The 56152-nt window shown below is 73.6% G+C and carries 54 protein-coding genes and 1 pseudogene (2 of these 55 running past the window's edge); 26 read left to right on the top strand and 29 right to left on the bottom strand.

The window, feature by feature from the left end; all coding sequences use genetic code 11:
* Positions 1 to 499 carry the 5' portion of a glutamine-hydrolyzing GMP synthase gene (gene guaA / locus ACL02O_RS01710; RefSeq protein ID WP_412816122.1) on the bottom strand. 1055 nt of this gene lie to the left of the window's left edge, so only the first 499 of its 1554 coding nucleotides appear in the window; it begins with the start codon at positions 497 to 499; the stop codon falls past the left edge of the window.
* A 90-nt stretch (positions 500 to 589) separates the two neighbouring features.
* Entirely contained in the window at positions 590 to 2287 is a 1698-nt protein-coding gene (locus ACL02O_RS01705; RefSeq protein WP_412816121.1) for an FAD-dependent oxidoreductase, read from the bottom strand.
* 145 nt (positions 2288 to 2432) lie between these two features.
* On the opposite strand from ACL02O_RS01705, the gene ACL02O_RS01700 reads away from it, so the two are divergent.
* Complete coding sequence (locus ACL02O_RS01700) at positions 2433 to 3542, top strand: LCP family protein (protein ID WP_412816120.1); 1110 nt, start codon at positions 2433 to 2435, stop codon at positions 3540 to 3542.
* A gap of 46 nt (positions 3543 to 3588) precedes the next feature.
* Here the strand turns inward: ACL02O_RS01700 and ACL02O_RS01695 are convergent, their stop codons facing one another.
* The 4 genes from ACL02O_RS01695 to guaB all read right to left on the bottom strand — a co-directional run bounded on the left by ACL02O_RS01695 (position 3589) and on the right by guaB (position 9350).
* Complete coding sequence (locus ACL02O_RS01695; protein ID WP_412816119.1) at positions 3589 to 5049, bottom strand: M1 family metallopeptidase; 1461 nt, start codon at positions 5047 to 5049, stop codon at positions 3589 to 3591.
* 85 nt (positions 5050 to 5134) lie between these two features.
* Positions 5135 to 6535: a M1 family metallopeptidase gene (locus tag ACL02O_RS01690; RefSeq protein ID WP_412816118.1), complete on the bottom strand. Its 1401-nt coding sequence runs from the start codon at positions 6533 to 6535 to the stop codon at positions 5135 to 5137.
* 105 nt (positions 6536 to 6640) lie between these two features.
* Positions 6641 to 7759: a GuaB3 family IMP dehydrogenase-related protein gene (locus ACL02O_RS01685; protein ID WP_412816117.1), complete on the bottom strand. Its 1119-nt coding sequence runs from the start codon at positions 7757 to 7759 to the stop codon at positions 6641 to 6643.
* Positions 7760 to 7787: 28 nt separating this feature from the next.
* The gene (guaB, locus tag ACL02O_RS01680; protein ID WP_412816116.1) at positions 7788 to 9350 is read right to left on the bottom strand and encodes an IMP dehydrogenase; all 1563 of its coding nucleotides are present in this window, start codon (positions 9348 to 9350) and stop codon (positions 7788 to 7790) included.
* Between the two features lie 197 nt (positions 9351 to 9547).
* Between guaB and ACL02O_RS01675 the strand changes: the two genes are divergently transcribed.
* Positions 9548 to 9949 carry a DUF5319 domain-containing protein gene (locus ACL02O_RS01675; protein ID WP_412816115.1) on the top strand — a complete coding sequence of 134 codons (402 nt, stop codon included), beginning with the start codon at positions 9548 to 9550 and terminating at the stop codon, positions 9947 to 9949.
* 18 nt (positions 9950 to 9967) lie between these two features.
* On the opposite strand, the gene ACL02O_RS01670 is transcribed toward ACL02O_RS01675, so the two are convergent.
* The gene (locus ACL02O_RS01670; protein WP_412816114.1) at positions 9968 to 10792 is read right to left on the bottom strand and encodes a helix-turn-helix transcriptional regulator; all 825 of its coding nucleotides are present in this window, start codon (positions 10790 to 10792) and stop codon (positions 9968 to 9970) included.
* 253 nt (positions 10793 to 11045) lie between these two features.
* Between ACL02O_RS01670 and ACL02O_RS01665 the strand changes: the two genes are divergently transcribed.
* Positions 11046 to 11429 (top strand): WhiB family transcriptional regulator, encoded by a 384-nt coding sequence (locus ACL02O_RS01665; RefSeq protein WP_412816113.1) that lies wholly within the window; start codon positions 11046 to 11048, stop codon positions 11427 to 11429.
* A gap of 191 nt (positions 11430 to 11620) precedes the next feature.
* Positions 11621 to 12376, top strand: a complete 756-nt coding sequence (locus ACL02O_RS01660) for a hypothetical protein (RefSeq protein ID WP_412816112.1) — start codon at positions 11621 to 11623, stop codon at positions 12374 to 12376.
* A gap of 332 nt (positions 12377 to 12708) precedes the next feature.
* On the opposite strand, the gene ACL02O_RS01655 is transcribed toward ACL02O_RS01660, so the two are convergent.
* From ACL02O_RS01655 to groES, 3 genes are all read right to left on the bottom strand, one after another.
* Positions 12709 to 14271 (bottom strand): molybdopterin-dependent oxidoreductase, encoded by a 1563-nt coding sequence (locus ACL02O_RS01655; protein ID WP_412816126.1) that lies wholly within the window; start codon positions 14269 to 14271, stop codon positions 12709 to 12711.
* A gap of 135 nt (positions 14272 to 14406) precedes the next feature.
* Positions 14407 to 16053: a chaperonin GroEL gene (groL, locus tag ACL02O_RS01650; protein ID WP_412816111.1), complete on the bottom strand. Its 1647-nt coding sequence runs from the start codon at positions 16051 to 16053 to the stop codon at positions 14407 to 14409.
* A gap of 70 nt (positions 16054 to 16123) precedes the next feature.
* Positions 16124 to 16438 carry a co-chaperone GroES gene (groES, locus tag ACL02O_RS01645; RefSeq protein ID WP_018222648.1) on the bottom strand — a complete coding sequence of 105 codons (315 nt, stop codon included), beginning with the start codon at positions 16436 to 16438 and terminating at the stop codon, positions 16124 to 16126.
* A gap of 347 nt (positions 16439 to 16785) precedes the next feature.
* Between groES and ACL02O_RS01640 the strand changes: the two genes are divergently transcribed.
* The 11 genes from ACL02O_RS01640 to ACL02O_RS01590 all read left to right on the top strand — a co-directional run bounded on the left by ACL02O_RS01640 (position 16786) and on the right by ACL02O_RS01590 (position 26353).
* A complete protein-coding gene (locus ACL02O_RS01640) occupies positions 16786 to 17973 on the top strand; it encodes a THUMP-like domain-containing protein (RefSeq protein ID WP_412816110.1) in 1188 nt (395 codons plus the stop codon).
* Positions 17974 to 18073: 100 nt separating this feature from the next.
* Positions 18074 to 18553 (top strand): Cys-tRNA(Pro) deacylase, encoded by a 480-nt coding sequence (gene ybaK / locus ACL02O_RS01635; RefSeq protein ID WP_412816109.1) that lies wholly within the window; start codon positions 18074 to 18076, stop codon positions 18551 to 18553.
* Between the two features lie 218 nt (positions 18554 to 18771).
* Entirely contained in the window at positions 18772 to 19875 is a 1104-nt protein-coding gene (locus tag ACL02O_RS01630; protein ID WP_412816108.1) for a sugar ABC transporter substrate-binding protein, read from the top strand.
* A gap of 110 nt (positions 19876 to 19985) precedes the next feature.
* A complete protein-coding gene (locus tag ACL02O_RS01625) occupies positions 19986 to 20804 on the top strand; it encodes an ATP-binding cassette domain-containing protein (protein ID WP_412816107.1) in 819 nt (272 codons plus the stop codon).
* On the top strand, positions 20801 to 22060 hold the full coding sequence (locus ACL02O_RS01620; RefSeq protein ID WP_412816106.1) for a sugar ABC transporter permease: 1260 nt from the start codon (positions 20801 to 20803) through the stop codon (positions 22058 to 22060). Before ACL02O_RS01625 ends, ACL02O_RS01620 begins: the two co-directional genes overlap by 4 nt.
* Positions 22061 to 22085: 25 nt before the next feature.
* Complete coding sequence (locus ACL02O_RS01615; RefSeq protein ID WP_412816125.1) at positions 22086 to 23267, top strand: ROK family protein; 1182 nt, start codon at positions 22086 to 22088, stop codon at positions 23265 to 23267.
* A gap of 123 nt (positions 23268 to 23390) precedes the next feature.
* A complete protein-coding gene (locus ACL02O_RS01610) occupies positions 23391 to 24125 on the top strand; it encodes a DUF4142 domain-containing protein (RefSeq protein ID WP_412816105.1) in 735 nt (244 codons plus the stop codon).
* Between the two features lie 161 nt (positions 24126 to 24286).
* Entirely contained in the window at positions 24287 to 24670 is a 384-nt protein-coding gene (locus ACL02O_RS01605) for a YbaB/EbfC family nucleoid-associated protein (RefSeq protein ID WP_412816104.1), read from the top strand.
* Positions 24667 to 24993 (top strand): hypothetical protein, encoded by a 327-nt coding sequence (locus tag ACL02O_RS01600; RefSeq protein WP_412816103.1) that lies wholly within the window; start codon positions 24667 to 24669, stop codon positions 24991 to 24993. Before ACL02O_RS01605 ends, ACL02O_RS01600 begins: the two co-directional genes overlap by 4 nt.
* Positions 24994 to 24995: 2 nt before the next feature.
* The gene (locus ACL02O_RS01595) at positions 24996 to 26045 is read left to right on the top strand and encodes a toxin glutamine deamidase domain-containing protein (RefSeq protein WP_412816102.1); all 1050 of its coding nucleotides are present in this window, start codon (positions 24996 to 24998) and stop codon (positions 26043 to 26045) included.
* An 11-nt stretch (positions 26046 to 26056) separates the two neighbouring features.
* The gene (locus tag ACL02O_RS01590) at positions 26057 to 26353 is read left to right on the top strand and encodes a hypothetical protein (protein ID WP_412816101.1); all 297 of its coding nucleotides are present in this window, start codon (positions 26057 to 26059) and stop codon (positions 26351 to 26353) included.
* Positions 26354 to 26385: 32 nt separating this feature from the next.
* Here ACL02O_RS01590 and ACL02O_RS01585 read toward each other — a convergent pair whose 3' ends face one another.
* The 4 genes from ACL02O_RS01585 to tsaB are packed head-to-tail and all read right to left on the bottom strand — an operon-like array spanning position 26386 to position 28831.
* Entirely contained in the window at positions 26386 to 26640 is a 255-nt protein-coding gene (locus ACL02O_RS01585) for a hypothetical protein (RefSeq protein ID WP_412816100.1), read from the bottom strand.
* 15 nt (positions 26641 to 26655) lie between these two features.
* A complete protein-coding gene (gene tsaD, locus ACL02O_RS01580) occupies positions 26656 to 27702 on the bottom strand; it encodes a tRNA (adenosine(37)-N6)-threonylcarbamoyltransferase complex transferase subunit TsaD (protein ID WP_412816099.1) in 1047 nt (348 codons plus the stop codon).
* A 5-nt stretch (positions 27703 to 27707) separates the two neighbouring features.
* Positions 27708 to 28148, bottom strand: coding sequence for a ribosomal protein S18-alanine N-acetyltransferase (gene rimI, locus ACL02O_RS01575; protein ID WP_412816098.1), 441 nt, complete (start codon positions 28146 to 28148; stop codon positions 27708 to 27710).
* Between the two features lie 5 nt (positions 28149 to 28153).
* Positions 28154 to 28831, bottom strand: a complete 678-nt coding sequence (tsaB, locus tag ACL02O_RS01570; RefSeq protein WP_412816097.1) for a tRNA (adenosine(37)-N6)-threonylcarbamoyltransferase complex dimerization subunit type 1 TsaB — start codon at positions 28829 to 28831, stop codon at positions 28154 to 28156.
* 102 nt (positions 28832 to 28933) lie between these two features.
* Here tsaB and ACL02O_RS01565 point away from each other — a divergent pair.
* Positions 28934 to 29113, top strand: a pseudogene (locus ACL02O_RS01565) (helix-turn-helix domain-containing protein); the annotation flags it as partial.
* On the opposite strand, the gene ung reads toward ACL02O_RS01565, so the two are convergent.
* The 6 genes from ung to ACL02O_RS01535 form a co-directional block, all read right to left on the bottom strand.
* Positions 29043 to 29744 (bottom strand): uracil-DNA glycosylase, encoded by a 702-nt coding sequence (ung, locus tag ACL02O_RS01560; RefSeq protein WP_412816096.1) that lies wholly within the window; start codon positions 29742 to 29744, stop codon positions 29043 to 29045. The pseudogene ACL02O_RS01565 and the gene ung sit on opposite strands and share 71 nt — an antisense overlap.
* Positions 29745 to 29805: 61 nt before the next feature.
* Entirely contained in the window at positions 29806 to 30288 is a 483-nt protein-coding gene (gene tsaE / locus ACL02O_RS01555) for a tRNA (adenosine(37)-N6)-threonylcarbamoyltransferase complex ATPase subunit type 1 TsaE (RefSeq protein WP_412816095.1), read from the bottom strand.
* A gap of 13 nt (positions 30289 to 30301) precedes the next feature.
* Positions 30302 to 31393: an alpha/beta fold hydrolase gene (locus ACL02O_RS01550; RefSeq protein WP_412816094.1), complete on the bottom strand. Its 1092-nt coding sequence runs from the start codon at positions 31391 to 31393 to the stop codon at positions 30302 to 30304.
* Positions 31390 to 32508, bottom strand: a complete 1119-nt coding sequence (alr, locus tag ACL02O_RS01545; RefSeq protein ID WP_412816093.1) for an alanine racemase — start codon at positions 32506 to 32508, stop codon at positions 31390 to 31392. Before alr ends, ACL02O_RS01550 begins: the two co-directional genes overlap by 4 nt.
* An 83-nt stretch (positions 32509 to 32591) precedes the next feature.
* Positions 32592 to 34061, bottom strand: coding sequence for an NAD(P)H-hydrate dehydratase (locus tag ACL02O_RS01540; protein ID WP_412816092.1), 1470 nt, complete (start codon positions 34059 to 34061; stop codon positions 32592 to 32594).
* 55 nt (positions 34062 to 34116) lie between these two features.
* Positions 34117 to 34485 (bottom strand): holo-ACP synthase, encoded by a 369-nt coding sequence (locus tag ACL02O_RS01535; RefSeq protein ID WP_412816091.1) that lies wholly within the window; start codon positions 34483 to 34485, stop codon positions 34117 to 34119.
* Between the two features lie 230 nt (positions 34486 to 34715).
* Here ACL02O_RS01535 and ACL02O_RS01530 point away from each other — a divergent pair, with 230 nt between their 5' ends.
* Entirely contained in the window at positions 34716 to 35012 is a 297-nt protein-coding gene (locus ACL02O_RS01530; protein ID WP_412816090.1) for a hypothetical protein, read from the top strand.
* Positions 35009 to 36598: an alpha/beta hydrolase gene (locus ACL02O_RS01525; RefSeq protein WP_412816089.1), complete on the top strand. Its 1590-nt coding sequence runs from the start codon at positions 35009 to 35011 to the stop codon at positions 36596 to 36598. Before ACL02O_RS01530 ends, ACL02O_RS01525 begins: the two co-directional genes overlap by 4 nt.
* 70 nt (positions 36599 to 36668) lie before the next feature.
* Here ACL02O_RS01525 and glmS read toward each other — a convergent pair whose 3' ends face one another.
* Complete coding sequence (gene glmS, locus ACL02O_RS01520; protein ID WP_412816088.1) at positions 36669 to 38582, bottom strand: glutamine--fructose-6-phosphate transaminase (isomerizing); 1914 nt, start codon at positions 38580 to 38582, stop codon at positions 36669 to 36671.
* Positions 38583 to 39220: 638 nt separating this feature from the next.
* On the opposite strand from glmS, the gene ACL02O_RS01515 reads away from it, so the two are divergent.
* The 4 genes from ACL02O_RS01515 to ACL02O_RS01500 are packed head-to-tail and all read left to right on the top strand — an operon-like array spanning position 39221 to position 42837.
* Entirely contained in the window at positions 39221 to 39862 is a 642-nt protein-coding gene (locus tag ACL02O_RS01515; protein WP_412816087.1) for an MmpS family transport accessory protein, read from the top strand.
* Entirely contained in the window at positions 39859 to 40500 is a 642-nt protein-coding gene (locus ACL02O_RS01510; protein ID WP_412816086.1) for an MmpS family transport accessory protein, read from the top strand. Before ACL02O_RS01515 ends, ACL02O_RS01510 begins: the two co-directional genes overlap by 4 nt.
* A gap of 43 nt (positions 40501 to 40543) precedes the next feature.
* Complete coding sequence (locus ACL02O_RS01505; protein ID WP_412816085.1) at positions 40544 to 41731, top strand: pyridoxal phosphate-dependent aminotransferase; 1188 nt, start codon at positions 40544 to 40546, stop codon at positions 41729 to 41731.
* Complete coding sequence (locus ACL02O_RS01500; protein ID WP_412816084.1) at positions 41728 to 42837, top strand: threonine aldolase family protein; 1110 nt, start codon at positions 41728 to 41730, stop codon at positions 42835 to 42837. Before ACL02O_RS01505 ends, ACL02O_RS01500 begins: the two co-directional genes overlap by 4 nt.
* A gap of 81 nt (positions 42838 to 42918) precedes the next feature.
* Here ACL02O_RS01500 and ACL02O_RS01495 read toward each other — a convergent pair whose 3' ends face one another.
* Positions 42919 to 43524 (bottom strand): helix-turn-helix transcriptional regulator, encoded by a 606-nt coding sequence (locus ACL02O_RS01495; RefSeq protein ID WP_412816083.1) that lies wholly within the window; start codon positions 43522 to 43524, stop codon positions 42919 to 42921.
* 97 nt (positions 43525 to 43621) lie between these two features.
* On the opposite strand from ACL02O_RS01495, the gene ACL02O_RS01490 reads away from it, so the two are divergent.
* Positions 43622 to 46450, top strand: coding sequence for an FtsX-like permease family protein (locus tag ACL02O_RS01490; RefSeq protein ID WP_412816082.1), 2829 nt, complete (start codon positions 43622 to 43624; stop codon positions 46448 to 46450).
* 2 nt (positions 46451 to 46452) lie between these two features.
* A complete protein-coding gene (locus ACL02O_RS01485; protein WP_412816081.1) occupies positions 46453 to 47202 on the top strand; it encodes an ABC transporter ATP-binding protein in 750 nt (249 codons plus the stop codon).
* Positions 47203 to 47402: 200 nt separating this feature from the next.
* On the opposite strand, the gene glmM is transcribed toward ACL02O_RS01485, so the two are convergent.
* The 7 genes from glmM to ACL02O_RS01450 form a co-directional block, all read right to left on the bottom strand.
* A complete protein-coding gene (glmM, locus tag ACL02O_RS01480) occupies positions 47403 to 48758 on the bottom strand; it encodes a phosphoglucosamine mutase (RefSeq protein ID WP_412816080.1) in 1356 nt (451 codons plus the stop codon).
* Between the two features lie 117 nt (positions 48759 to 48875).
* Positions 48876 to 49340, bottom strand: a complete 465-nt coding sequence (gene rpsI / locus ACL02O_RS01475) for a 30S ribosomal protein S9 (RefSeq protein WP_412816079.1) — start codon at positions 49338 to 49340, stop codon at positions 48876 to 48878.
* Positions 49341 to 49360: 20 nt separating this feature from the next.
* On the bottom strand, positions 49361 to 49804 hold the full coding sequence (gene rplM / locus ACL02O_RS01470) for a 50S ribosomal protein L13 (protein ID WP_412816078.1): 444 nt from the start codon (positions 49802 to 49804) through the stop codon (positions 49361 to 49363).
* 209 nt (positions 49805 to 50013) lie between these two features.
* On the bottom strand, positions 50014 to 51378 hold the full coding sequence (locus tag ACL02O_RS01465) for an MFS transporter (RefSeq protein ID WP_412816077.1): 1365 nt from the start codon (positions 51376 to 51378) through the stop codon (positions 50014 to 50016).
* Positions 51379 to 51569: 191 nt separating this feature from the next.
* The gene (locus tag ACL02O_RS01460; RefSeq protein ID WP_412816076.1) at positions 51570 to 51875 is read right to left on the bottom strand and encodes a hypothetical protein; all 306 of its coding nucleotides are present in this window, start codon (positions 51873 to 51875) and stop codon (positions 51570 to 51572) included.
* The gene (locus ACL02O_RS01455; RefSeq protein WP_412816075.1) at positions 51853 to 52113 is read right to left on the bottom strand and encodes a DUF6364 family protein; all 261 of its coding nucleotides are present in this window, start codon (positions 52111 to 52113) and stop codon (positions 51853 to 51855) included. Before ACL02O_RS01455 ends, ACL02O_RS01460 begins: the two co-directional genes overlap by 23 nt.
* 144 nt (positions 52114 to 52257) lie before the next feature.
* Positions 52258 to 52953 carry a class I SAM-dependent methyltransferase gene (locus ACL02O_RS01450; protein WP_412816074.1) on the bottom strand — a complete coding sequence of 232 codons (696 nt, stop codon included), beginning with the start codon at positions 52951 to 52953 and terminating at the stop codon, positions 52258 to 52260.
* A 146-nt stretch (positions 52954 to 53099) separates the two neighbouring features.
* On the opposite strand from ACL02O_RS01450, the gene ACL02O_RS01445 reads away from it, so the two are divergent.
* Both ACL02O_RS01445 and ACL02O_RS01440 read left to right on the top strand, forming a co-directional pair.
* Positions 53100 to 55208 (top strand): molybdopterin oxidoreductase family protein, encoded by a 2109-nt coding sequence (locus ACL02O_RS01445; RefSeq protein WP_412816073.1) that lies wholly within the window; start codon positions 53100 to 53102, stop codon positions 55206 to 55208.
* Positions 55205 to 56152, top strand: the 5' portion of a protein-coding gene (locus ACL02O_RS01440) for an FAD-dependent oxidoreductase (protein WP_412816072.1). The gene runs 504 nt beyond the window's last position; the window shows 948 of its 1452 coding nt (coding positions 1-948); the start codon lies at positions 55205 to 55207; its stop codon lies off the right edge, out of view. Before ACL02O_RS01445 ends, ACL02O_RS01440 begins: the two co-directional genes overlap by 4 nt.

Here is a 56152-nt window from a genome sequence, read left to right as displayed (position 1 = left end):
CGGCCCGACGGCCGGCCACGTCCTCGAACGCGGCGACCGGCGCGCCCGCCGACTCGGCGGTGACCGTGAAGCCGGTCGGCGCCTCGGTGACGCAGTCGCCGTGGCTCATCCAGACCGGCAGGTCGTCCGGGAGGTCGCGGAGCAGCACGCCGGCCTCCGGGCGGGCGTGCAGCGGGGTGCCGCCGTACTCCCGGTTGCCGGTGCGCGCCACGGTGCCACCGAGGGCCTGGGCCATCGCCTGGAAGCCGTAGCAGATGCCGAAGACCGGTACCCCGGAGTCGAACATCCCGGCGTCGATCTGCGGGGCGTCCGGCGCGTAGACGCTGGACGGGCCGCCGGAGAGGATGATCGCGGCCGGGTTCTTCGCCAGCATCTCGGCAACCGGCATGGAGTGCGGGACGATCTCCGAATAGACCTTCGCCTCGCGGACGCGACGCGCGATGAGCTGGGCGTACTGGGCTCCGAAGTCCACCACGAGGACGGGGCGAGGCGTGCTCATGTGCAGAAAGCCTACCGACAGTCACCGTCCCCCCGGGCCGCGCCCCGGTGTGTCGCGCGCCGCTCCCCGGCCCACCCCCGGCCGCCCCGCTCAGGGGCGCAGCGCGGCGGGGGCGTGGGCCGGCACGGCCGGCTCCCGCGGCGGGACCGGGTCGACCCGCCGGTACGGCGCGCCGAGCGGCGGACGCGGGTCCTCCTCGCCCTTGTTGGGCCAGCAGGACATCGCCCGCTCGGCCTGCGCGGTGATGGTCAGCGACGGGTTGACGCCGAGGTTCGCCGAGACCGCCGCCCCGTCCACCACGTGCAGCCCCGGGTGGCCGTAGATCCGGTGGTAGGGGTCGATCACCCCGCGTTCGGGGGTGGCGCCGATCACCGCCCCGCCCAGGATGTGCGCGGTCACCGGGATGTTGAACGGCTCGGTGACGGCGCCGCCGGGCGTCCCGTCGATCTCCTCGGCGAGCAGCCGGACCGCCTGGTTGCCGGCCGGGATCCAGGTCGGGTTGGGCGCGCCGTGGCCGGGACCGGAGACCAGCCGCCGGCCGAGCGGCCCCCGCCGCAGTCGGGTGGTGAGCGAGTTGTCCACCGACTGCATGACCAGAGCGATCACGGTCCGCTCGGACCAGTTGCGGACGGAGAGCATCCGGGCGGCCAGCCCGGGCTGCCGGACGATGCTGCCCAGCCAGCGCCGGACCCGGCGCGGGCCGCCGTCGACCAGCAGCGACTGGAGCAGGCCCATCGCGTTCGAGCCCTTGCCGTACCGGACCGGCTCGATGTGGGTCTGCGGGTCGGGATGGAAGGAGCTGGTGATGGCCACCCCCTCAGTGAGGTCGAGCCCGCGCCGGCGGGCCTGCCGAGGCCCGACCGAGGCGCCGAGGATCGCCTCCGAGTTGGTCCGGGTCAGCTCGCCGAGTCGGGGCGAGAGCCCGGGCAGCACGCCGGTGGCCCGCATGTCGTGCAGCAGCCGCTGGGTACCGAGCGCGCCCGCGGCGAAGACGACCTGGCCCGCGTGGATCACCTGACGGCGCTTGCGCAGCCAGGCGCCGGTGCGCTCGGTGTGCACCTCGTACCCGCCGCCGGCCGCTGGCCGGACCGCCGTCACCGTGGTCAGCGGGTGGACCTGGACGCCCAGCCGCTCGGCCAGCCAGAGGTAGTTCTTGACCAGCGTGTTCTTCGCACCGTGCCGGCAGCCGGTCATGCAGGCGCCGCAGTGGCTGCAGCCGGTCCGCTCCGGCCCGGCCCCGCCGAAGTACGGGTCGGCCACCTGCTCGCCCGGCCGGCCGATGTGCACGCCCACCGGGGTGGCGTGGAAGGTGTGCCCCACCCCCATCCGGTCGGCCACCGCGCGCATCGCCCGGTCCGCGCCGGTGACGATCGGGTACGTGGTGACGCCGAGCATCCGCTTCGCCTGGTCGTAGTGGCGGGCCAGTTCGTCGCGCCAGTCGGTGATGTCCCGCCACTGCGGGTCGGTGTAGAAGGCGTCGAGCGGTTCGTAGAGGGTGTTCGCGTAGACCAGTGAGCCGCCGCCGACCCCGGCGCCGGAGAGCACCAGCACGCCGCCGCCGGCCCTCCGGTCGGCCGAGCGGAGCAGGGTGATCCGTTGCAGGCCGTAGCAGCCGAGCCGGGGGGCCCAGAGGAAGCGGCGGGCCCGCCACGAGGTCTCCGGGAACTCGTCGTCGGCGAAGCGCCGGCCGGCCTCCAGCACACCGACCGACCAGCCCTTCTCGGCGAGCCGGAGCGCGGCGACGCTGCCACCGAAGCCGGACCCGATGACGATCACGTCGTACCGCATGAACGCATCATTACCGACGGGTAGCTATAGCGCCAGCGCGAGTTTTTCGCGGATCATGCAGAGCGCTCGATGGACTGGGATTCCCAGCGCTGCAACCCGTGGCACGCCTCGCGCGTCGAGTGGGTACGGGGGAAGGAGAACCACGATGACGCGACGACGGTGGTGGCTGGGGTCGGCCGCGCTGCTGGCCGTGCTGGTGGTGGCCGCCGGCGCGGTGCTGACCACCCGGCTGGTCTCCCGCCCGACGCCCGCCCCGGTCGCCGCCTCCGCCGCACCCGGCCCGTCGGCCGGCCCGGCGACCCCGACCCCGACCGCGGCCAGCCCCACCCCGCCGCCGGGTGCCGACATCCGCGGCCCGCTCAACCTGCTGCTCGTCGGCGTGGACACCCGGGTCAGCGTGCCGGGCTGGGAGCCGCACGCCGACGCCGTGCTGGTCCTGCACGTGCCGGCCGGGCTGGGCCGGGCGTACCTCTTCTCCCTCCCCCGCGACCTGGTGGTGGACATCCCGGCATACCCGAAGTCCGGCTACCCGGGCGGCCGGACCAAGCTCACCCACGCCATGAGCTACGGCAGCCGGGTGCCCGGCGACAAGCTGCACCCCAGCACCGCCCAGGGGTACGAACTGCTGCGCAGCACGGTCAGCCGGTACACCGGGCTGCGCATCGACGCCGGCGCGGTGATCACCTTCGGCGGCTTCGACAAGCTGGTGACCGCCCTCGGCGGCGTCGACCTCTACGTCGACCAGCGGGTCACCTCGATCCACCGCCGGCCCGACGGGCGGTACCGGAACCGGGTCGGCAGCACCTATGTCGGGCCGCAGATGGTCTATCAGAAGGGTGACCGGCACCTGAACGGCTGGCAGGCGCTGGACTACGCCCGGCAGCGGTACACCGCAGGCGGCGACTACACCCGGCAGCGGCACCAGCAACAGCTCATCCGGGCGCTGGCCCGCAAGATCCTCGACCAGGGCCTGGCCCGGGACCCGGACCGGGTCCAGCAGGTGGTCGCCGCGCTCGGCCGCACCCTGGTCTACGTCGGCGGCGGGCGGCGCCTGATCGACTTCGCGTACGCCCTCGGCGGGTTGCCCGCGAACCGCTTCGTCCTGGTCGGACTCCCCGGCGACGCGGTGGGCAGCGGCGGGTCGTACCGGGGCGAACAGTTGCGGCCGGCGGGCCGGCAGTTCCTCGCGGCGCTGCGCGCCGGCAAGACCGACGGCTTCCTCGCCGACCACCCGTCGCTCAAGGTCAGGACCTGAGCGCAGACGTCAGGAAGGGCCCCTGCTCCAGGAGGTGCCCTTCCGGTCAGAGCGGCTTCGGGGTGGGGGGGCGCTCGGTGCCGTACAGCCAGGCGTCGAAGAGCTTGTCCAGCTTCTTGTGCGACACCCGCTCGGCGAGCGCGACGAAGTCGGCCGTGGTGGCGTTGCCGTACTTCTTCTCCGCCGCCCAGCTGCGCAGGATGGTGAAGAAGGCGGTGTCGCCCACGGCCACCCGCAGCGCGTGCACGGTCATCCCGCCCCGGTCGTAGACCGACCGGCCGAACAGGCTCTGCACTCCCGGCCGGCCCGGCGGGGTACGCCAGACCTGCCCGGACGCCGTCGCGTACGTCTGGTCGAAGGTGCTCTGCACGGTCGAGGAACCGGTGTGCTCGGCCCAGAGCCACTCGGCGTAGGTTGCCAGCCCCTCGTTCAGCCAGATGTCCTGCCACCTGAACAGCGACACGCTGTCACCGAACCACTGGTGGCCCAGTTCGTGCGCGACCACCTCGGTGTTGTCGCCCTGCCGGAAGAACCCGGCCGAGTAGACCGGCCGGCTCTGCGTCTCCAGCGCGTACCGGACCCGGTCGTCGGCGACCACCACCCCGCCGTACGCGTCGAACGGATACGGCCCGAAGACGCTCTCCAGGTAGTCGGCGACCTCCACGGTCCGGGCGACCGACCGGTCCGGGGCACCGTCGGCCACCTTCGTGGTCACCGCGCTGTACACCGGCCGTCCCTTGTGCTTGCCGGTGGTCACCCGGAACTTCCCGATCACCACGGTGGTGAGGTAGCTGGCCATCGGCGCGCCCTCGGACCAGGCGAAGGTGGCCCAGTCGCCGCGCACCGTCCGTCCCTTCGGGACCCCGTTGCTGACCGCGGTGAGGTCCTTCGGCACGGTGATCTCGAAGTCGTAGGTGGCCTTGTCGGAGGGGTGGTCGTTGACCGGGAACCAGGTGCTCGCCGACTCCGGCTGGCCGAGCGCGACGGCCCCGTCGGAGGTGTGCAGCCAACCGCCCTCGCCCAGCTCCTTGTGGTGCAGGGCGGCCGGCACGCCGTCGTAACCGATCTCCACGACGAACCCGTTCCCGGAGGTCAACGGGGTGGCCGGGGTGACGACCAGCTCGTCGTCGGTGCGCGCGTGGCCGGCCTTCGCCCCGTCCACGGTGACCGACCGCACGGTCAGCCCGGCCAGGTCCAGGTTGAAGGTGGAGAGGTTGGCGGTGGCGGTGGCGCGCAGCGTGGTGGTGCCGCTGAGCCGGTCGGTCGCCGGGTCGTAACGGACCTGCACCGTGTAGTGGGCGACGTCGTAGCCGCCGTTGCCGTAGCTCGGGAAGTAAGGGTCGCCGCCGCCGGCCGCGCCGGGCCCGAAGCTCCGCGAGGCCGTCGACGTGGGCTGGGACGTCGCGGCGACCGGCCCGGCGTCGGTCGAGCCGCAGCCCGCGAGCAGCAGCACGCCGCTGACCAGCAGCCCGAGTCGTCGTCGTGCACCCTGCCGCGCCAGCGCCATCGCCTCGATCCCTCCCCGGGGCGCGAGCCGACCCGCCCGGGCCGCTCCGCCCGCGGCAGCCTACCGACCGACGGTCACGCCCGCGTCACGGCAGTGCCGGGGCGGTCACACCGACCAGCCAGGCGTCGAGCAGCGGCCGCAGCGGGCGGTCGGCCACCCGCTCGGCGTACCCGACGAAGTCGTCGGTGGTGGCGATTGCGCCCCGCCGCTCGGCCAGCCAGCCGCGCAGGATCCGGAAGAACGTCTCGTCGCCCACCGCCCGGCGCAGCGCATGCACGGCGAGCGCGCCGCGCTGGTAGACCGCGTCGCCGAACATCGCCGCCCGGCCGGGGTCCACCGACGGCCTGGTCCAGTCGGTCGCCGCGTAGGCGGCGGCGAAGGACTTCGCGACGCCGCGACCGCCGTCGTGCTCGGCCCAGAGCCATTCCGCGTACGTGGCGAAGCCCTCGTTGAGCCAGATGTCCCGCCACCTCGCCAGCGAGACGCTGTCGCCGAACCACTGGTGGGCCAGTTCGTGCGCGACCACCTCGGTGTTCGGCCGGTCGCCGCGGAAGAAACCCGGCCCGTAGACCGGCCGGGTCTGGGTCTCCAGCGCGTACCGGATCCGCTCGTCGGCGACCGCGATCCCGCCGTACGCGTCGAACGGGTAGGGCCCGAACCGACCGGCCAGGAAGTCGGCGATCTCGCCGGTGCGAGCCACCGAGGCGGCGGCCGGCCCGTCCGCGGGCAGCCCGGCGGCGACCGCGGTGACCAGTGGCTTCCCGGCGTGCGTGCCGGTGGACACCCGGTAGTTTCCGATCACCAGGGTGGCCAGGTAGCTGGCCATCGGGGCACCCTCGGCCCAGCGCCAGGTGGTCCAGCCGTCCTTGCTGGACCGTCCCTTCGGCACTCCGTTGCCGAGCGCGGCGAGCCCGTCGGGGACGGTCACCTCGACGTCGTAGGTGGCCTTGTCGGAGGGGTGGTCGTTGACCGGGAACCAGGTGCTCGCCGACTCCGGCTGGCCGAGCGCGATCGCCCCGTCCGGGGTGGCCTGGAAACCGCCGTCGCCCAGCTCGGCGCTGGGCAGCGGCCGCGGCACCCCGCCGTACGCGACCTCGACGGTGAACGACTTCCCGGCCGGCAGGCCGTGCGCCGGGGTGACGATCAGCTCGTTGCCGTCGCGCCGGTGCCTCGCCGGGTCGCCGTCGACGCGTACCCGGTCGACGGTGAGGCCGGCGAGGTCGAGGTGGAACCGGGACAGGCCGGCGGTGGCGGTCGCGGTGACGACGGCCCGGCCGGTGAGCCGGTCGTCGGCGGGGTCGTAGCGGAGCCGCAGGGCGTAGTGGGCGACGTCGTAGCCGCCGTTGCCGGCCCCCGGCACGTACGGGTCGCCCGCGTCGGCCGCCCCCGGCCGGAACCGCCCGTCAGCCTTGGTGCACCCCGCGGCCAGCAGCCCGACGGCCAGCGCCGCCGCGCACCACCGCGCGAGCCCCACCCCCCGCCTCATCCGCCGAGCCTAAGCGAACCGGGGGCGCCGATCATGGAGTTGCGGCACATGACGAACCGGAAGATCCGGGGGCCGCAGCTCCATGATCGGCGGGAGCGGGGTGGGTCAGCGGTCGAGGACCAGGCCGACCTTCTGGAACTCCTTGAGGTCGCGGTAGCCGCACTTGGCCATCGCCCGGCGCAGGCCGCCGAAGAGGTTGAGCTGGCCGTCCGGCTCGTCGGCCGGCCCGAAGAGCAGCTTCTCCATCGAGCCGAGCGGCTCGCCGGCCACCTCGAACGCGCCGCGCGGGAGCGACGGGTGGCTGGCCGCCGAGTGCCACCAGGCGCCGCCGGCCGGGGCCTCCTCGCAGAGCGAGAGCGGCTCGCCGAGCATCACCGCGTCCGCGCCGCAGCCGAGCGCCTTGGCGATGTCGCCGGACGTCTGCATGTCGCCGTCGGCGATCAGGTGCACGTACCGGCCGCCGGTCTCGTCCAGGTAGTCGCGGCGGGCCGCGGCGGCGTCGGCGATCGCGGTGGCCATCGGCACCCGGATGCCGAGCACCGACTCGGTGGTCGACCAGTCGTCGCCGCCGATGCCGACGATGACGCCCGCCGCACCGGTCCGCATCAGGTGCAGCGCGGTCTTGTAGTCGGTGCAGCCGCCGACGATGACCGGCAGGTCGAGGTCGGCGATGAACTCCTTGAGGTTCAGCGGCTCGTCGGTGGTGGAGACGTGCTCGGCGGAGACGATGGTGCCCTGGATGACCAGGATGTCCACGCCGGCGTCGAGGATCACCGGGGCCAGCGCGAGGGTGTGCTGCGGGGAGACCCGGACGGCGACCGTGCCGCCGCCGGCCCGCAGCTCGCGGACCCGCTCGGCGATCAGGTCGGGGCGGATCGGCTCCGCGTACACCTCCTGGAGGCGCTTGGTGGCCCGCGCCTCCTCGTCCAGGCCGGCCAGCTCCTCGAGCACCTTGGCCGGGTTCTCGTACCGGGTCCAGAGTCCCTCGACGTTGAGCACGCCGAGGCCGCCGAGCTGGCCCAGCCGCACCGCGGAGGCGGGGCTCATGGTGGCGTCGGACGGGTGCCCGACGCAGGGGATGCCGAACTGGTACGCGTCGAGCTGCCACGCGGTCGAGACGTCGTCGACGTCCCGGGTGCGCCGGCTCGGCACGATGGCGATGTCGTCCAGGTGGTAACCGCGCTGCGCGGTCTTGCCCAGCCCGATCTCGACCACGTCACGCATGGGGACTCCAGGTGGTTGGGGGTGATGGTCAGCGGGAGTGGTAGTTGGGTGCCTCGACGGTCATCTGGATGTCGTGCGGGTGGCTCTCCTTGAGCCCTGCCGCGGTGATCCGGATGAGCTGGCCACGCCGGTGCAGCTCGGGGATGCTCTCGGCGCCGACGTACCCCATCGCGGCGCGCAGGCCGCCGATGAGCTGGTGGGCGACCTGGGCCAGCGGGCCCCGGTAGGGCACCTGACCCTCGACACCCTCGGGGACCAGCTTGTCCTCGGCGAGCACGTCCTGCTGGAAGTACCGGTCCTTCGAGTACGACTTGCCCTGGCCGCGGGACTGCATCGCGCCGAGCGAGCCCATCCCGCGGTAGGCCTTGTACTGCTTGCCGTTGATGAAGATCAGCTCGCCCGGGCTCTCCTCGCAGCCGGCCAGCAGGCTGCCGAGCATCACCGCGTCGGCACCGGCCACCAGGGCCTTGGCGATGTCGCCCGAGTATTGGATTCCGCCGTCACCGATCACCGGCACGCCGGCCGGACGGGCCGCGCGCGCGGCCTCCATGATCGCCGTGATCTGCGGTACGCCCACCCCGGCGACGATCCGGGTGGTGCAGATGGCGCCCGGGCCCACGCCCACCTTCACGCCGTCCGCGCCCGCGTCGACCAGCGCCTTCGCGCCGGCGTACGTGGCCACGTTGCCGCCGACGATGTCGATGGCGACGTCCTTCTTGAGCCGGGCGACCATCTCCAGCACGGCCCGCTGATGGCCGTGGGCGGTGTCCACGATCAGCACGTCGACGCCCGCGTCGACCAGGGTGCGGGCCCGCTTGTACGAGTCCTCGCCCACGCCGACCGCAGCCGCGACCCGGAGCCGGCCGGCGGAGTCCTTGGTGGCGTTCGGGTACTGCTCGCTCTTGGTGAAGTCCTTGACGGTGATCAACCCGCGCAGCTTGCCGGTCTGGTCGACGATCGGCAGCTTCTCCACCTTGTGCTGACGCAGCAGCGCCAGCGCCTCGTCCTTGCTCACCCCGACCGAGGCGGTGACCAGCGGGGTGCGGGTCATGATCTCCCGGACCGGGGTGGCCGGGTCGGAGACGAACCGCATGTCACGGTTGGTGACGATGCCGACGAGCTGCCCCTGGCCGTCGACCACCGGGACGCCGGAGATGCGGTAGCGCCCGCAGAGCGAGTCGACCTCGCGCAGGGTGTCGTCCGGGCTGGCGGTTACCGGGTTGGTGATCATGCCGGACTCGGAGCGCTTCACCAGGTCGACCTGGAGCGCCTGGTCCTCGACCGAGAGGTTGCGGTGCAGCACGCCGATGCCGCCCTGGCGGGCCATGGCGATCGCCATCCGCGCCTCGGTGACGGTGTCCATCGCGCTGGACAGCAGCGGGACGTTGAGTTCGATGGTGCGGGTGAGCCTGGTGCGGGTGTTGACCCGGCTCGGGACGACGTCCGACTCGCCGGGCTGGAGCAGCACGTCATCGAAGGTCAGCCCGAGCGGCACCACCCGGGCCGAGCCGGCCGGCAGCTCGGGCAGGTGACCGCCCAGCTCGCCGCCGTCGGCGCCGGCCGGAATCTCGGTGCTGGGCGAATTCTCCACGATTGCTCCCCTGAGCTGTTCGGACGGGCTTCAGCGAGGCGGCGCGCGCGGGCACCGGGGCACGCCGAAGTGACGGCGCGCCGCTTCATCGTACCCATTGAGCTGCGCCACACCCGGCAGCGGCAGGTACGGGTAGGCGGGGCCACAGGACTGCCCTGAGGCGGGCTTTCCGGCTCGTCGGGGACTACGGTGAGGGGGTGCACGACGAGCCCATCGACCCGTTCAACGGCGACCCGGCCGATCCGGCTGCCGGCCTGCACGACCCACGCGAGGGCGATCCGCTCGACCCGCTGACCGAGGTCGAGCGGCAGGACGTCCTGGAGGACCTCGCCGACCTGGAGATCTACCAGGCGCTGCTCCAGCCGATCGGGGTGCGTGGCCTGGTCATCGAGTGCGAGGAGTGCCGCGAGCCGCACTACTTCGACTGGGACCTGCTCCGCGGCAACCTGCGTCACCTGCTCAACTCCGGCCGTCCCCGGGTGCACGAGCCGGCCTACGACCCGGACCCGGACCACTACGTCAGTTGGGACTACGCCCGCGGGTACGCCGACGGCGTGCACGACACCCTGACCGAGGGCACCGAGGACGCCGAGGACTGACCGGCCGGCCTGGTCCGGTCAGGCGACCAGTCCGGCGCGGAAGCCCGCTGCCACGGCGTGCGCCCGGTCCCGGGCGCCCAGCTTGCGGAAGAGCCGGCGGGCGTGCGTCTTGACGGTGTCCTCCGAGACGAACAGCTCCCGCCCGATCTCCGCGTTGCTCTTGCCCTCGGCCATGCCGAGCAGCACCTGAAGCTCCCGCTCGGTGAGCCCGATCGCGCTGCGCGAGGCCCGCGCACCGGCGCGCGTGGTGACCTCCGACGGTTGCGCCTCCGGCTCGCCGCCGGCCGCTTCGGCCGGGTCGTCGCCGCGCTGCACCGGCACCACGGTCGGCGCGCCGTTCGGTCCCTCGGCCGGGGCCGCCGACCAGGCCGCGGGCGCTCCGCCCGGGTTACGCCCCGGCGCGCCCGACCGGGCCGCTCCGCCGACCGCGGCGGCGTCCCGGGCCGGGTCGGTCACCCGGTGCCGGGCCGACCGTCCGGGGGCGGAGAGCAGCAGCAGCGCCTTGGCCACCGCGCTGGTTAAGTCGTGATCGGTGCCCTGGATCAGGCCGCGCGCCCCGGCGTTGATGGTGGCCGCCGCCGCGTCGGACTCCTCCGCGCCGAGCAGCACGACCGCGGCCTGGGGCGCCCGGGCGAGCACCCGGCGGACGAAGCCCGCGCTGTCCGGCCGGGTGAGGGCGGTGTCGGCGAGCACGACGTCAACCGGACGCTCGGCGAGCCGCAGCATCACCTCGGGATCGGAGACGGCGGTCCGGACGACGCCGGACAGCCCGAGCCGCGCCGCCGCGGAGGTCAGGTGCTGGGCCGCGAGTGGTGTCCGAACGCACACGAGAACGCTACGCACTGTGGTCTCCTCTCCGACACAGAGTCGACCACGGCCGGGTCGGCATCGGAGGAGGTTCCGGGCAATCATCCGAACTTTTCCGACAGATGGGGCATATGCCGCCGACTGTCCTAGGTTTTCGATCAAAGATGTGTGAGCGCGGGAAAGCCCGGGTACCGAGGGTCCAGGCCGGAAACGGTGTCCCGCGCGGACCGCCGCCCGGTAGCTGGCCACGAAGGATTCTCCGCGGTGCCGCGCGGGAGGAGGGGTGCTGATGTCGAACGTACGTAGACTGCCCGGACCCATCGTCGACCTCTGGGACTGGCAGCGTCTCGGCGCCTGCCGGGGCCGCGACAGCGCTCAGTTCTTCCACCCGGACGGCGAGCGGGGCTCCTCGCGGCTGCGCCGCGAATCCGGCGCCAAGGCGGTCTGCCGGGCCTGCCCGGTCCGGGCCGAGTGCGCCGCGCACGCCCTGACGGTCCGCGAGCCGTACGGCGTGTGGGGCGGGTTCAGCGAGTCCGAGCGGCTCCGGCTGCTCGCCCTCGGCTGGGAGGACCTCGCCGACCGCCGGCAGACCCGGGTGGACATCGCCCGCCTGGAGGCCCGCCTCGGCCGGCCGCACAAGTCCGCCGTCCCGGAGCAGCGCAAGATCGCCTGAGCCGGCCACCGACCACCGCCGACGCCGCGTCCCCGCCCCGGGGCGCGGCGTCGGCGCGTCCCGGGCCGAGCCACGAAAGTTCTTTACAAGCCTTTCCGCGCCGTCGGCAACTATTGACAATCCGGCGCAGATCCCGCCAGGAGCCCCGAGGTCCGTGGACTGCGGGAATCCCGCTCGCTACGGTCAGCAGCATGTGGAAGCCTGTCGATGCCTGGCGCCGATCCGCACGCGGAATCGCCGCCGCCACCGCACTCGCCACCGGTCTGGTGCTCGCCGTCCCCGGCGTCGCCCAGGCGTACGCCAGCTCGGCCACCGGCACCATCAACACCTCCGGCGCCGCGCTCAACGTGCGGTCCGGTCCCAGCACGAGCTGGGACGCCTGGCGCACCGTGGCCGACGGGGCGAGCGTCACGCTGCTCTGTCAGACCACCGGCCAGTCCATCACCGGCACGTACGGGACCACGACCCTGTGGGACTTCCTCTCCAACGGAGGAATGGTCTCGGACGCCTACGTCTACACCGGCTCGGACGGCCAGATCGTCAACAGTTGCGTCTACGTCGGCAACGAGCCGTCGTCCAAGACCAATCCGCGCTCCACGAACGGCGCGATCGACTGGGCGTTCCAGCGCTACCGCTCGACCGCCTATGAGAACCTGTGCCTGGCCTTCGTCGCGCAGGCGTACGGCTGGGGCGGCTCCGGCTGGAACACCGCCGAGATCGGCGGCGACTGGGAGAGCAGCCACGGCTACCTGAACACCTCGGGCATTCCGCCGCGCGGCGCCCTGGTCTGGTACCACAACTCGGCCGGCACCGGGCACGTCGCGATCAGCCTCGGCGAGGGCAAGGTCATCGGCACCTCGGTCAGCGGCGGCGTCGGCGTGGCCGGCTACCTCGACCACGGCTCCTACCGGGGCTGGTCGGTGGCGTACTTCCCGGCCGCGTGGTGAGACGCCGACCGACCCGCACCCGCGGGCAGGCCACCTGATCTCGACCGGCACCCGGGGCGGCGACACGGCCGCCCCGGCGGCGGGGCCCGCCGGCCCCGGTCCGCGCCTGGATCGGCCGCGGACCCTGTTCACAAGCCACTACAAACTTGACGAGCTGAATGATTCAGCCCGGCCGACAACCCGATCCCCAGCCCGGCCTGCCACCGGATCCCGACGCCGCGAGTCATCCACGTCATCAAGTTCGTGGCGACGAACGGGTGCGGCAGCCAGTCCGCCCGAGCCGGGCACCGAGGACGCCGAGCGGGTCGGTGGCCGCCGCGCCGCGTCCCGGGTCAACGCACGGTGACCTTGACCGTGTGCCAGCCGGTGGCGCCGTCCGGCGCGACCGGACTACGCTGCCCGGTCTGGGCGACCCCGTCCGCGTCGGTGGCCCGCACCTGGAGGGTGTGCTCCCCCGCGGTGGCGTCCCACCGCCACGACCACTGCACCCAGGTGTCCACCGAGACGGTCGGGGCGAGGGTCGCCTCCCGCCACGGGCCGCCGTCGACGCGAACCTCGACCTTGCGGATGCCGCGATGCTGGGCCCAGGCCACCCCGGCGACCGTCACCGGGCCGGCGGTCAGCCGGTTGCGCGGGCGGGGGGTGTCGATCCGCGACTCCGTCTTGATCGGGCCCTGCGCGGACCACCCCCGCGGCACCCAGTACGCGTCGAAGTCGGCGAAGCTGGTCAGTTCCAGCTCGGTCACCCACTTGCACGCCGAGACGTACCCGTAGAGCCCGGGGACCACCATCCGCACCGGGAAGCCGTGCTCCACGGGCAGCGGCGCACCGTTCATCCCGACGGCGAGCAGCGCGTCCCGCCCGTCCCGCAGCACCGCCGTCGGCGTGCCGCACGTCCAGCCGTCCACCGAGCGCCCGACCACCTGGTCCGCGCCCTCCTCCGGATCCGCCTCGTCCAGCAGTTCCTTGATCGGTACGCCCAGCCAGCGCGCGTTCCCGATCAGGTCCCCGCCCACCTCGTTGGAGACGCAGGCCAGGGTCACGTACCGCTCGACCATCGGCCGGGCGAGCAGCTCATCGAAGGTCAACTCGATCGGGTTGCGCACCCGGCCGTGAATCCGCAGCCGCCAGGTCGCCGGGTCCACCTGCGGTACCACCAACGCCGTGTCGATCCGGTAGAAGCCGCTGTTCGGCGTGACGTAGGGAGCGAGCTGGGCCAGTGACAGGTCCGCGCCGGCCGGCACCGCCGGCGCGGACGCCGACGGGGTGGGCAGCGCGACCGCCTGCCGGGCCGCCGAGACACCCCGCCGCCCGGCCAGCCAGTGCCCACCGAGCCCGGCCACGGCCGCCGCGCCGGCCAGCACACCCACGCCACGCAGGAACCGCCGCCGCCCCTCCGGGTCGGTCTCCTCGCCGGGCTCGGCGGCGCGGGCGCCCGCCGGCGCGGGCGAGGACCAGGGCCAGAGGTCGGGGGAGAGCGGGCCGGCCACGAAGACCCAGAGCGTCAGCGCGCCGAGCCCGCCGCCGACCAGCGAGGGCAGCGCGGCGGCGGGGCCGGCACCGGCCCGGGTCAGCGCGGCGGCCACGCCGAGGGCGGCGAAGGCGGCGATGCCGGCCAGCCCGATCCAGAGCCGCCGGGCGGCGAGCCCGCCGAGCAGCGCGGCGATCGCGGCCAGCAGCGCCGCCGTGCCGATCAGCAGGGCGATCTTGTCGTACGTGCCGAAGATCGAGATGGCGAGGTGCTTCACGGCCTCGGGCACCAGGTCGACCACCAGCCCGCCGACCGCGATCAGCGGCGCGGAGCGGGGACCGGTGAGGACGGCCACCGGTTCGGCGGCGCCGATGGCCACGGCGGCGGCGGTGACCCCGGCCAGCGCGGCGTAGCCGCGGGACATGCTGCTCACGCCGACCAGTCTTGTCGATCAAACGGGTCGGTCGCCAACCTTGTCAGCGTTCCGTAAGCAGATACGGGTCGGGGCACACCGCCGCAGTGGCGATGTGCCCCGACTCTCGGGCCTTGCGACCTGGGATCAGAAACCCGGGCCGTGCTGGTGGCCGTGGCCGTGCGAGTGGCCGTGGCCCCCCGCGGCGGCCGGCTCCGGCTCCTGCGGCTTCTCCACCACCAGGCTCTCGGTGGTGAGCAGCAGGCCGGCGATCGAGGCGGCGTTGGTGACCGCGTTGCGGGTCACCTTCACCGGGTCGATGATGCCGGCCTTGACCAGGTCGACGTACTCACCGGTGGCCGCGTTGAGGCCGTTGCCCCATTCCTTGCCGACGACCTTCTGCACCACCACGTAGCCGTCATGGCCGGCGTTCTGGGCGATCCAGCGCAGCGGCTCGACCAGCGCCTTGCGGACGATCGACACGCCGACCTTCTCGTCACCGGTGAGGCCCAGGTCGTCGTCGAGCACCGACAGGATCTGGGCCAGGGCGGCGCCGCCACCCGGGACCGTACCCTCCTCGACCGCGGCCTTGGTCGCGGCGATGGCGTCCTCGATGCGGTGCTTGCGCTCCTTCATCTCGACCTCGGTCGCCGCGCCGGCCTTGATGACCGCGACCCCGCCGGAGAGCTTCGCCAGCCGCTCGGCCAGCTTCTCCCGGTCCCACTCGGAGTCCGATGCCTCGATCTCCTTGCGGATCTGGGCGACCCGGTCGGCGACCTCGGCGGCCTGACCGCCACCGTCGACGATGGTGGTGGTCTCCTTGTCGACCACGACGCGGCGGGCGGTGCCGAGCACCTCCGGGCCGACCTGGTCCAGCTTGTAGCCCAGCTCGGGCGCGACCAGCTCGGCGCCGGTCTGGATCGCCATGTCCTGGAGCATCGCCTTGCGGCGGTCACCGAAGCCGGGGGCCTTCACCGCGCAGACCTTGAGGGTCTTGCGGAGCGCGTTGACCACCAGCGTGGACAGGGCCTGGCCCTCGACGTCCTCGGCGATGATCAGCAGCTGCTTGTTGTTCTGGAGGACCTTCTCCAGCAGCGGCAGCAGCTCCTCGATCGCCGAGATCTTCTGCGTGGTGATCAGGATGTACGGGTCCTCCAGGACCGACTCCTGCCCCTCCACGTCGGTGACGAAGTTCGGCGAGATGAAGCCCTTGTCGAACTGGAGACCCTCGGTCACGTCCAGCTCGGTGGTCAGGGCGGAGCCCTCCTCGACGGTGATGACACCGTCGCGGCCGACCTTCTCCATCGCCTCGGCGATCAGCTCGCCGATGGTGGCGTCCTGCGCGGAGATCGTCGCGACGTGCGCGATCGACTCCTTGCCGGACACCTCCACGGCCTTGCCGAGCAGCGCCTCGGAGATCTTGCCGGCCGCCGCGTCGATGCCCCGCTTGAGGCCGGTCGGGTTGGCCCCGGCGGCCACGTTGCGCAGGCCCTCGCGGACCATGGCCTGGGCGAGCACGGTCGCGGTGGTGGTCCCGTCGCCGGCGACGTCGTTGGTCTTGGTCGCCACCTCCTTGACCAGCTGCGCGCCGAGGTTCTCGTACGGGTTGGTGAGCTCGATCTCCTTGGCGATCGTCACGCCGTCGTTGGTGATCGTGGGCGCACCAAACTTCTTGTCCAGGACGACGTTGCGCCCGCGCGGGCCGAGAGTGACCTTGACCGCGTCCGCGAGGGCGTTGACACCGTGCTCCAGCAGGTGCCGGGCGTCGTCCGAGAAGCTCAGGATCTTCGCCATCAATATCCCTTCGAAGCGACGTTGCCCCGGCCCGGCGAGCCGGACCGGGGCAACGACACTGATCGGTTGCTTACTTCTCGATGACCGCGAGGACGTCGCGGGCGGAGAGCACCAGGTACTCCTCGCCGGCGTACTTGACCTCGGTGCCGCCGTACTTCGAGTACAGGACGGTGTCGCCGACCTTCACGTCGATCGGCACGCGGTTGCCCTTGTCGTCGATCCGGCCCGGGCCGACAGCGAGGACGGTGCCCTCCTGCGGCTTCTCCTTGGCGGTGTCGGGGATCACGATGCCCGAGGCGGTGGTGGTCTCGGCCTCGTTCGCCTGGACCACAATGCGGTCCTCGAGCGGCTTGATCGCAACCTTGGTCGCGGTAGTCACGGGCATACCCTCCTGGGGTACTTGGTGTCGTTGCCGGTCGGCATGCCGACCGGCGTCAATCTGCCACATGCCACCGGGCGGGGCCGTCGTCGCGGGTGCCGGTCCGCCTGGCGTTCAACCCCCGGACACCAGGGCCCGGGCGTTGGCACCCTCAGGGCGAGAGTGCTAATCGCAGGTTATTCCTCGGCTAGCACTCCGTCAAGGAGAGTGCCAACGCACCACCCTCGTGTCGCGCCGGCCCGCCACAGCTCCGCCACTCCTCACCGTGGCACGCCGACAGCACCTCGTCGCCGGCACCCGCACCCGCTGACACCGCCGGGCGGCCCGCTCCGGCCGGCCAGGACAATGGGCGGGTGGATCTGGACCAGCTCGCCGCCCTGCGTACCCCCGAGGGGTCGGCCGCGCTCGCGACGGCCGCCGGGCTCGCCGGCGGGGATCCGCTGGCCGCGGCGGCCGCGCTCCGCTCGACCGGCGTCCCGGCCGGGCTGGCCGCCGCCGCGCTGACCCAGGCCGAGCTGCGCCGCCGGGCGGTCGGCAAGTTCGGGCCGGCGGCCGCCGGGATGTTCCTCACCCGGCCGGGGCTGGAGCAGGCCACCCGCCGGGTGGTCGCCGACCGGCGCGCCGCACGGCTGCGCGCCGCCGGGGTGCGCACCCTCGCCGACCTGGGCTGCGGCCTCGGCGCGGACGCGCTCGCCGCCGCCCGCGCCGGCATCCGGGTGTACGGGGTGGAGGCCGACCCGGTGACCGCCGCGATGGCCGCCGCGAACGCCGAGGCGGCCGGGCTGTCCGGGCTGTTCACCGTGGAGTGCGGGGACGCCACGGGGTTCGACGTGACCCGGGTGGAGGCGGTCTTCTGCGATCCGGCCCGGCGGAGGGCCGGCACCGGGCGGCGGATCTTCGACCCGAACGCCTACTCGCCCCCGTGGGACTTCGTGACCGGGCTCGCCGAGCGGGTGCCGCACACCGTGGTCAAGGTGGCCCCCGGCCTGGACCACGCGCTGATCCCCGCGGGTGCCGAGGCGGAGTGGGTCAGCGTGGACGGCGACCTGGTCGAGGCGGCGCTGTGGTGCGGCGCGCTGGCCGAGGTCCCCCGCCGCGCCACGGTGCTGCGCGGCGACCGCGCACACGTGCTCAGCGGGGCCGGAGACGCCGGCGCGCCGGTCGGGCCGGTCCGCCGTTTCCTGTACGACCCGGACCCGGCGGTGGTCCGTGCGCACCTGGTCGCCGAGCTGGCCGGCGAGCTGGCCGCCGCACTGGCCGACCCGGCGATCGCCTACCTGTACGCCGACCCGGCGGGGCCCACCCCGTTCGCCCGGTGCCTGGAGGTCACCGACGTGCTGCCGTTCTCGCTGAAGCGGCTGCGCGCGTTGCTGCGGGAACGGCGGGTAGGGCGGGTGGAGATCCTCAAGCGGGGCTCGGCGCTGGAGCCGGAGAAGCTGCGCCGGGACCTGCGGCTGGCCGGCGAGGGCTCGGCGAGCCTCGTGCTGACCCGGGTGGCCGACGCGCCGACCGTGCTGGTCTGCCGGCCGGTGCCGGGCTGAGCCGACGGACGGATTCCGGGCCCGCGCCGGGCGGGCGGACCGTTCCCGGCCGGTGGGTTACGACTCGCCCGCCGGCCCTGCCGGAGTTAGCTTGTTCGGCATGGCGGGACAGGGCACTCCGGCGACAGCGCTGCTGACCAAGCGGAAGATCGCCCACAGCACCCACCCGTACGACGTCTCCCCGGACGCCCCCAACTACGGCGCGCTGGTCGCGGCGGCCCTCGGGGTGCCGCCGCAACGGGTGTTCAAGTCGCTGGTCACCGAGGTCGACGGCGGTCTCACCGTGGCGGTCGTCCCGGTCACCGGGGACCTGGACCTCAAGGCTCTCGCTGCCGCGGTCGGCGGCAAGCGCGCGGCGCTGGCGGACCGCGCCCTCGCCGAGCGGGCCACCGGGTACGTCCGGGGCGGGATCAGCCCGCTCGGGCAGCGCAAGCGGCTGCCCACGGTGGTCGACGCGTCCGCGCTGGCGCAGCCGACCGTCTACGTCTCGGCCGGGCGACGGGGCCTGCAACTGCAACTCGCCCCGACGGATCTGGTCGCGTTGACCGACGCCGTCACGGCCCCGATCTCCACCGCCTGAACCGCCCGCCGAGGACTGGTGGGAGCGCTTCCGGACATCGGCCAGGGAGCGCTCTCAGCATGGTGACAGGCGGGTGACAGTCGCGTTGCTGAATTGTTACCGCCGCCAACAAAACTCTGACCTCGACACTCTTGCGCGGCGACTGCGGCGAGGAATACGTTGCCGGACACAACAAAACACCGAGCACCACTCCCCACCCTCCGAAAGGACCCGTGCACATGCGCAAGGGACTCCTCACCTTCGCGACCGTCGGTCTCCTCGCGACCGGCAGCATGGCCGCCTGTGGTGACAACGGCGGTTCTTCCGACCAGGCCGGCGGCTCGAACGACAAGAAGCCGAAGATTGGCGTGATCCTTCCGGACAGCAAGTCCTCCGCCCGCTGGGAGGGCGCGGACCGCAAGTTCCTGGAGGAGGCGTTCAAGGCCGCGAACGTCGACTACGACATCCAGAACGCCCAGGGCGACAAGACCCAGTTCCAGACCATCGCCGACCAGATGATCACGCAGGGCGTCACCGCCCTGATGATCGTGAACCTGGACTCCGGCACCGGCAAGGCCGTGCTCGACAAGGCCAAGTCGCAGGGTGTGGCGACCATCGACTACGACCGGCTGACCCTCGGCGGCTCGGCCCAGTACTACGTCAGCTTCGACAACGAGGCGGTCGGCAAGCTCCAGGGTGAGGGCCTGAGCAAGTGCCTCACCGACAAGGGCGCGCAGAAGCCGGTCGTGGCCTACCTCAACGGATCGCCGACCGACAACAACGCCACCCTGTTCAAGAACGGCTACGACTCGGTGCTCAAGCCGAAGTTCGACTCCGGCGACTACGTCAAGGGCCCGGACCAGTCCGTGCCGGACTGGGACAACGCCCAGGCCGCCACGATCTTCGAGCAGATGCTCACCCAGACCAAGGGCAAGATCGACGGGGTGCTGGCCGCCAACGACGGCCTCGGCAACGCGGCCATCTCGGTGCTGAAGAAGAACAAGCTCAACGGCAAGGTGCCGGTGACCGGCCAGGACGCCACCGTCCAGGGCCTGCAGAACATCCTCGCCGGTGACCAGTGCATGACCGTCTACAAGGCGATCAAGAAGGAGGCCGACGCGGCCGCCGACCTCGCCATCTCGCTCGCCAAGGGTGAGAAGAAGGAGACCGGCCAGACGGTCAAGGACCCGGAGGGCGGCCGTGACGTCCCGTCCGTCCTGCTCACCCCGCAGGCCATCTACAAGGACAACGTCAAGGACGTCGTCAACGACGGCTTCGTCACCAAGGACGAGCTGTGCACCGGCGCCTACGCCAAGCTCTGCGCCGACGCCGGCATCAGCTGACCGTCCTACCCGCCCCTCAGGCGACGCCGCCCGGCACGGGAGATCCCGTGCCGGGCGGCGCCCGCGCCGGACGGGATCCGAGATCTCCCCTCCGCCCAAAGGAGAGCCCCGTGTCCGCAACTCCCCTGCTGGAACTACGCGGGATCGACAAGAGCTTCGGTCCCGTCCAGGTGCTGCGTGACGTCGCCTTCGCCGCCCACGCCGGCGAGGTCACCGCGCTGGTCGGTGACAACGGCGCCGGCAAGTCGACCCTGGTCAAGTGCATCAGCGGCATCTACCCCACCGATGCCGGCGAGTTCGTCTTCGACGGCCGGCCGGTGAGCATCCACAGCCCGCGCGACGCCGCCGCGCTGGGCATCGAGGTCGTCTACCAGGACCTCGCGCTCTGCGACAACCTCGACATCGTGCAGAACATGTTCCTCGGCCGGGAGAAGCGCAGCGGCATCGTGCTGGACGAGCCGACCATGGAGCAGATGGCCGCCGAGACGCTCGCCGGGCTGAGCGTCCGCACGGTCAAGTCGCTGCGCCAGCACGTCAGCAGCCTCTCCGGCGGCCAGCGCCAGACCGTGGCCATCGCCAAGGCCGTGCTCTGGAACAGCAAGCTGGTCATCCTGGACGAGCCGACCGCCGCCCTCGGCGTCGCGCAGACCGCTCAGGTGCTGGAGCTGGTCCGCCGGCTCGCCGACAACGGCCTGGCCGTCGTGCTCATCTCGCACAACATGAACGACGTCTTCGCCGTCTCCGACCGGATCGCCGCGCTCTACCTCGGTCAGATGGTCGCCCAGGTGAAGACCACCGACATCACCCACTCGCAGGTGGTCGAGCTGATCACCGCCGGCCGCTCCGGCAACCTCGGCCTCGCCGCCGAACCGGGCACCAACGGCAACGGCGCCGCGGCCACCGAAACCACCCCGGGAGCCGTCCGATGACCACCACCGTCGTGAAGAAGGAGGGCGCCGCCGCCGTCGCGCCGGCGCCGACCATCGGCAGCCACGTCCGCAACTACTGGGGCCGGGTACGCGGCGGTGACATGGGTGCCCTGCCCGCCGTGGCGGGCCTGATCGTGCTCTGCACGGTCTTCTCGATCCTGCGACCGTCGTTCCTCTCCGCGGTCAACTTCGCCAACCTGTTCACCCAGGGCGCGGCGGTCACCCTGATCGCGATGGGGCTGGTCTTCGTCCTGCTGCTCGGCGAGATCGACCTCTCCGCCGGCTTCGCCAGCGGCGTCTGCGCGGCCGTGCTGGCCAACGTCGTCACCGTGCTCGGCTACCCCTGGTGGGTCGCGGTGCTCGCCGCGATCGTCACCGGCGTGGTGATCGGCCTGGTGCTCGGCTACCTGGTCGCGAAGATCGGCATCCCGTCCTTCGTGGTCACCCTCGCCGGCTTCCTCGCCTTCCAGGGCATCGTGCTGATGCTGATGAAGGAGGGCGCCAACATCTCGGTCCGGGACAAGGTCCTGGTGGCCATCGCCAACCGCAACCTCCCGCCGGCGCTCGGCTGGGCCCTGGTCGCCGTGGCCGTCGTCGGCTACGCGGCGCTGCAGCTGCTGCGCTACCGCAACCGCTCCGCCCGCGGCCTGGCCACCGACCCGATCGCGGTGGTGTTCACCCGGATCGCCGCGCTCACCGTCATCCTCGGCGTCGCGGTCTACGTGCTCAACCTGGAGCGCAGCCGCAACGTGCTCGTGGTCTCACTCAAGGGTGTGCCGATCGTGGTGCCGATCATCGCGGTGCTGCTGATCGCCTGGACCTTCGTGCTCCAGCGCACCAGCTACGGCCGGCACATCTACGCGGTCGGCGGCAACACCGAGGCGGCCCGGCGGGCCGGTATCAACGTGGACCGGATCCGCATCTCGGTCTTCGTCATCTGCTCGGCGATGGCGGCCGTCGGCGGCATCGTGGCGGCCAGCCGGGCCAACTCGGTGGACCCCAACACCGGTGGCAGTAACGTACTGCTCTACGCCGTCGGCGCGGCGGTGATCGGCGGCACCAGCCTCTTCGGCGGCAAGGGCCGGGTCCTCGACGCCGTGCTCGGTGGTGCGGTCGTCGCGGTCATCGACAACGGTATGGGACTGATGGGGTACAGCTCGGGCATCAAGTACGTGGTCACCGGCGTGGTGCTGCTGCTGGCGGCCAGCGTCGACGCCTTCTCGCGTCGGCGGTCCAGCGCCACCGGCACCCGCTGAACCCCGTACGGACATGGCTGTGGCAATGCGCGCGGGACCGAGCCAGGACGAGATCCGTCGGCAGAACCTGGGCGCACTGCTCCGCTACGTGCACGTGCACGGGGCGACCAGCCGCGCGGAGCTGACCACCGCGCTCGGGCTCAACCGCAGCACCATCGGCGCGCTGACCGCCGACCTGGCCGGCGCCGGTCTGGTCAGCGAGGGGACGCCGAAGGAGACCGGCCGGGCCGGGCGACCGTCACTGGTCGTCCGGCCCGAGTCGGCCCGGGTCTACGCGTACGCGTACAGCGTGGAAGTGGACCGGCTGCGGGCCGCCCGCGTCGGTCTCGGCGGTGAGGTGCTCGACAGCCGGGAGCTGGACCGGCCGCGGAACCTGGTCGCCGGGGAGGCCGCACCGCTGCTGGCCGGCGCGGTCAAGGAGATGCACCAGTCGGTGCCGGCAGACTCCATCTGTGTCGGCGCGGGGGTCGCGGTCTGCGGCATGGTCCGCCGCGAGGACGGGCTGGTCCGGCTGAGCCCCACCACCGGCTGGGTGGACGAGCCGATCGGCGCCGCGCTCGCCGCCGAGCTGGGCATCGACGTGCCGATCACCGTGGGGAACGTGGCCGACGTGGCCGCCTTCGCCGAGCACGCCCGCGGCGTCGCCGCCGACTGCGACAACGTCATCTACCTGTACGGGGACGTCGGCGTCGGGGCGGGCATCATCGCCGGCGGGCGGCGGCTGACCGGGCACGGCGGGTACAGCGGCGAGGTCGGGCACATGGTGGTGGTCCGGGACGGCCTGCTCTGCGACTGCGGGCGCCGGGGCTGCTGGGAGACCCAGATCGGCGAACACGGGGTGCTCCGCGCCGCCGGCCGCTCGGAAGCCCGCGGCCGGGAGGCGCTGCTGGCGGTCTTCGACGCCGCCGACCGGGGCGACGCCCGCGCCCAGACCGCGGTCCGGCAGGCCGGCGACTGGCTCGGCTTCGGCGTGGCCAACCTGGTCAACATCTTCAACCCGGAGATGATCATCTTCGGCGGCACGATGCGCGACCTCTACCTGGCCGCCGCCGCCCAGGTACGCAGCCGGCTCAACTCCAACGGACTGCCCGCCTGCCTGGAGCACGTGCGGCTGCGTACGCCCAAGCTGGGCGACGACGCGGCGCTGATCGGGGCGGCCGAGCTGGCCTTCGAACGCCTCCTCGCCGACCCGCTCGACGTCGGCTGACCGTTCCACGGCATGGGCTGAACTGATCGGTGCCGTGATCCGTACCAGGGTGCGGACGGATGGCCCCCGGGCGACCGTCCGGGACATCCGCGTACCGGTCCGGACCGAGGAGGCACCGCAACAATGGCACCGCTGGAATCCGTACGCCGGCTGGCGCACCGGGTGACGCTGCTGCTCGCCGCGCTCGTCGCGGGGATCGCCGTCCTCCCTGGCGCGGCCGTGGCCGCCCCCGCACCCGGTCAGCAGTTCAACGCGGCCGACATGACCCTGCTCAACGGTGTCCGGCTGGCCGGCCTCTGGGAGATGCCCGCCGGGCAGATGGCCGCCGAGAAGGGTCAGTCCGCCCGGGTACGCGAGATCGGCGCGGAGATCGCCCGGCAGCACGAGGTGCTGGACCGGCTGGTGGTGGAGGCGGCCAACAAGCTGGGCGCCACCCTGCCGACCTCGCCGACCACGCAGCAGCAGGGCTGGCTGACCGAGATGCAGAACGCCACCGGCAACCAGTTCGACCAGATCTTCGTGACCCGGCTCCGGGTGGCCCACGGCAAGATCTTTCCGGTGATCGGCGCGGTCCGGGCCAGCACCCGGGACCCCATCGTGCGCAAGCTCGCCGAGGAGGCGAACAAGTTCGTCGGCGACCACATGACGATGCTGGAGAGCACCGGGCTGGTCCGCTGGCAGCAGCTGCCGCCCGCCGCGCTGCCCCCGGCGCAGAGCGACTCGCTGGTCGCCGCAGCGGCGGCGAACGTCGGCACCGGCGGCGGGGTCCAGGTCGGCACCACTGTGGTGTGGGTGGTCTTCCTCCTCGCCCTGGTCACCGGTGGCTACGCGACCTGGCGCATTCTGCGCCGCAGCTGACCTCGTCCGACGGACGGCCCGCACCACTTCCCGGTGCGGGCCGTCGTGTTCCGCCGCCCGCGCCCGGGTGCCCCGGGCAATCGGTTGGCGGCCGCTCGCTAGGCTTCGCGGGGCGCGGCAGGTCCGCGTCCCTCCACAGTCGACCGGAACGGAGTGGCCGCGTGACCGACCAGTACCCCCGACCGGACGGCCTGCTCGGCCGCTTCAGCGCCGCCCGCGGCGTCGCCGACGCGGCGGACGGCCTGGTACACATCGAGATCGACGGGACGGGCGAGCTGCTCGCCCTCGACCTGGATCCGCGCGCCATGCGGCTGCCGGCGGTCGACCTGTCGGCGGCGATCCGGCAGGCGTTCCGCGACGCCCGGGCGCAGGTGCAGGGCCAGCTCCAGGAGCAGCTGTCCGGCCAGCCGCCGACCCTGCCCGAAGGGCTGGGGCCGCTCCTGAACGACCTCGGCTTCAGCGCGCAGCGCCGGTTGGACGACATGGCCGCCGCCGCGCAGCAGATCGCCGACCGGCTGGACCGGATGGGTGGAGCGACGCGATGACCCAACCGATGCACACCGAGCCCGAGGTGCTGGCCGGCTCGGCCCAGACCATCGCCGGCGTCGCGGTCGAGCTGGAGAGCGGGCTGAGCACGCTGGAGGCCACGGTCACCACCGAGAACCCGTGGGGCGCGGACGAACCGGGCTCGGTGTTCGGCGCCGCGTACACCGAGGTGCTGTCGCACGCCCTGGAGACGTACGGCTCGCACGTGCAGTTGCTGATCAGCGCCGCGGAGGGGCTGGCGGACTGGGCCCAGCAGGTGGTCGAGACGGATCTGGAGTCGGACCAGCTCTTCACCAAGCTGCACGGTCGGCTGGGGGCCTGAGCGTGGGTCTGGAACTCCCCGCCGAACTGACCGAACCGCTCAGCTGGATCGGTCTGGAGTGGCCGGAGGCGGACGAGGAACTGCTCTTCGCCGCCGGCCAGCACTGGCTCTCCTTCGGGATGGCGCTGCAGGGCGCGGCGATGCGGGCCGACGGGGCCGCGGCGGCGGTCTGGCAGCAGAACCACGGGGACACCGCCGACGCGTTCGAGCGGTGGTGGACGCGGGCCGACGGGCCGCAGTTGCGGCTGCTGGAAGACGCCATCGCGGCGCAGCTCATCGGCGCGGTGCTGATGATCTTCGCGGCGATGACCCTGGCCATGAAGATCGCCTTCATCGTCCAGCTGATCATCCTGCTGGTCCAGGTGACCATGGCGATCGCTGCCGCGGTCGCCACCTTCGGGGCCTCGACCGGCGCCGTGCCCGGCTTCGTGGCGGTCACCCGGATGATCTGCCAACGCCTGATACGGCTGATCGTGCAGCAGGTCCGCACCGTCCTCAAGCACATCCTCCAGCAGGCGAAGCGGCTGCTGAAGCTGGTCCGCAAGGTGGGCGAGAAGCGGGCCGCCCGCAAGGTGGAGAAGCAGATCGCGCGCGAACTCAAGAAGGTCAACCCGCGGTTCAACCCACCGCACCCGGACTACTCGGCGAACTGCACCCACTGTGTGCAGACGTACGAGCTGCGCCGAAGAGGCATCGACGTCGAGGCGACCAACCTGCCGCAGAAGTTCCATCCGTGGGGCGGCCGACCGCTCGGCGACATCGAGCAGACCTGGGGCCGGAGGTTCACCGGCGGCGGCCAGGGCGACATCGAGCAGGCGTTCCAGAACTTCGGCCCCGGCTCGCGGGGCGTCGTGGCGATCCGCTGGAACAACGGCGGTGGCCACGTGTTCAACGTGGAGAACGTCGGCGGCAAGGTGCGCTTCATCGACGGCCAGAACGCCGGGCGCGACGTGGCCGACTACTTCACCAAGGGACACAGCACCTCGTTCGTCCGGCTGGACGACATCCCCATGCCCGGCGGACTCAGCGAGTTCGTCCGGCCGCCCGGTTAGGATCCCCCCTCATGGCTGTCACCTACGAGCAGGCCCGCGACATCGTCCGCCGCGCCACCGAACCGGACTGGCCCTTCGGCACGTACTGCCTGGACGACCGCAGGATCGTGGAGAACGACCAGTTCTACGTCTTCGAGGTCGGCGCCCGCGAGTTCCTGGTGGGCGGCGACATGTCGTACGCCATGGCGGGCTCGGTGCCGGTGGTGCACAAGACGGACGGACGGCTGGAGTTCGTGCCGTCCTTCCAGATCGGCACCGACCCGTCGATCCGCAACCGGCCCAACCCCGCGCCCACCCTGCTCGCCTGACCTCACCCGGTCGACCGCGGCCCGGCCTCGGGTCAGCGGTCGACCTGGGTGAAGTCCCAGGAGTGCGGCGGGCGGGCGACCAGCGTCGGCGGTGGGGCCGGCAGGGCCTGCGGGTTACTCCGCCACTTCGAGATCACCACCAGCCGGTGGTCGGTGGACGAGAACACCTCGCTGGACAGGTGCAGCGGGTCGTGCTCGAACTCGGGCAGCGCGGTCTCGCACACCCAGGTGATCAGCTCGGCGAAGCCGTACGGCTCGGCCTTCGCCTCCCACATGCGGACGATCATGTCGATCCCTCCCGGTCAGACGCTGACCACGGTCAGCGGCATCGCCGAGTCGGCGGGCAGGTCGAGACGGCTCGGCGCGACACCGGCGGCGACCAGGTGCGAGCCGAGCGCCGCCACCATGGCCCCGTTGTCGGTGCAGAGCTTCGGCCGGGGGGTACGGACCCGGATGCCGTGCTTCGCCGCCCGGTGCTCGGCCATCGCCCGCAGCCGCGAGTTGGCCGCCACCCCACCGCCGATCACCAGCGTGTCGATGCCGCTGCTGCCGCAGGCGTCCAGCGCCTTACCGACCAGAACGTCGCAGACGGCCTCCTGGAACGACGCGGCCACGTCGGCGACCGGGACCGCCTCGCCGGCCCGCTGCCGCGCCTCCACCCAGCGGGCCACCGCGGTCTTCAGGCCGGAGAAGGAGAAGTCGTAGCGGTGGCCGACCAGGTCCTTGGCGGCGGTCAGGCCGCGCGGGAAGGCGATCGCGGCCGGGTCGCCGGCCCGCGCCGCCCGGTCGATGTACGGGCCGCCGGGGAAGGGCAGCCCGAGCAGCCGGGCCACCTTGTCGAACGCCTCACCGGCCGCGTCGTCGATGGTCGAGCCGAGCGGGGTGACCTCGCGGGCCAGGTCGTCCACCCGCAGCAGCGAGGAATGCCCGCCGGAGACCAGCAGAGCGATCGCGGGCTCGGGCAGCGGGCCGTGCTCCAGGGTGTCCACCGCGACGTGCGCGGCGAGGTGGTTGACGCCGTACACCGGCTTCTCGGCGGCGACCGCGTAGCCCTTGGCGGCGGCCACGCCGACCAGCAGCGCCCCGGCCAGGCCCGGGCCGGAGGTGACGGCGATCGCGTCGATGTCCGCGATCGTCACGCCGGCCTCCTTCAGCGCCCGGTCCATGGTCGGCACGATCGCCTCCAGGTGGGCGCGGCTGGCCACCTCGGGCACCACGCCACCGAACCGGGCGTGCTCCTCGACGCTGGAGGCCAGCGCGTCGGCGAGCAGGGTGTGCCCGCGTACGATGCCGACCCCGGTCTCGTCGCAGGACGTCTCGATGCCGAGGATCAGTGGTTCGTCAGCCATGCTCGTCAGTCCTCGTTGCGCTGCATGACCAGCGCGTCGGTGTTGCTCGGTTGGTAGTAGCCGCGCCGCACGCCGATCGGCTCGAAGCCGTACATGGCGTAGAGCCGCTGCGCCGGGGCGTTGTCCGCCGCGACCTCCAGCAGCGTGCTGCGGATGCCCCGCCGGGCCGCCTCCGCGAGCAGCGCCTCCAGCAGCAGCCGGCCGATGCCCCGGCGCTGAGCGTCCCGGCGGACCGCGATGTTCTGCACCCAGGCCTCGTCGGGCGGGGCGACGGCCAGCCCGGCGTAACCCAGCACGGCATCGTCGTCCGTGGCGACCAGGTAGAAGTGCCGGTTGGCCAGCTCGTTCCAGAACATCGCCGGGGACCACTGCTCGGCGCCGAACAGGTCCGCCTCGACCGGCAGCACCTGGTCGATGTGCCACCAGCGGAACCGGCTGATGCTCACCCCGGTCACGGTAGGACCGGCTTGTGCCCGGTGGCCGCGACGGCGTCCGGGCGGCGCAGGTAGAGCGGGGTGAGCGCCTCGCCGGGGGCACCGGCGCGGATCCGCTCGGCGGCGAGGACCGCCAGCGCCGTGGCGTCCGGGTAGCGTGGCTCCGACCGCACCGGCAGGCCGAAAACGTCCGCGTACCGGTGGGCGCCGTCGCCGACCGCGACCGTGACGGCCAGGCCCCGGGCGCGCTCGGCGGCGACCGCCGGGGCGTCCACGTTCGGCCCGGCGATGCGCTGGCCGGCACCGTCGTAGACCGCCCAGTAGACCTCCCGGCGGCGCGCGTCGCTCGCGGCCAGCACCGGCTCGCCGGCGGCCGCCGGGTGACCGATCCCGTCCAGCGAGCAGACGCCGTACGTGGGGATGCCGAGCACCTGGCCCATGGTGGCGGCGGTGACCAGGCCGACCCGAAGGCCGGTGAACGGCCCCGGGCCGAGCCCGGCGACGATCGCGGTCAGGTCGACGGGGCGGACGTCGGCGTCGGCCAGCACCGCGTCGACCTGCGGGGCGAGCAGCTCCCCGTGCGCCCGGGCGTCGACCGTGCACCGCTGCGCGCGGGCCGTGACACCCTCCGCCGAGACCTCGACCAGGGCAGCGGTCACCGCCGGCGTCGAGGAGTCCACCACGAGTACGAGCACGGTATGCCAGCCTAGCCGCCCAGCGGTCACCGCCGGTCACGGCCTGTCCCAGCGCGGCCCGGCGGGCCGGGCCGCGCCGGAGGGGCTTGTCGGGCCAGGCGCCGCTCGTCGGCGGCTCTGGCCGAACTGTCCGGGCTCAGCCACGGCGCGATCGCCCGGATCGAACGCGGCGACCGGTTGCCGAGCCTGCCCGTGGTGGAGCGGCTCCGGGTCAGCCGGCTGAGCGTTCCCAGTCGATGGTGGGCAGGCCGGCGTCGGCGAGGGCCTTGTTCGCGGCGCTGAACGGGCGGCTGCCCAGGAAGCCGCGCGGGTTCATCGGGCTCGGGTGGCCCGCCTCCAGCACCACGTGCCGGGAGTTGGTGACCAGGGCCGCCTTCTTGCGGGCGTACCCGCCCCAGAGCAGGAAGACCACGCGCTGGTCGAGCGCGTCCAGGGCCCGGATGGTGGCGTCGGTGAACTCCTCCCACCCCTTGTTCGCGTGCGAGCCGGGGGTGGCCTGCCGCACGGTGAGCACCGAGTTGAGCAGCAGCACGCCCTGCGCCGCCCAGCCGTTCAGGTTGCCGCTGGCCGGCTTCGGCACGCCCAGGTCCTCGCCCAACTCCTTGAAGACGTTGCGCAGCGACGGCGGCACCGCCACCCCCTCGCGCACGCTGAAGCTCAGCCCGTGCGCCTGCCCCGCCTTGTGGTACGGATCCTGCCCGAGGATCAGCACCCGGGTCTCCGCCGGCCCGCACAGCCGGTACGCGGAGAACAGGTCCTCGACCGGCGGGAAGACGGACCGGGTCGCGTACTCCCCGGCGACGAACCCGGCGAGCGCCGCGGTGCGAACCGGGTCGAGGTGCGGGGTGAGCACCGTCCGCCAGGCGTCGGGCAGCAGCGCCAGCAGGTCGAGGGTGGGGGCGTCGTCGGGCATCGGCAACCTTCCGCCGGTGGAGATCGGTCCCCGGCACTGTAGGCAAAAGGTACGACAGTCGTCAGTCCAGGCCGGTCAGCCGGTCCGCCCAGTCGCCGCCGACCGGCTTCAGCGTCACCACCCGGGTGTCGTCCTCCCGGCGGTCGATCCGGACCCGCAGGTGGGCGTCGACCAGCTGCTCGACCATGCCCTCGCCCCACTCGACCACGGTCACCGCCTCGTCCACCGAAGCGTCCAGGTCGAGATCGTCGATCTCGGCACGCGGGTCCGCCGACTCACCCAGCCGGTACGCGTCGGCGTGCACCAGGGTCACCCGCCCGCCCCGCACGGGGTCGGGCCGGTGCACCCGGGCGATCACGAAGGTCGGCGAGGTGATGTCGCCGCGTACGCCCAGGCCGGCACCGATGCCCTGGGTCAGGGCGGTCTTCCCGGCGCCCAGCGGGCCGCTGAGCAGCAGCAGGTCCCCGGCGCGCAGCACCCCGGCCAGCCGGCGGCCGAACTCGCGGGTGTCGTCGACCGTCTTCAGCTCGACGACGACCGTCACAGCGCCTCCAGACTCATAGCTGTTCAAGAAACTGTTCGAGCGCCGCATTCACTTCGTCGGCGTGCTCCAGCATCACCACGTGCCCGCTGTCCTGGATCTTGACGAACTCGGCGTGCGGCAGCCGCCGGACGATCTCCTCCGAGTGGGTCACCGGGGTGATCATGTCCTTGTCCCCCACGACCACCAGCACCGGCGTGCCGGCCAGCGCGGCCAGCGCCGGGAACCGCGAGTGGGTGGCCAGGGTGCGCAGGTAGCGGGTGACCGTGTCGGCCGAGGTCCGGGAGTTCATAGTCTCGACGTACGACACCAGGGCGGGGCTGGGCTTCGCGGTGCCGAACCCGTACTTGCGGGTGAGCAGCCAGGCCACGTTGGTGGTCGACTTGCGGGCCTTGTCGATCACGGTGCCGCCGTACCGGGTGGCGTTGCTCATCATGTAGAGCACCGGCGCGCCGACCCGGCCGAGCAGCGCCGGGGCCACCAGCTTCGTCTCGGCGAGCAGGCCGCCGGATGTGGCCATCAGCACCGTGCCGACCACCCGGTCGCCGAACAGCTCCGGGTACAGCTCGGCCAGCGCCATGATGGTCATGCCGCCCATCGAGTGCCCGACCAGCACCAGCGGCCCCTCGGGGGCCACCTCGTCGATCACCCGGCGCAGGGTCCGGCCCAGCGTGGCCAGGTCGTACTCGCCGGTCTCCAGCTTGCCGGAGCGGCCGTGCCCGGGCTGGTCGTACGCGACGACCCGGTAGTCGCCGCGGGCGGCGAGCAGCTCGCGCTGGAAGTGGAACGTCCCCATGTCCAGGCAGAAGCCGTGCACCAGCACCACGGTCGGGTGCCCGGCGACCGGCCGGGTCGGCTCGACCACCTCGACGTGGATGTCGGTGCCGTCCGGCATCTCCAGCGTGAACGCCTCGTCGTACCGCTGCCGGCCGAAGACCTCGTGCGCGTGCGGGTCGGCGGGGTCGTTCTTGAGCCGGCGGATCAGGACCCGCTCGCTCACCACGCCCGCAGCGAGCCCGGCGGCGGCGACGCCGACGGCCGCGCCGACCACTCCGGCCACCTTGCCCGCGGCGGTACGCGGCCGGGGAACGCGGAAACGCTGGTTCATGGCCGCTCACCGTCGTAGACCCGGGGCACCCGGACCCCGCCGAACCGGGTGACGATCTCGTAGTTGATGGTGCCGACCGCCTCGGCCCAGTCGTCGGCGGTCGGCTCGCCGTCCGCACCGCTGCCGAAGAGGGTCGCGACGTCCCCGGCGGCCACGTCGTCGTCGCCGCAGTCGACCACGAACTGGTCCATGCAGACCCGGCCCGAGACCGTACGCCGCCTGCCGCCGAGCTGCACCGGGCCGGTGTTCGAGGCGTGCCGGGGCACCCCGTCGGCGTAGCCGAGCGGGACGACGGCCAGGTTGGTCTCGCGTTCGGTGAGGTAGGTGTGGCCGTACGAGACGCCCGTGCCGGCCGGGACCCGTTTGGTGAGCATCACCCGGGCCCGCGCGGTCATCGCCGGGCGCAGACCGAACCGCTCGCCCTCGATCGGCGACAGGCCGTAGGTCGCCAGACCGGGCCGGACCAGGTCGAAGTGGGTGTCGGGGCGGGTCAACGTGGCGGCCGAGTTGGCCAGGTGCCGGTAGCGGGGGTGCAGTCCGGCCCGCTCCACCATCTCCAGCCCCTCCTGGAAGACGGCGAGCTGGCGGTCCGTCGTGGGGTGACCAGGCGAGTCCGCGTAGACGAAGTGGCTCCACACGCCGACCACCTCGACCAGGCCGTCGGCCTGGGCCTTCGCGGCGGCGTCGAGCAGCGCGGGCCAGTCGGCGACGGTGGCCCCGCCGCGCGACAGCCCGGTGTCGATCTTCAGGTGCAGCCGGGCGGGGCGGTCCGCCCGATGACCCGCCTCGATCATCTCGTCGAGCTGGGGGAGGCTGGCACAGCCCAGGTCGACGCCCACCGCGACCCCGTCGTGCAGCGGCAGGCCCGGGTCGAGCAGCCAGGCCAGCACCGGCGCGGTGATCCCCTCCTGGCGCAGCAGCAGCGCCTCGTCGAGGGTGCAGACCCCGAGCCAGTCCGCGCCGGCGTCGAGCGCCGCCCGGGCGGACTGGACCATGCCGTGGCCGTACCCGTCGCCCTTGACCACCGCCATCAACTCGGCGCTGGTGCCCGACTTGAGCCGGGCCACGTTCTCCCGGATCGCGTCCAGGTCGACGCGCACCTCCGACTGCCACATGCCCCCAGCCTACTTCCGCCGGTGATCACCGTGGCCCGAGCCGCGCGCTCGCACCGCCCGGGCCACCGCCGCCGCCGTCGTGATCAGCCGAGCCGGGCGATCACCGGGCGGAGCGCGGTCGCCACGTCGGGCGCGGTCACCGGGCCACTGCGGGCCGCCTCCCGGCCGGCCAGCCCGTGCAGGTACGCCGCCGCGGCGGCCGCCCGTTCGGGGGCCAGCCCGGCGGCCAGCAGCGAGCCGAGCAGCCCGGCCAGCACGTCACCGGTGCCCCCGGTGGCCAGCACCGGGGTGCCGGTCGGGTTCACGTACGCCCGGCCGTCCGGGGTGCCGATGATCGTGCGGTCGCCCTTGAGCAGCACCACCGCGTTCATCCAGGCGGCCAGCCGCAGCGCCGCCGCCACCCGGTCCGCTCCCGGCATCTCGCCGCAGAGCCGGGCGTACTCCCGGTCGTGCGGGGTCACCACGATCGGGGCGTCCCGCTCGCGCAGCCGGTCCGCCATCCTGCCGTCGACCAGCAGGGTGAGCGCGTCGGCGTCGAGCACCACCGGCACCGGGGTGGAGAGGACGGCACGCAGCTCGGCGACCGACTCCTCGCCGATGCCCAGCCCGGAGCCGCAGACCCAGGCCTGCACCCGGCCGGCGTCGGCGACCCGGCCGGTGGCGATCACCGACGGGTGCTGGTGCAGCACCTCCTCCCGCGCGCCGCCGGCGTAGCGGACCATGCCGGTGGGGCCGGCCAGCGCGCCGCCGACGGAGAGCACCGCCGCGCCCGGGTAGATGGCGGATCCGGTCGCCACCCCGACCACGCCCCGGGTGTACTTCTCCGAGGACGGGCCGAGCTCGGGCCACCAGCCGGCCACGTCGGACCACTCGAGCACCCGCAGCGCCGGGGTGCCGCGCAGCCACGGCTCCAGCCCGATGTCGACCAGCTCCACCTGCCCGGCGAGCGCCGCGGCCGGACCCACCACCAGGGCCGGCTTCAGCGCGCCGAAGGCGACCGTGACATCGGCCCGGACCGCGCAGGGCCGCCCGGAGGCGGTGACCGGCACGTGCCCGGTGTCCACCGCGACGCCGCTCGGCACATCCACCGCCACCACGGTGGCCCGGGTGCCGTCCCGCCCGCAGCGCTCCGCCAGGCTTGCCGCGAGCTGGTCGGCGGTCTCCCGCAGGCCGCCCTGACCGCCGATCCCGACGATCCCGTCGAGGACCAGGTCCACCAGGGCCGGGGGGCGGTCGACGAGGCGCCCGCCGGCGGCCCGCAGCGCGGCCAGCCCCTCGGCGTGCGCCCGGCCCGGGGTGAGCAGCAGGGCGGAGACCGCCGCGCCCCGGCGGGCCAGGTGCGCGCCGGCGTACAGGGTGTCGCCGCCGTTGTCGCCGGAGCCGATCAGCAGCAGCACCTGGGCACCGTAGACGCCGCCCCGTTCGGTGAGCAGCAGCGCGCAGCGGCGGGCCAGGCCGGCGGCGGCCCGCTGCATCAGCGTCCCGGGCGGGAGGGTGCCCATCAGGCCCGCCTCCGCCGCGCGTACCTCCGCGACCCGCCACACCGGTCTCATGCCACCCGTCCCGTCCGTTCAGCCCGGGCGGGCCGGGGTGGCCCGCCGGGTCGGCTCACCGTTCCGCGACCACCATCGCCGACGCGATCCCGCCGTCGTGCGACAACGACAGATGCCAGTGGTTGATCCCGCGCTCGGCCGCGGCGGCGGCCACCGTGCCGGAGACGGTCAGCCAGGGCCGGCCGGCCGGATCGGCCACGATCTCGCAGTCGTGCCAGTTCAGCCCGGCCGGCGCGCCGAGCGCCTTGGCCACCGCCTCCTTCGCGGCGAAGCGGGCCGCCATCGACTCGGCCGCGCGCGGGTTGCCGGCGCGGGTGTACCGCTCGGCCTCGGTGAACAGGCGGTCGGCCAGCAGCGGCGTACGCGCCAGGGCCCGGCCGAACCGGTCCACCAGCACGACGTCGATGCCGACCGCCACGATCACGAATCTCACCCTACCGGCGGTCGCCGCCGCACATCAGCCAGCGGCCGGGCGGTGGACAACGCCTGTGGACGACCCCGGTGCACGGGCGCCCCCGGTTGTCCACAGGGCGGGTAGCGGGTGCGCCCCGGCCACCTAGCGTCCCTGTTGTCCGGTTCCCTGGCCGGGACCGGGCGCATCCGTCCGCCGCCGTCGGTCCCGTCGGCGGCCGGTCCAGCGGGGAGGCACACGCGATGGGTGAGGAGCCGTTCACCGTCGAACCGGCGTTGCTGCGCGGGGTCGCCCGGGAGCTGGGCGACGAGGCGTACCGGCTGGCCCACGGGCTGGCCGCCGGGCCGGGGCTGCTGGTGCCGGCCGACGGCTGGCGGGCCGGCGCCGAGCTGGCCGAGCTGGAGGCGGCGGTGCAGCACTGGGCCGGCTCCCTCGCCGCCCGGGTGGCGGCGACCGGCGCGGCGGTCCGCACCGCCGCCGACGGCTACCAGGCGGTGGACGAGCGGGCCGCCGGCCGGTTGGCCGGGATCCCACAATGACCGGGTACGCGCAGCTCTGGCGGGCCGATCCGGGCGCCTGGGCCGGTGCCGGGGCGGCCTGGCGCGGGCTCACCGGCCCGGTCCGGCAGCGGGCCGACGGCCTGGCCGCCCACGCCGCCGCGCTGCGTTCCGGCTGGTCCGGCGGGGCGGCGGCGGGCGCGCAGGGGCTGCTCGGGGTGCTCCGGGAGGCCCTCGCCGACGTGCTGCCCGCGGTGCTGGAGGTCGACCAGGCGCTCGCCGAGTTCGCCGACCGGCTCCGGGTCGCGAAGGCCCGGCTCGCCGCCGCCGTGGCCCGCGCCGAGGCGGGCGGCATGCTGGTGGACCGCACGGGCGCGGTCCGCCCCGACCCGGCCCGCCAGCGGCCGGCGGCACGGACCGGCCCTGCCGTGGCTCAGGTGGCCGCCGAGGTACGCGCGGCCCTGGCGCTGGCCGACGCGGCGGACCGGGAGGCGGCCGGCCGGCTGGCCGAGCTGGTCACGGCGGCGGTCCACGGCTGGGTGAGCGCGCCCCCCGCCGGGCGGCCGGCGCCCGGGGCCGCCCCGCCGGAGGTGAGCCGCTGGTGGGCCGGGCTGACCCCGGCGCAGCGGCGCTGGCTGGTGCGCCACGAGCCGGCCCGGGTGGGCCGGCTCGACGGCGTGCCGGTGGCGGCCCGCGACCAGGCCAACCGGCTACTGCTGGCGGGGTGGCGGGAGGAGCTGGCCGACCGCCGCCGGCGGCTGCTGTGCCCGCTGCCGGCGGGCCCGCTCGAACTGGCCCGGCTGGCCCGGCTCGCCGGGGCGGAGGCGGCCCTGCACGGCCTCGACACGCTCGCCGAGCGGCTGGCCGTGCCCGGCCCACCCCGGGCGTACCTGCTCGGGCTCGACCCGGCCGGGGACGGGCGGACGGTGGTGGCGCTGGGCAACCCGGACCGGGCCGGCGCGGTGCTGACGTACGTCCCGGGCATGACCGCGGACCTCGCCGACGCCCCCGGCGAGCTGAGTCGGGCCGCCCGGGTGCTGGAAAGGTGCGCGGCGCTCGCCCCGGCGGACGAGACGGCGGCGGTGCTCTGGCTGGACTACGACGCCCCGGATTCGCTGCCCGAGGCGGCCCGGCCCCGGCAGGCCGAGGAGGCCGGACCGGCGCTGCACCGGTTCCAGGCGGGGCTACGCGCCGCGCACGAGGGCCCGCCGGCCCGGCAGACCGTGCTCGGCCACAGTTACGGCTCGCTGGTGGTCGGCGCGGCCGCCCGCGACCACGGGCTGAGCGCGGACGCGCTGGTCTTCGTCGGTTCCCCCGGCGTGGGGGTCGATCACGCCGGGGCGCTGCGCACGGCCCCGGGGCAGGTCTGGGCCGCCACCGCGCCGGACGACGTGATCCGGCTGGCCCGGCCGCCGGAGGAGTTGGCCCGCCGGGCGGTGCTGAGCGGGACGCCGCTGGCTCCGGTGGCCGGGGCGCTCGACGATCACCGGCTGTGGTTCGGGCACGACCCGGCCGACCCCGGCTTCGGCGGCCGGCGCTTCCCCAGCGGCCGGTACGGCCACTCCGGCTACTGGGACCCCGGCAATCCGGCCCTGGACGGCATGGCCCGGATCGTGCTGGGCCGATGAGCGCCGCGCCCGGCCCGGACACGCCGAGGCCCCCGCCACCCGGGGGCGGCGGGGGCCTCGGTCGGGGCGACTACTCGACGGTGACCGACTTGGCCAGGTTGCGTGGCTGGTCGACGTCGTGCCCGCGGGCGGCGGCGATCTCGGCGGCGAGCACCTGGAGCGGCACCGTGGTCACCAGCGGGGCGAGCAGCGTCGGGGTGCGCGGCACGTAGATCAGGTGGTCGGCGTAGCGGACGACCGCCTCGTCACCCTCCTCGGCGATCACGATGGTCCGGGCGCCTCGGGCGCGCACCTCCTGGATGTTGGAGACGACCTTGTCGTGCAGCATGCCCCGGCCGACCGGCGACGGCACGATGCAGATCACCGGGGTGCCCTTGTCGATCAGCGAGATCGGACCGTGCTTCAGCTCGCCGGCGGCGAAACCCTCGGCGTGCATGTACGCCAGCTCCTTGAGCTTGAGCGCACCCTCCAGCGCCACCGGGTAGCCGACGTGCCGGCCGATGAAGAGCACGGTCGGCTCGGACTTCAGCTCGCGGCCCAGCTCCCGGACCGGCTCGATCCGGTCGAGCAGCTCGCGCAGCTTGCCCGGCATCTCCTGCAGCTGGGCGACGACCGCGCCCACCTCGTCGGCGAACTTGATCCCACGTACCTGGGCCAGGTGCAGGCCGATCAGGTAGCAGGCGACGACCTGGGTGAGGAACGCCTTCGTGGAGGCGACCGCGATCTCCGGGCCACCGTGGGTGTAGAGGACGGCGTCGGACTCGCGCGGAATCGTCGAGCCGTTGGTGTTGCAGATGGCGAGCACCCGGGCCTTCTGCTCCTTGGCGTGCCGCAGGGCCATCAGGGTGTCCATGGTCTCGCCGGACTGCGAGATCACCACGATCAGCGTGGACCGGTCCAGGACCGGGTCGCGGTAGCGGAACTCGCTGGCCAGCTCGACCTCGCAGGGGATCCGGGTCCAGTGCTCGATGGCGTACTTGGCAACCAGGCCCGCGTGGTACGAGGTGCCGCAGGCGACGATGAAGATCTTGTCGACGTCGCGCAGGTCCTGCTCGCTGAGGCGGACCTCGTCGAGGGCGATCTCGCCGGTCTCGGTGAGCCGGCCGAGCAGGGTGTCGGCGATGGCCTGGGGCTGCTCCTCGATCTCCTTGAGCATGAACCAGTCGTAGCCACCCTTCTCGGCGGCCGACGAGTCCCAGTCGATGTGGAAGTCCTTGCCGGTGGCGGGCTGGCCGGCGAAGTCGGTGATCTCGATGCTGTCCGGGGTGATCAGCACGATCTGGTCCTGGCCCAGCTCGACCGCGTCGCGGGTGTGCTCGATGAACGCGGCCACATCGCTGGCCAGGTAGTTCTCCCCGTCGCCGCGGCCGACGACCAGGGGCGAGTTGCGCCGGGCGCCGACCACCGCGCCGGGGATGCCGGCGTCGACGGCGAGCAGCGTGAAAGCGCCCTCCAGCCGCTGGCAGACCAGCCGCATGGCGGAGGCGAGCAACTGCGGGCCGTCCACCTCACCGGCCGAGCGCAGGTCGGCCAGAGCCCGGGAGATCAGGTGGGCGGCGCACTCGGTGTCGGTGTCGCTGGCGAACTCGACGCCGTCGGCCTCCAACTCGGTGCGGAGCTTGGCGAAGTTCTCGATGATGCCGTTGTGGATCACGGCGACCCGGCCGTCGGGAGACAGGTGCGGGTGGGCGTTGCGGTCGGTGGGGCCGCCGTGGGTGGCCCACCGGGTGTGGCCGATGGCGGTGGTGCCGTCACCGATGCCGATCGGGCTGGCGGCGCAGGAGTCGGGGTCGCTGGCAGCCCGCTCGGCGAGGACCTTCTCCAGGTTGGCCAGCTTGCCGGCCTTCTTCTCGGTCAGCAGCTCGTCCTCGCAGACGACCGCCACGCCGGCCGAGTCGTAGCCGCGGTACTCGAGCCGCCGCAGTCCGTCGAGCACGATGCCGAGTGCCGGGCGCGCGCCGGCGTAACCCACGATTCCACACATGGTCCGCAGCCTAACCCAGTTTCGCTCATCGTGCGTGCTCGAAAGTCGGGTAAACGATCACTGAATTTGAGCGAACGGGCAGCGCGGGCCGGGACCCGGCGAACCGCCCAGACGGTCGGGGTCCCGGCGACTGGCCGCCAGCTCCTACATTGAGGGCCCCTGGTCGGGGCGTACCTCCCGATCCGGACGCCCCAGCCCGTCCCCGCCACGCCCGTCCCCTGCGAGTTGAGCCGATGTCCGAGGCGACCCCACCTCCCGAGCCGCAGGCCAGCGGCCCGACCGATCCGACCGCGCCCCCCGCCGTACCCCCACCCGGCCCCTGGACACCACCGGACCCGTTGGCCGCCCCGCAGCCCTGGGCTCCACCGGCACCGTGGTCACCACCAGACGCGACGAGCGGCACCGGGACAGCCTTCGCCCCGGGGCATCCCGCTGTCTCCCCCTTCCCCGCCGGGCATCCCGTCCCGACCGGCTCCTACTTCCCCGCGGACCCGCCCGGCACTCCTGGACCGGGAAGCCCGCCGGAACAGTTCGCGTCGACCGACCGGCCGGCAGCGGGCCTCGGAGTACGCCCGGCGGTACCGCCGGGCGGGGCGGTGTCCGGGCCGGCGTCCGGGGCGCCGATCAACCCGTCCCCCGTGCCACCGGTCGCCCCGCCCGTGGCCGGCGGCCCGCCCGCCCCGCCCTGGCCGGGACACGCCCCGTCGGGCTGGCCACCACCCGCCTACCCGCCCCCGTACGCGCACCCGTACGCGCACCCGGGCACGCGGCCGCAGACCGGCATCGGCGGGCTCGCCACGACCCTGATCGCCGTCGGCGTGGTCCTGGTGCTGGCCTTCTGCGGCTGCGTCGGCCTCGGCGTGCTCAGCGCCGTGGTCGACGACCCGACGGCCGACTCGTACGACGGGTCGGAGGGGGCCTGGCCGGACGAGCCGGACGAGAACGGCGACCCGGACCGCGGGCTGATCACCGCGGTACCCACCCGCAGTCCCGCCGTCACCCCGTCCGGCGGCGCCGGCCGGCTCACCGTGGTCTACGAGGTGACCGGCACCGCCCCGGCCGACCTGGAGTACTACGACGCCAACGGCGACTTCATCCAGGCCGAGCGGGTGGAGCTGCCCTGGCGGCTGAAGCTCACCACCGACGGGACCGAGCGGGTGATGGTGCTGACGAGCCACTCCGAGCCGGCCGACACCAGCCCGCTCGGCTGCCGGATCATGGTGAACGGCAAGCTCGTCGCCGAGGAGACGAACGAGTACGGAGCGGACTGTTACGCATGAGCGCGATCGACCCGGCCCCGGCCTGGACGCCACCGGACCCGCCCCGGGTCACCACCCCGGTGGAGGCTCCGCCGGGGGAGTTCCCCGCGCTGTCACCAGGCGGCGACGAGGACAGCCGGTGGTGGTCCGGGGGCGAACGGTTCACCACGGCCGTGCTCGCCGGCCTCGCGGTCGTCGCGCTGGCCGTCTTCGGCTGCCTGGGCGCCGTGCTGCTCCCGCTCAACCTGCCCGACCGCCCGACCGCCGCCGGCCCCGCCACCCCGCCGGAATTCTCGGACCCGCCGGCAGCCGACCCCACCACGCCACCGCCGTCAGCGGACCCGAGCCCCACCCACCGGCCGGCGTCGACCCCGTCGAACGGTCCGGGCCGCTTCACGGTCGCCTACTCCGTCACCGGCCAGGGCCCGGCCGACATCCAGTACCGCGACGCCGACGGCTATCTGGTCCAGCTCGACGGGGTGTCGCTGCCCTGGCGGCGGACGGTCCGCACCGACGACCCGACGGCCGCGTGGGTGCAGGCCGGCAAGGCCGACGACAAGGGCGGGCGGAGCATCACCTGCGCGCTGTCGGTCAACGGCGGACGGCCGGTCACCGAGACGGTCGGCCCGGGCGGCTGGCGGTGCGGTTGTGGCGGCTGACGGCGGGCTTGCGGCGCCGGCGGCGGCCCGTAGGCTGGCCGGCGTGACGACGACCGATCCGCTGGTGGCCCGGATGCGGCCGTTCGGCACCACCATCTTCGCCGAGATGTCCGCGCTCGCCGTGCGTACCGGGGCAGTCAACCTCGGGCAGGGCTTCCCCGACACCGACGGCCCGCCGGAAATGCTCGCGGCAGCCGCCGAGGCGCTGCGCTCCGGCCACAACCAGTACCCGCCGGGCCCGGGGATCCCGGCGCTGCGCGCGGCCGTCGCAGCCCACCAGCGCCGGTTCTGGGGGCTGGCGTACGACCCGGACGGCGAGATCGTGGTGACCGCGGGCGCCACCGAGGCCATCGCCGCCAGCATCCTGGCCCTCTGCGAGCCGGGTGACGAGGTGGTCTGCTTCGAGCCGTACTACGACTCCTACGCGGCCTCGATCGCCCTGGCCGGCGCGGTCCGCCGCCCGGTGACGCTGCGTCCCGCCGCCGACGGCCGGTACGCCTTCGACCCGGCGGAGCTGCGCGCCGCGTTCGGGCCACGGACCCGGCTGGTGCTGCTCAACTCGCCGCACAACCCGACCGGCAAGGTCTTCACCCCGGACGAGCTGGCCCTGGTCGCCGAGTTGTGCCGGGAGCACGACGCGTACGCGGTCACCGACGAGGTGTACGAGCACCTGGTCTTCGGCGACGCCGCCGCGCCGCACGTGCCGCTGGCGACCCTGCCCGGGATGCGCGAGCGGACCCTGCGCATCTCCTCGGCCGGCAAGACCTTCTCCTGCACCGGCTGGAAGGTCGGCTGGGTGAGCGGGCCGGCTCCGCTCGTCTCCGCGGTGCTGCGGGTGAAGCAGTTCCTCACCTTCGTCAACGCCGGGCCGCTGCAACCGGCCGTCGCGGTGGCGCTCGGGCTGCCCGACGCCTACTTCACCGAGTTCGCCGAGGACATGCGGCGCCGCCGGGACCAGCTCGTCGCCGGCCTCGCCGACGCCGGGTTCGGGGTGCTCACGCCGGAGGGCACGTACTTCGTCACCGCCGACGTCACTCCGCTGGGCGGCCGGGACGGGGTGGAGTTCTGCCGGTCGCTGCCGGAGCGCTGCGGAGTGGTGGCGGTGCCGACCCAGGTCTTCTACGACGACACCGAGGCGGGGCGACGGCTGGTCCGGTTCGCCTTCTGCAAACGACCCGAGGTGCTGACCGAGGCGGTGACCCGGCTGCGCCGGTTGGCGGAGGACCGATGACCGGGGCGAGGGCGGAGTTGGTGCGCCGGTTCGCCGCCCAGCGTGGCTGCGACACCGTGCTCTCCGGGATCCGGCCACCATCGATCCGGGACCAGCTCGCGGTGATCGGGGCGGCCGTCACCGACGACCCGGTCCCCGACTTCTACGGCGAGGGCGGGCCGGTCGAGGAGTTGGAGGGCCGGGTCGCCGAGCTGCTCGGCACCGAGGCGGTCGCCTTCTTCCCCACCGGCACGATGGCGCAGCAGGTCGCCCTGCGGTACGGCGCCGAGGTGACCGGCCGGGACGCGGTCGGCCTGCACCCGCTCAATCACCCGCTGCTGCACGAGCGCGACGCGTACGCGGTGCTCACCGGGCTGCGGGCGGTACGCACCACGGACGCGCCGCGCAATCCGACCGACGAGGAGGTGGCCGCGCTCGACGAGCCGATCGGCACGCTGATGCTGGAGCTGCCGCTACGCGACGCCGGGTTCGTGCTGCCGAGCTGGGACGAGCTGGGCGCGGTGGTGGCGGCGGCCCGGGCGCGGGGTGCCCGGGTGCACCTGGACGGGGCCCGGCTCTGGGAGTCGACCGTCCACCTGGGGCGCTCGCTCGCCGAGATCGCGGCCCTGGCCGACAGCACGTACGTCTCGTTCTACAAGTCCCTCGGCGGCCACTCGGGCGCGGCGCTGGCCGGCGACGCGGAGCTGGTCCGCTACGCCCGCGCCTGGCGACACCGCCACGGCGGGACGCTGTTCCAGCAGTGGCCGGCCGCCCTCGCCGCGCTGGCCGGTCTGACGCACGAACTGCCCCGGCTGGCCGGCTACGTCGCACACGCGAAGGTGGTGGCCGCCGCGCTGGCCGCCCTGCCCGGGGCGCGGGTACACCCGGCACCCCCGCACACCCACCAGTTCCGGCTCTGGCTGCCGCACCCGGCGGAGGCCCTGAACGCGGCCAACCTCGCCCTCGCCGAGGAGGAGAAGGCGTGGTTCGTCGGCGGTTGGCGGGACACCGAGGTGCCCGGGATCGCGCTGGCCGAGGTGACGGTGGCCGGCCCGGCGCTGGAGCTGGACGCCGACCGGGTCGCCGACCTGGCCGGCCGCTTCCTGCGCCGGTTGGCGTCCGCCTGACCTGACCGCCGCCGGGGTCAGGGCGGGCAGCACGACGGCTTCGCCGGCACCGGGCCGGCCCGCGATGCTCGCCGGGGCCCCTCAGCCGGCGACGCGCTCCGGCCCGGTTTCCCCGCCCCCTGCGGCGGCTGCCGGGCGGTCGGCGGCGAGACCGGCGAGCGTGGCTCCACCCTCGCCGAGCAGCGCCGACTCGGCGTCGTCGACGAAGGCCAGGTCGGCCTCGACGTGCCGGCCGGCGGCCGAGAGGAGCAGCCGGACCACCGGATCGTCGGCCCGGCGGCGCAGCCCGTCGAGGTTGCGCAGTTCCCGCATGAGGTGGGCGCGCTGGTTGCCGAGCACGGTCCGGACGGTGGTCGCCTCGCCCGACCGAGCGGCGGCGGTGACCTTGAGGAAGAAGTCGTCCCGGAACCCGCCGCTGCGCGGGCTCGGTTCGGCGAGCCAGCGGTCCAGCTCGGTACGGCCGGCCCGGGTGATCTCGTAGACCACCCGGTCGGGCTTGACCGGCTGGGCGTGCCGCTCGGCGACCACCAGCCCGTCCCGGGAGAGCCGGTCGAGGACCTGGTAGAGGTGCCCGATGTTGAGCGGGCCCCACTGCGGCCCCACCGCCGCCTCGAAGGCGCCTTTCAGCTCGTAGCCGTAGCTGGGACCGCGGGCGAGCAGGGCCAGGACCGCGTGCTGGATCGCCACCGTCTCCTCCGATCCGGTTCCGGACAGGGCCCCGCAGGGCCTTGCATTGTGACAATGTAGCGCGCACAGTGTGGGTCAGCACACGGGGAGGCGCGACATGTTCCACTTCGTCTGGGGGCAACTTCGTGGCCGTGCGGGACGGTCGGTGGCGCTGCTGGTCGGCGTGCTGGTGGCCACCACCGGCTTCGTCGTCCTGACCGGCGCCACCACCACCTCCCGCCTGCAGGTAACGGGCACGGTGGAGCGGAACACCCGCGCCGCGTACGACATCCTGGTCCGTCCGAAGGGCAGCCGCACGCCGCTGGAGGCCGAGCGGCGCCTGGTCCGCCCCAACTATCTCTCCGGCCTCTACGGCGGCATCACCACCGCACAGTACGACCAGGTGAAGGCCGTCGAGGGGGTGGACGTGGCCGCCCCGATCGCCATGCTGGGCTATTCGACCGCTGCGGTGCCGGCCCCTCTCGACCTCACCGACGCGGTCGACCGCTCGTTGGATCGCCAGGTGATCCGGGTGGTGCCGACGTTCGTCGCGGAACGTGGCCTGTCGACCGCCCGGGCGAAACCCCGGTATGTGTACGTCACGAAGCATCCGCTCATCTACCCGCGCCTCGACGCGCCCGTGGCGAGCACGTCGACGACGTACTCCGACGGCAACTCGTACCCCTGGGGCGACGCCTGCGGCCCGGTGCCGCGTGAGGTGCTGCCGGACGGCCGGACGCTCGCGGTGTGCGACCCCCGGTTCACGCTGCTGGGCAACCCGGGCACCTACTCAGAGCGGGAGCACTGGCAGGTGGACGCGGTACGGCTACGGCCCGACGGCCGGTTCGAAAGCTCCCCGTACGTGCTGGCGACGACCTCGAGCGGCCCCTCGGCCACCGCCGACCGGTTGGTGGTGACGCACGACGTCACCGTGCCGTTCCTGCTGGCGGCGGTGGACCCGCCCGCGGAGGAACGCCTGGTCGGGCTCGCCGGCGCGGTGGTGGCGGGACGGCCGGTCCGCGCCGACGAGCCCGTCGGCGAGAAGCGGCTCGGCTCGGCGGTCAACCACTCCTTCCCGGTGCTGGTCACCGAACGGCCGTTCATCGACGAGACGCTCACCGCCGACCTCACCCGGCTGCCCGGCGTCAGCCCGGCCGGGGTGTCCGTCGAGGACCTCGAAGAGACGTTGAACCGCGCCACGGGGCACCCGGCCGGGTCCGTCCGGTACGACATCGCCGACGGCTACCGCCACAAGGTCACCGAGGATCTGTCCGACTCCGGGTGCTGCGTGGGCCAACTCCAGTCGATCGTGCAGTCCGGCGACGTACGGTACGAGCAGCTCCCGGACGGCGTCCTCCGCGCCACCGGCCAACCGCCCGCGGCCCCCGAGACCTATGGCAACGAGCACGACTACAACCCGTTGCCCCGTCCGTGGCTCAGCGAGGACCGCGGCCTGCGGCCGGTGCGCGCGCTGCAGATGGCGAGGACGTCGAGTTCGCCGTTCCGCCTCTGGAGGGCGGTGGGGGTCTTCGATCCGGGGAAGCTGGCCGGCTTCAGCGACCTCGGCAAGGTGCCGCTGGAGACGTACGAGCCACCAAGGGCCGAGGGTGCCGACGACCGGAGCCGGGCCGCGCTGGGCGGCAAGCCGCTGGAGCCGAGCGGCAACCCGGCCGGCTACCTGTCCGCGCCACCGCTGCTGCTGACCAACCTGGCCAGCGTGCCCAAGCTGCTGGCCGGCGGCAGCAGCCCGCAGCTCAAGGCTCCGATCAGCGCGATCCGGGTCCGGGTCGCCGACGTGCACGGCTACAGCGAGCGCTCCGCGGAGCGGGTCCGGCTGATCGCCGAGCGGATCGCCCAGGCGACCGGCCTGGACGTCGACATCACCCTCGGCTCCTCCCCCGCCCCGCAGACCGTGGAGTTGCCGGCCGGCACGTTCGGCCGCCCGATGCTGCGGTTGACCGAGAACTGGTCGGCGTTGGGTGTGGCGTCCACGATCACGAAGGCCGTCGACCGCAAGAGCGCGGCGCTCTTCCTGCTGGTGCTGGTGGTCTGCGTACTCTTCCTCGGCAACGCGGTCTCCGCCGCGGTCCGGGACCGTCGTCCGGAGCTGGCCGTGCTCGCCTGCCTCGGCTGGCCGGCCCGCCGGATCGGCGCGCTGATCCTCGGCGAGGTGGCCGCCCTGGGCCTGGCCGCCGGCCTGCTCTCCGTCGGCCTGGCGTTCCCGCTCGGCGCCACCCTGGGCATCGGCGTCGACTGGCGGCGGGCGCTGCTCGCCGTACCCGTGGCCCTGCTGCTGACGCTGGTCGCGGGCCTGGCACCGGCGCTGCGGGCCGCGCGCGCCCACCCGGCCGCCGCGCTGCGCCCGCCGGTGGCCACCGCCCGCTGGGTACGCCGACCCCGCACCCTGCCCGGCCTGGCCCTGGCGAACCTGGTGCGCACCCCCGGCCGCACCCTGCTCGGCGCGGGTGCGCTGGCCATCGGGGTCGCCGCGCTGGCCCTGGTCGCCGCCGCCGCGTACGCGTTCCGGGGCGCGATCGTGGGCAGCCTGCTCGGCGACACCGTCTCGCTCAGCGTGCGCGGCGCGGACGCGCTCGCCGCGGTGGCCACGGTGCTGCTCGGTGCCGCCGCGGTCGCGGACGTGCTCTACCTGAACGTCCGGGACCGCGCTGCCGAGTTGGCCACGCTGCGCGCGACCGGGTGGACCGACGCCGCACTGGGTCGCCTGGTCGGCTACGAGGGGCTCCTCCTCGGTGTGCTCGGCGCCCTCACCGGCGCCGGTCTCGGGCTCGGCGGGGCGGCCTGGCTGGTCGGCGAACTGCCGGCGGAGCTGGTGCTGGTCGCGGTCGGCGTGGGGCTGGCCGGGGTGCTGGTCACCTGCCTCGCCGCGCTCGTCCCGGCCGCGCTGCTGCGCCGCCTTCCCACCGCACGACTACTGGCAGAGGAGTGAGCATGGACCCGACCACGGGGAGCACGGTGCGGACGGCCGGACTGGTCCGGGAGTTCCGCAGCGGCACCGAACGGCTCACCGCCGTCGACGACCTGTCCGTGGAGATCGCCGCCGGTTCGGTGGTGGCACTGACCGGGCCGAGCGGGTCCGGCAAGTCCACGCTGCTGCATCTCATCGGCGCGATCGAACAGGCCGACCGGGGCACCGTGACGGTGGACGACGTGGAGGTGACCGCGCTGCGCCGGGCGGCCCTGGCCCGGTACCGCCAGGGTGTCGGCTTCGTCTTCCAGCGGTACCACCTGCTGCCGGCGCTGACCGTGCTGGACAACGTGATCGCGCCGGTGCTGCCCCGCCGCCGGGGCCGCGCCGATCACGCGACCCGGGCCGGGGAACTGCTGGAGGCGGTGGGCCTCGCCGGCCGGGAACGGGCGCTGCCCGCTCAGCTCTCCGGCGGCCAGCAGCAGCGGGTGGCGATCGCCCGGGCGCTGATGGGCGCACCCCGGCTGCTGCTGGCCGACGAGCCGACCGGCAACCTCGACTCGACCACCGGCGCCCAGATCCTCGACCTGCTGCTCGATCTGCGCGACCGGCACGGCATGACGATCCTGCTCGCCACCCACGAGCGGGCCATCGCCGCGCGCTGCGACCGACTGGTCCGGCTCGGCGACGGCCGGATCGTCGAGGACGTCGATCTCACCGGCGGCGAGGACCCCGCCGACACCTTCGACCGGGCCAGCCGGCTGCGCCTGTAGCGCCCGACCTGGCGGGGCACCGGGTCAAACCGGCGCCAGGGTTGAACTGCGACTACGAACTTGATGACGCAGACGATTCACCGGCTGGGCCCGACGCCCGAATCGTTCACGTCATCAAGTTCGTAGCGTCGAGCGAGGTCGACATCTCGCGACCGCCCTGGTCCGCGGCGTCGGCCGGTGCCGGGCTACCCGCAGCCGGGTCAGGCGACCGGGCTGGCGGTGCGGACCTGCTCCGCGATGCGCTCGGCAACCGACCGGGCCGTCGCCTCGGTGGCGGCCTCGACCATGACACGGACCAGCGGCTCGGTGCCGGACGGGCGCAGCAGCACCCGGCCGGTCTCACCCAGCTCGGCCTCGGCCCGCTCCACCTCGGCGCGGACGGCCGGCGCAGCGGCGCCCACGGTCCGGTCGCCGACCGGCACGTTGATCAGCACCTGGGGCAGCTTGGTGACGACGGCGGCCAGCTCGGCCAGGGACCTGCCGGTGGCGGCCATCCGGGACATCAGGTGCAGCGCGGTGAGCACCCCGTCGCCGGTGGTGGCGTACGCGGGCATGACGATGTGCCCGCTCTGCTCGCCGCCGAGGGCGAGGCCGGAGGCGCGCAGCTCCTCCAGCACGTACCGGTCGCCGACCTTGGTCTCGACCAGCCGGATGCCCTGCGCGGACATCGCCAGGCGCAGGCCGAGGTTGCTCATCACCGTGGCGACCAGGGTGTCCCGGGTCAGCTCGCCGGCATCCCGCATGGCCAGGGCCAGGATCGCCATCACCTGGTCACCGTCGACCTCGTCGCCGTCGGCGGTCACCGCGACGCACCGGTCGGCGTCACCGTCGTGGGCGATGCCGAGGTGCGCGCCGTGCTCGACCACGGCGGCGCGCAGCGCCTCGATGTGGTTCGAGCCGCAGTCGTCGTTGATGTTGAGGCCGTCCGGCTCCGCGTGGATCGCGACGACCTCGGCGCCCGCCTCCTGGTAGGCCACCGGCGCGACCTCGGCGGCCGCCCCGTTGGCGCAGTCGACCACGACCTTGATCCCGTCCAGCCGGTGCGGCACGGTGCCGACCAGGTGCTGGACGTAGTGGTCGGCACCGTCGAGCAGGTCGTGCACCCGCCCGACGCCGGCGCCGGTCGGTCGCTGCCAGGCGGTGGTGGCGTTCGCCTCGACGGCCGCCTCGATCCGCATCTCGATCTCGTCCGGCAGCTTGTGGCCGCCGGCGGCGAAGAGCTTGATGCCGTTGTCCGGCATGGGGTTGTGCGAGGCGGAGAGCATCACGCCCAGGTCGGCCTTGGCCTCGGCGGTGAGGAACGCCACCGCCGGGGTGGGCAGCACGCCGACCCGCACCACGTTGGCGCCGGCGCTCGTGAGCCCCGCCACCACGGCGGCCTCCAGCATCTCGCCGCTGGCCCGGGTGTCCCGGCCGACCACGGCGAGCGGCGGATGACTCTTGTCGGTCTCGGCCAGCGTGTGGGCGGCGGCGACCGCCACCGCGAGCGCCAACTCCGGGGTGAGATCCGCGTTCGCCCGCCCGCGTACCCCGTCCGTGCCGAACAACCGGCCCATACCCGCCAACCTCCGATGGAACTGCCGTGAAGAAGGGGAAAAACGAACGGCCGGGCCGCCTCCCGCGAAGGGAGGCGGACCCGGCCGTCCGTCAGAAGTACAAGGCGCTGCTGATGATCAGCGCTTCGAGTACTGAGGAGCCTTACGGGCCTTCTTGAGGCCGTACTTCTTGCTCTCCTTGACCCGGGCGTCACGGGTCAGGAAGCCGGCCTTCTTCAGGGCCGGACGGTCGTCCGGCTCGCTGACGATCAGCGCCCGGGCGATGGCGAGGCGGAGCGCGCCGGCCTGGCCGGTGGTGCCGCCGCCACGCAGGTTGGCGATCACGTCGAAGGCCTCGGCCTTCTCGGCGGTGACCAGCGGGTCCTTGATCAGCTGCTGGTGCACCTTGCTCGGGAAGTAGGCCTCGAGGTCGCGGCTGTTGCAGGTGATCTTGCCGCTGCCGGGAACGATGCGGACCCGGACGATGGCCTCCTTGCGCCGACCCACGGTCTGGATCGGCCGGTCGCCACGAGGCGCGCGGGCGACGGGCGCCGGCGCCTCGGTGGCCTCGGGGGCAACCTCGGTGGCGGTGATGTCGGTCATGCTGATTCCTTCGCCCGCGCTCACTGCGCGATCTGCTTGATCTCGAACGGCACCGGCTGCTGCGCGCCGTGCGGGTGCTCGGCACCGGCGTAGACCTTCAGCTTCTTGATCATCTGACGGCCCAGCTTGTTGTGCGGGAGCATGCCCTTCACGGCCAGCTCGATGGCCCGCTCGGGCCGCTTGCTCAGCAGCTCCTCGTAGCCGACCTGCTTGAGGCCACCCGGGTACCCGGAGTGGCGGTAGGCGATCTTCTGCTGGCGCTTGTTGCCGGTCAGCGCGACCTTGCCCGCGTTCACGATGACGACGAAGTCGCCCGTGTCGACGTGCGGCGCGAAAGTCGGCTTGTGCTTGCCACGCAGCAGCGTGGCGGCGTGGGTCGCGAGGCGGCCCAGCACGACATCAGAGGCGTCGATGACGTGCCACTGACGCTCGATCTCACCCGGCTTCGGGCTGTACGTACGCACAGGTCTACCTTGTCTCGTCGTCGGTCTGGGGTCGCGCGCCGAGGTGACCGGGGCTTCCCAGCCGAACCAGCGCGCACGAACGACCAAGCGTACCTGATGCGGCACGCCTCTGAATGTCGTACAACAGCAGGCAACGATACCCGGCCGCCCGGCGGCGGGTCAAAACGGGGGGTCACCGAGCGTGCCCCCCGCTTCGACGATGGTACGGATCACACCCCGGCGCGCGCCATCCGTGACCCGGGGCGCACGTAGGCGACCCAGGTGACCGCGAGCAGCAGCACGAAGAACCCGACGTAGAACCGGAGCGCCGGCTGGATCCCGCCGTAGTTCGACTTCGCCCAGGCGTAGCAGATCGGGACGAGGAAGCCACCGAAGGCGCCGACCGAGGAGATCACGCCCAGTGCCCCGGCCGCCTGCCGCCGCATCGCCAGCATGGTCTCCGGGGAACCGCCGAGGTCCTCGCCCTTGACCTGGAAGATCTTGGAGATCATCCGGTAGGTCGAGCCGTTGCCGATGCCGGTGGCCACGAACAGGAGCATGAACGCGGCGAAGAACACCACCAGGTTCCGGTGCTCGACGGACCAGAGGGCCGCGTACGCCCCCGCCGCCATCAGCACGAAGCTGCCGACGGTCACCCGGGCGCCGCCCACGGAGTCGGCCAGCCGGCCGCCGAACGGGCGGAACACCGACCCGATGCCGGCGCCGAGGAACGCCCAGCCGAGCGCGATGTCGGAGCGACCGAACACCGAGGTGAGCAGGGTGGGGAACGCCGCCGAGTAGCCGATGAACGAACCGAAGGTGCCGATGTACAGCAGCGACATGATCCAGGTGTCCCGGTGCCGCAGCGAGGACCAGACCGGCCCGACGTCCGCCTTCGCCTCCGCCAGGTTGTCCATGAACAGGTAGGCGCAGACGGCGGCGGCCACCGCCAGCGGGACGTACATCAGCCCGGCCCGGGCCAGCGCGAGCCCGCCGCCCAGCACGATCACCTGGGGAACCAGGAACTGGACCACCGCGACGCCGATGTTGCCGCCGGCCGCGTTCAGGCCCAGCGCCCAGCCCTTCTCCCGCTCCGGGTAGAAGAACGAGATGTTCGCCATGCTGGAGGCGAAGTTGCCCCCGCCGACGCCGGCCGTGGCGGCGATCAGCACCAGCGGCAGGTAGCCGATCTCCGGATGTTCGACCGCCCAGGCCAGGCCGGTGCAGGGCAGGATCAGCAGCAGCGCGGAGACGATCGTCCAGTTCCGGCCGCCGAAGACCGGCACCGCGAAGGTGTAGGGCAGCCGCAGCAGCGCGCCGACCCCGCTGGGCACCGCGGTCAGCCACAGCTTCTGGCTGGTGGTGAGCTGCCAGCCGACGTCACCGAGCCGGACGACGACGATGCTCCAGAGCAGCCAGACCGAGAACCCGATGTGCTCGGCGAAGATCGAGAAGATCAGGTTCCGGCGGGCGATCCGCCGGCCGGCGGCCCGCCAGAACCCGGCGTCCTCCGGCGACCAGTGGCCGATCCACCGGCCGGGCCGGCGTCGCAGGTCGACCTCGCCGCTCTCCACGGTTTCGGCAATGGTGGTCATCAGCGGTTCTCCTCACGGCCGGGCGGATGGCGTCCAGGGCATCCGCCCGGGCCGGCCGGATGACCGGCGCGGGACGACGCCCGGCCGAAAGGTAGGCGGCCGGAATTACCGTGACGTTCGTCCGGGAAGTCGTCCGCGCAACAGCCGCCGCACCGGCTCCGGATTCCGATGGTGAGGAGTTCCGGCGGCGCTCAGATCTCCTGGAGGATGCGCAGGGCCCGCCCCACCCGCTGCATGGTCTCGGTGTCGGCGACGTCGACACACTCGGTGAACCACTTCTTCATCGGCGAGGAGAGCCGGTCGGGCATGACCACGAACCCGCCCATCTGCACCGCGAGGGGCGAGTCCCGCAGCAGTGACTCCTCGACCACCTCGGCCACCATCACGATGGGTACGTCCGTGGAGTTGTAGACGTCGGAGCTGATCACCAGACCGAGGCGTTCCCGGGCACCCGAGATCCGCCACACCTCTCCCCTACGCAGCACGCGGGCGCCCACCGCCGAACAGGGCGTCGTCGACGATGGCGGCCTCCTGCGCGTCGGCCAGGGCGGCGGACTCCAGGTCCAGCCCGGCCCGGCCGACGGCGACGGCGTGCGCGGTGAAGACCTCGCGCAGCGCCTTCTCCCGGGCGGCCTGGTCCATCCAGGCGGAGAGGGAGAGCCCCTCCCGCTTGGCGAACCGGCGCGCCTCCTCGATCGTCTCGTCCGAGAACGAGAGTGTCACCTTGGCGGTCATGCCGACGAGACTACCCGCCGGTATGACCGTTAGTCATCCCCGCTCGCGCCGATCGACGAACCGGACATCGCGCCCGTCCGGGCACGGGCGCGTGACAAGGTCGTCGGGTTCAACGCCTGGGTCGAGGCGAAGCCACGCCGACGGTCACGGGCGGCGGCCGCCGAAGACCGCGAAGCGCCACTCCTTGAAGAAGCAGTCCACGTCGACCAGGCCGACGTCGGTGAGCCAGCCGCACTGGTCGGTCACCGGCGCCGGCCGGTCGTGCCGCATCCGTTCCCGCGCTGCGGCGATCTCCTCGGTGTCCGAGCCGAGTTCGCTGATCCGGGCGGTCCAGACCTCGTCGTAGCGCCGGTCCAGGGCGGGGGTCGGGCCGGCCACCTGCTCGGCGTTGACGAGGACCCCGCCGGGCACCAGCGCCCGGGCCGCCCGCCGGTAGAGCGACCGCTTGCCGTCGTCGTCGAGGTGGTGAATGGCCAGCGCGGAGACGACCGCGTCGTACCGGCCGGCGGGCAGTGGCGCGGCGAGGTCGGCGAGCACCGTCCGGTGCGGCACGTCCCGGGCCGCCAGGTGACCGGTGGCCACTGCGAGCATGCCGGGCGCGGCGTCGACCAGGGTCACCCGGATCCCGGGGACCGCCGCGGCGAGCAGCAGGGAGAGCAGGCCGGTGCCCGCGCCCAGGTCCAGCACCTCGGGCGTGCGCCCGGCGGCGAGGGCCGCGCGCAGCGGCGGCGCGGCCACCTCGACCGCGGCGCCGTAGAAGGCGTCGAAGCAGGGCACCAGCCGTCGCCGGGCCGCGTCGTAGCTGCCCGCCACGGCGTCGAACGCGTCCGCCACACTCATCGCGTCTCCCAACATTCAGGACACTTGTCTCACATCCTAGACCCTGCCGACCGGCCCGTCACTCCCGTGCGGTGTGAGCCGCTCTTGACAGGACCGAAACAGAAGGGACCCGGACCGGAAACCGCCCGACGGCACGCTTCTCGGGCATGACAGACGGTGCACGCATGGCGACGCGACCGGGGGTACCGCCCCGGGAAGTGGCCACGCACTGCCCGTACTGCGCCCTCCAGTGCGGCATGGCGCTGCGCGAGACCGGGGGGCGGGTCGAGGTGACGCCCCGTCAGTTCCCCACCAACCGGGGCGGCCTCTGCCAGAAGGGCTGGACCGCCGCCGAACTGCTCGACCACCCGGACCGGCTGACCACCCCGCTGCTGCGCGACCGTCCCGGCGACGAGCTGCGCCCGGCGACCTGGGACGAGGCCCTCGACCGAGTGGCCGCCGGCCTCCGGGCCGTCCAGGACCGGCACGGGCCGGACGCCGTCGCCGTCTTCGGCGGCGGGGGGCTGACCAACGAGAAGGCGTACGCGCTCGGCAAGTTCGCCCGGGTGGCGCTGCGCACCCGGCACATCGACTACAACGGACGCTGGTGCATGTCCTCGGCCGCCGCAGCCGGCATCCGCGCCTTCGGCGTGGACCGGGGGCTGCCCTTTCCCGTCGCCGACCTCGGCCGGACGGACACCCTGCTGCTGGTCGGCGCGAACCCGGCCGAGACCATGCCGCCGCTGCTGCGCCACCTGACCGACCAGCGCGAGCGGGGCGGCCAGCTGATCGTGATCGACCCCCGGCTGACCGCCACCGCCCGCCAGGCCACCCGGCACCTGCAACCGCTGCCCGGCACCGACCTGGCGGTGGCCAACGCCCTGCTGCACATCGCGCTCACCGAGGGCTGGCTCGACCGGACGTACGTGGCGGAGCGGACCACCGGCTTCGAGGAGGTACGGCGGACCGTCGCCGGGTACTGGCCGGCCGAGGTGGAACGCCTCTCCGGGGTGCCGGTGGCCGACCTGGAGGCGACCGCCCGCGCGCTGGCCACCGTGGACCGCGCCGTCATCCTCACCGCCCGGGGCGCGGAGCAGCACGCCAAGGGGGTGGACACGGTCACCGCCTTCATCAACCTGGCGCTCGCCCTGGGCCTGCCCGGCCGCCCCGGCTCCGGGTACGGCTGCCTCACCGGGCAGGGCAACGGGCAGGGCGGCCGGGAGCACGGGCAGAAGGCCGACCAACTCCCCGGCTACCGGCGGATCGACGACCCGGCGGCCCGGTCGCACGTGGCCGGGGTCTGGGGCGTACCCGCCGACGACCTGCCCGGACCGGGGGTGCCCGCGTACGCCCTGCTGGACTCGCTCGGCACCGCGACCGGCCCGCGGGCGCTGCTGGTCTTCGGCTCCAACCCGGTGGTGTCCGCGCCCCGCGCGGCCCGGGTCGAGTCCCGGCTGCGCGACCTGGACCTGCTGGTGGTGGCCGACTTCCTGCGCTCCGAGACGGCCGCGCTGGCCGACGTGGTGCTGCCCGTCGCGCAGTGGGCCGAGGAGGACGGCACGATGACCAACCTGGAGGGTCGGGTGCTGCGCCGCCGGGCGCTGCGCGAACCCCCGCCCGGCGTCCGCACCGACCTGGAGGTCCTCGCCGACCTGGCCGCCCGACTGGCCGCCCGGGGTCACTTCCCCACCGACCCGGCGGCGGTCTTCACCGAGCTGCGCCGGGCCTCGGCCGGCGGGCCGGCCGATTACGCCGGGGTCACCTGGGACCGGATCGACGCCGACACCGGCGTCTTCTGGCCCTGTCCCGACCCGGCCGGCCCGGACACCCCCCGGCTCTTCGCCGACCGTTTTCCCACCCCGGACGGCCGGGCCCGGTTCCGGGCGGTGCGCCACCGGCCGGCCGCCGAGCCGGTCTGCGCCGAGTACCCGCTGCACTTCACCACCGGCCGGGTGCTCGCCCAGTACCAGTCCGGCGCGCAGACCCGGCGGGTGGCCGCGCTGCGCCGGGCCGCGCCCGGCGGCTTCGTCGAGCTGCACCCCGACCTGGCCGACCGGCTGGGCGTGGCCGACGGGGACGAGGTTCGGGTGGTCTCCCGCCGGGGCGAACTGCGCGCGCCGGCCCGGCTCAGCCCGGCGATCCGGCCGGACACGGTCTTCGCACCGTTCCACTGGCCGGGCACGGCCCGGGCCAACTCGGTCACCAACGACGCCGTCGACCCGGTCTCCGGGATGCCGGAGTTCAAGATCTGCGCCGTACGGGTGGAGAGGGCATGAATGTCGTCATCGTCGGTTACGGGATGGCGGGTGCCCGGCTCGCCGCCGAGCTGCACGCGCGGGACGGGGACCGGAAGGTCACCGTGCTCGGGGCGGAGCCGCACCGGGCGTACAACCGGATCATGCTCTCCACCCTGCTCGCCGGGAAGATCGACGAGCCGGACGTGGAGCTGGCCGAGGTCGCCGGGCAGGGGGTGGACGTACGGACCGGGGTGGCGGTCACCGCGATCGACCGGACCGCCCGGGAAGTACGCACCGCCGACGGTGACCGGCACGGCTACGACCATCTGGTCCTGGCCACCGGCAGCCGGGCGGTGGTGCCACCGCTGCCCGGACTCGACCCGCTGCCCGAGCGGGTGGTCCCGTTCCGCACCCTGGACGACTGCCGGCGGATCCTCGCCGCCGCCCGGGACGCGCGCAGCGCCCTGGTGCTCGGCGGCGGGCTGCTCGGGCTGGAGGCGGCCCGCGGGCTCGCCGCCCGGGGGCTGGACGTGACCGTGGTGCACCCGATGCCGTGGTTGATGGAGCGGCAGCTCGACCCGGCCGCCGGCACCGTGCTCGCCAGCACCCTGGCCGGGCTGGGCGTGCGGACCGCGCTGGCCGTCCCGGCGGTGGCGGTGGCTGCCGACCGCGACCGGATCCGCCTCGACCTCGCCGACGGCCGCTCCCTCACCGCCGACCTGCTGGTCCTCTCCTGCGGCGTACGGCCCGACACCGCGCTGGCCGCCGACGCCGGGCTGGCCGTGGACCGGGGTGTGGTGGTGGACGACCGGATGCGGACCAGCGACCGGCGGATCTCGGCGATCGGCGACTGCGCCCAGCACGACGGAACGCTGACCGGGTTGGTCGCCCCGGCCTGGGCGCAGGCCCGGGTGGTCGCCGACGTGCTGGCCGGGGCGGACCCGCTGGCCCGCTACCAGCCCCGCCCGGCGGTGACCCGGCTC

It is taken from the genome of Micromonospora mangrovicola (genome assembly GCF_047200535.1).
GTDB lineage: Bacteria > Actinomycetota > Actinomycetes > Mycobacteriales > Micromonosporaceae > Micromonospora.
This window is presented reverse-complemented; position numbering and strand designations above follow the sequence as displayed.

Coding starts and splice junctions, on each gene's coding strand:
- ACL02O_RS01705 (WP_412816121.1), bottom strand. CDS start 2,287: ATGCGGTACGACGTGATCGTCATCGGGTCCGGCTTCGGTGGCAGCGTC.
- ACL02O_RS01700 (WP_412816120.1), top strand. CDS start 2,433: ATGACGCGACGACGGTGGTGGCTGGGGTCGGCCGCGCTGCTGGCCGTG.
- ACL02O_RS01695 (WP_412816119.1), bottom strand. CDS start 5,049: ATGGCGCTGGCGCGGCAGGGTGCACGACGACGACTCGGGCTGCTGGTC.
- ACL02O_RS01690 (WP_412816118.1), bottom strand. CDS start 6,535: ATGAGGCGGGGGGTGGGGCTCGCGCGGTGGTGCGCGGCGGCGCTGGCC.
- ACL02O_RS01685 (WP_412816117.1), bottom strand. CDS start 7,759: ATGCGTGACGTGGTCGAGATCGGGCTGGGCAAGACCGCGCAGCGCGGT.
- ACL02O_RS01665 (WP_412816113.1), top strand. CDS start 11,046: ATGTCGAACGTACGTAGACTGCCCGGACCCATCGTCGACCTCTGGGAC.
- ACL02O_RS01660 (WP_412816112.1), top strand. CDS start 11,621: ATGTGGAAGCCTGTCGATGCCTGGCGCCGATCCGCACGCGGAATCGCC.
- ACL02O_RS01655 (WP_412816126.1), bottom strand. CDS start 14,271: ATGTCCCGCGGCTACGCCGCGCTGGCCGGGGTCACCGCCGCCGCCGTG.
- groL (WP_412816111.1), bottom strand. CDS start 16,053: ATGGCGAAGATCCTGAGCTTCTCGGACGACGCCCGGCACCTGCTGGAG.
- groES (WP_018222648.1), bottom strand. CDS start 16,438: ATGCCCGTGACTACCGCGACCAAGGTTGCGATCAAGCCGCTCGAGGAC.
- ybaK (WP_412816109.1), top strand. CDS start 18,074: ATGGCGGGACAGGGCACTCCGGCGACAGCGCTGCTGACCAAGCGGAAG.
- ACL02O_RS01630 (WP_412816108.1), top strand. CDS start 18,772: ATGCGCAAGGGACTCCTCACCTTCGCGACCGTCGGTCTCCTCGCGACC.
- ACL02O_RS01620 (WP_412816106.1), top strand. CDS start 20,801: ATGACCACCACCGTCGTGAAGAAGGAGGGCGCCGCCGCCGTCGCGCCG.
- ACL02O_RS01615 (WP_412816125.1), top strand. CDS start 22,086: ATGCGCGCGGGACCGAGCCAGGACGAGATCCGTCGGCAGAACCTGGGC.
- ACL02O_RS01610 (WP_412816105.1), top strand. CDS start 23,391: ATGGCACCGCTGGAATCCGTACGCCGGCTGGCGCACCGGGTGACGCTG.
- ACL02O_RS01600 (WP_412816103.1), top strand. CDS start 24,667: ATGACCCAACCGATGCACACCGAGCCCGAGGTGCTGGCCGGCTCGGCC.
- ACL02O_RS01590 (WP_412816101.1), top strand. CDS start 26,057: ATGGCTGTCACCTACGAGCAGGCCCGCGACATCGTCCGCCGCGCCACC.
- ACL02O_RS01585 (WP_412816100.1), bottom strand. CDS start 26,640: ATGATCGTCCGCATGTGGGAGGCGAAGGCCGAGCCGTACGGCTTCGCC.
- tsaD (WP_412816099.1), bottom strand. CDS start 27,702: ATGGCTGACGAACCACTGATCCTCGGCATCGAGACGTCCTGCGACGAG.
- ung (WP_412816096.1), bottom strand. CDS start 29,744: ATGCCCGACGACGCCCCCACCCTCGACCTGCTGGCGCTGCTGCCCGAC.
- ACL02O_RS01550 (WP_412816094.1), bottom strand. CDS start 31,393: ATGAACCAGCGTTTCCGCGTTCCCCGGCCGCGTACCGCCGCGGGCAAG.
- alr (WP_412816093.1), bottom strand. CDS start 32,508: ATGTGGCAGTCGGAGGTGCGCGTCGACCTGGACGCGATCCGGGAGAAC.
- ACL02O_RS01540 (WP_412816092.1), bottom strand. CDS start 34,061: ATGAGACCGGTGTGGCGGGTCGCGGAGGTACGCGCGGCGGAGGCGGGC.
- ACL02O_RS01530 (WP_412816090.1), top strand. CDS start 34,716: ATGGGTGAGGAGCCGTTCACCGTCGAACCGGCGTTGCTGCGCGGGGTC.
- ACL02O_RS01525 (WP_412816089.1), top strand. CDS start 35,009: ATGACCGGGTACGCGCAGCTCTGGCGGGCCGATCCGGGCGCCTGGGCC.
- glmS (WP_412816088.1), bottom strand. CDS start 38,582: ATGTGTGGAATCGTGGGTTACGCCGGCGCGCGCCCGGCACTCGGCATC.
- ACL02O_RS01510 (WP_412816086.1), top strand. CDS start 39,859: ATGAGCGCGATCGACCCGGCCCCGGCCTGGACGCCACCGGACCCGCCC.
- ACL02O_RS01500 (WP_412816084.1), top strand. CDS start 41,728: ATGACCGGGGCGAGGGCGGAGTTGGTGCGCCGGTTCGCCGCCCAGCGT.
- ACL02O_RS01490 (WP_412816082.1), top strand. CDS start 43,622: ATGTTCCACTTCGTCTGGGGGCAACTTCGTGGCCGTGCGGGACGGTCG.
- ACL02O_RS01485 (WP_412816081.1), top strand. CDS start 46,453: ATGGACCCGACCACGGGGAGCACGGTGCGGACGGCCGGACTGGTCCGG.
- glmM (WP_412816080.1), bottom strand. CDS start 48,758: ATGGGCCGGTTGTTCGGCACGGACGGGGTACGCGGGCGGGCGAACGCG.
- rpsI (WP_412816079.1), bottom strand. CDS start 49,340: ATGACCGACATCACCGCCACCGAGGTTGCCCCCGAGGCCACCGAGGCG.
- ACL02O_RS01465 (WP_412816077.1), bottom strand. CDS start 51,378: ATGACCACCATTGCCGAAACCGTGGAGAGCGGCGAGGTCGACCTGCGA.
- ACL02O_RS01455 (WP_412816075.1), bottom strand. CDS start 52,113: ATGACCGCCAAGGTGACACTCTCGTTCTCGGACGAGACGATCGAGGAG.
- ACL02O_RS01450 (WP_412816074.1), bottom strand. CDS start 52,953: ATGAGTGTGGCGGACGCGTTCGACGCCGTGGCGGGCAGCTACGACGCG.
- ACL02O_RS01445 (WP_412816073.1), top strand. CDS start 53,100: ATGACAGACGGTGCACGCATGGCGACGCGACCGGGGGTACCGCCCCGG.